Source organism: Proteiniborus ethanoligenes (assembly GCF_900107485.1).
GTDB classification, from domain to species: domain Bacteria; phylum Bacillota; class Clostridia; order Tissierellales; family Proteiniboraceae; genus Proteiniborus; species Proteiniborus ethanoligenes.
This window is the reverse complement of sequence record NZ_FNQE01000004.1, coordinates 1-57671: the sequence shown is the minus strand read 5'-3', so window position 1 is coordinate 57671 and position 57671 is coordinate 1. Positions and strand designations below refer to the sequence as shown.

Here is a 57671-nt window from a genome sequence, read left to right as displayed (position 1 = left end):
ACTTCTTCAAGTAGTGAAACTAGAAAAATAAATGGAGAAAAGCATAGTGATGCAGCGACTTGGATAAGTGAGCAAAGAAATATACTTAACAATAATAGCAATAATTACGGAATAAATCTTGAAGTAAGATGCCAACACGAGGAATTTGGTTGGAAGTTTCATGATAGATTTTTATTATTTGTTATGAGAAACGGAACTGCAAGGGTTTGGTCATTGGGGACATCAATAAATAGTTTAGGAAAAAATCATCACATAATACAAGAAGTAAGCCATCCACAATACATAGTTGATGCTTTTAATGAGCTATGGAATGAGCTTAATGATGAGAGGTGCATTTTATGGAAGAGCAAATAAAAGTCAGTGATGATATAAATGAAGTTTTACAGGTATTAAAGAAAATAAATATTGATATTAGTATACCCTCAAACGCTTCTAGAAGTGATAAAGGACTACACAATCTTTTAACCGAAGGCACAGAAGAAAATAATTATAAAAAGATTTATCGTTTTGTTAGAAGTGTTGAAATGGGGTGTGGATTTTATTCGAGTGAAACAGCTAAGCTTAAAAAAATGTACGACATAGCTATTAGTAGAAATAAGGATATGGTTATTGAGATTCTTAATGATAAAAGTAAATTAATAGATATTGTATATAATTGCCATTGCATACAAGGAGAGCATAAGCTATTGCTATTACAATCACCTTATTTAACTAATGCCTTTGTTGCTTTTGAATTAATTAGACAACTATTAAATGATATCAAATTACAAGGGGCAGATAACTATTTTAAGTATAAAGCGGCTATAGGAAACGGCATTATTAAACTAGCATCATTAGATACGGATTTATATCAATATTTTATTAAGGAATTTGAACATAAAGAAGAGTTTCATCATGTTATGGGAGTGGCATTAAGCAATATGTCGGCTATTGATCGAAAGATATTTGCTAAGTCTATTACCATAGATAAACAGGATAACAACTATTATAATTACGTGAATACTTTGCTACAAAATATTGGAAAAGATAAATATGATTCATTTATTATGGATATTAAAGAAGTAATTTATCAAAGATGGAATGATTATCTTTCAGCTTTATTAAAGAGTAAAGAGTTTGTTTCAAGTATTATTATAAATTCATATGGTGATATAATATTAAATTGTCTTTGTAAGAGATATGAAGATAAAGAATTATTTTTCGGAGATTTAGATGCTATAGCTACTGAATTTAGTAAGGCAATATACAAATGGTATGAAAAAGAAACAGAATTTAGTTCAATGTATTATATTTATGCAACAAAATTGTTTTTCCTAAAAAATGCACAAGAAATTAATAACATTTCTTTATCTGACAGAAAAAATATACTTGATAAAATGCAAAATCTATTTGATAACAATTGTATGATACATAATAAATATACAAAAGTTGAGGATATTATTATAGGGACAGACACTTAATATATTAATCTATGAATAAATATGGTGTCTGTTTGGTTATTTAAAAAACATCTCTTTAGAAAGGAGCGAGGAGATCATGACTATAGCAGAACAACTAATTAAAGAAGGCATGGGAAAAGGTATTTTAGAAGGAAAAAGAAAAACAGCGAAAACATGTTAAGATTAGGATTAACAGTAGAACAAGTTGTAGATGCTGCCGAGCTATCTATTGAGGAAGTAGTACAATTAAAAAAAGAAATAGATGATTAAAAACTCTTTAAATTATTGAGATAATGATTATCAATTAGAAAAGCTTCAGAGGACAAGAGAGAAATCTTAAGTTTGCTGAAGTTTTTTGTTGTATAACAAAATGAAAATTATGTGATATTAATGATATAGTTGAACGTATAATTGATATATGGTACGATGAAAGCGAACGAATAATATAGAATAGATTCTATTTATGGAGGTGTTTTTGTGGAATTTCTATTTAATGGTGAAACAAAGAATATCGAGTATAAAAAAGAATATTCAAAATCCATACTTAAGACAATTTCTGCAATGGCTAATTATCAGGATGGATATATAGTTATTGGAATAGATGATGATTCAAATGTTACTGGTGTTGATAATCCTAAGGCAATTAAATTGATGCTTGAAAACTCCATAAACGATAATATTTTACCTAGACCATATTATGAAATATTTGAAAAAAAGGTTGATGATAAAATAATAGTAGTGCTTCAGGTATTTGTAGGCGAAAATACTCCATATTTATACAATAATAAAGCATATAAGAGAATGAATACATCAACTGTAACAACTGATAAAATAGAATACGAGAACCTTATACTTAAGGGTAGAAATATTGGATATGATGGGTTGAGTTATAATGATAATGGACTTAGCTTTGGATATCTAAATAAGAAAATAAGACAGCAGTTGGGGATAGGCCATTTATCAAAAGATATACTTAAAACACTAGGGCTAATGAAAAATGAAGAGTATACAATAGCTGCGGCACTGTTATCCGATGAAAATCCAATCCATAGTTCTGGAATATCCCTTATTAGATTTGATTCAGATACAACTTTAAATATTATAGATAAAAATATATTAAGAAATATATCTCTAATAGAGGGGTTTGATAAATCAATAGAGTTTTATGAAAAACATATAAATAAGAAGGAAGTAATAAAAGGTGCATATAGAGAAACCATAGAAGAAGTACCTTTAGTAGCCTTTAGGGAATCTATTGCAAATGCAATTGTTCATCGTGAATATATGGTAGATGCTGATATTAGAGTAGAAATATTTGATGATAGAATAGAGATAATTTCTCCTGGAGGGTTACCTATAGGTATAACTGAGGAAGAATATCTTGATGGTAGAGTATCAGTTCCAAGAAATAGAATAATAGCAGATATTTTTCTTAGACTAGGGATAATAGAACGATTAGCAACTGGAATAAGAAGAATAAAAGGATATTATAAAGATAAAAATGTGAATCCTGAATTTTTGATTGCACAAAATTCAATCAAGGTAATATTACCTAAGATTTCATCACAAAAAAACACTACTGTTAAATTGAACGATACGAACGTTAACGCGAACGATATGAACGAAAATGAACTAAAAATTGTTAAACACCTTAATTCCACCGGACGAATATCTAGAAAAGAAGCAGAAGAAATTCTCTCACTAAAGAAGACTCAGGCAGTTCAAGTGTTAGGAGGATTAATTGATAAGGGTATTATTATTAGGGTTGGTAGTGGGAGAAATACTGCTTATGAAAAACCCCGTGGTGTGAACTGACCCATAAATATCTTTAATAAAATATAAGAACTTAAGTAGTAAATAGTATGGTAAAATAAAACTATAACTAATTTTAGGCACATAAGGGGAAATTTGTAGGGAATCTAATAGCTGGGATTTTGATCATGGCTTTGAGCAATGGTGTTGTTAGTGTGATTAATGGGTAAAGGAAGCGGAGCTTAATAGGCTAAATATAAGGATTACTGAAATTGAATAACCAAGGGGACTGTCCCCTTGGTTGTTTAAAAAACATCTCTTTAGAAAGGAGCGAGGAGATCATGACTATAGCAGAACAACTAATTAAAGAAGGCGTGGGAAAAGGTATTTTAGAAGGGAAAAGAAAAACAGCGAAAACATGTTAAGATTAGGATTAACAGTAGAACAAGTTGTAGATGCTGCCGAGCTATCTATTGAGGAAGTAGTACAATTAAAAAAAGAAATAGATGATTAGAAATCTTTTAACTTATTGAGAAACATATCACTTTTTAGCAAAGTTAAAGTTTTATTAATTTCTTTCTGGACTAGCCATAAATGTACATGGTAATATATTCATATGGCAAATTATTAATATAAGCTACTAAGTATAGCCAGTACAATTGTAAAGGTGGAATTAATACATCAACCAGTTGGACTGCCAAGAATTATTAAAGCTTAATCTAACAATAAACTAAGAGGAGGAGACATTTATGCTGAAAAAAATGATTTATTTATTAATTCCATTAAGTATTATTTTCTTTATTACTGGATGCTTTGGTCCTAAGATTAATATTGACGATAGTTCATATGGATTCACTAAGTACATAGCCTTTGATGAATATAATCCAGATGAAACTAAAATAATTGATTTAGAGAATATGAGCTCATTTAAGAAGGATAGAAAAAAAGAGGATTTCGCGAAATGGCTTTCAAGAGAGATTAAATATGCAATAGACAAAGATAACCAATTATACTCTTATCATGTTCTAACTGATGAAAATAGGAATATGACTTTGGAAAGTAGACCCTTAGATATAACAGGAGTAAAAGAGATTTTTTTAGTAAAGGATAATTTGTACATATGGACAGATGAAGGTATTATCTATCAAAAAAATGGCGAACAATTTGACAAAATAATATCTAATGTGTCCGAGGTCATATTATATGGAAATGAAAATAATTATTACGATACCATTCCTCAAGGCTACAATGCTAGTGCTATAACTAATGATGCAAGGCTATATGTTTGGGGAACAAATGGATATGGACAAATTGGAAATGGCCAGTGTAGCTATAATGAAGTATTTTATGAGTATACAGATCAATTTTATGATCCTTATTTGGTTTTAGAAAATGTAAAAGAATATAAAATTGACATAAAAGATGAGAATTACTATAAATGTGCAGCTATTACCCTGAACGATGAACTACATGTATGGGGAGCTTTGCCACGTACTAAAGAGATAATTAAATTAAAGATTGGTAACGGTGATACATTAGACAGACAAATTGAAAAAGTTCATCCCAATCAAAAAGGATATTCGGCAATTAAAAAGCTGGATAATGTCAAGAGTTTTGAATTTAAAGAAGACGGAATTCTTGCCATAACCAACAAAGGAGAAGAAATCCTTATTAATGAAACTCCAGACATTAAAGATGATGAAGGCCTAGGGACAAACTACAGGAATACTAAAGGCAAACAAAATCGTTGGGATCCAGTTTTTGATTCTGTAATGATTAGCTTACAGGGAAGTTATGATGATGGAAAAGTACAACGAATTTATGGTACTATTATGAATAATATGGATACTACTTGGCATAATTGTCGGCTGACATTTTTACTTTATGATAAAAAAGGAGAGCCTATTGATCAAATCAATATTGTTATTGGCAAAACAGAAATCGAAGAAAAAACAGAGTTTTCTACTGATAGTGGGGATAGTTTGTTTATGTATAAAGCTGTCCAATTCGAGCTTATACAGATTACTCCAAATGTAGTTTATTAGGGATGATGCTAGGTGCGAAACTTATCTAATGAATAGTTCCAGGCACTTAACATATTAAACAAGAAAAAGACATAGAAAATTAGAAACCTTTTAACTTATTGAGAAATATACACCTTTTGGTAATACAAAGCCAGAAGGTGTTTTTTTGTTGGATTCTATTGCAATGATTGTGTTCGTTAATCAGATTATGTAGTTGTTACAAACATCATTATCAATATATTTTTAATTTAATAACATCATTATGTTTACGAAGTATTGACTTATATTTATGAAATAGTTATACTAAAGGTAATGATGAAATCGTTGTCACTTAGATAAGATTACAATATATGAAGGGAGGGAGCTATAATTTACTTGTTTTTAGACAAGTAAATTATTTATAAAAATGAAAATAGATAAAGATAAGGATATGCCCTTATACCACCAAGTTGAGGAGTATATCAAAGAATATATATCAAAAAACAAATTAAAGCCTGGTGATATGCTGCCTACAGAATCAGAACTAGAAGATATGCTGAAGGTTAGCAGGACGACAATTAGATCAGCTATTATTTCTTTGCAGTATTCTGGTTATGTTATTAAGCAGCAGGGAAAAGGAACTTTTGTTGCAGATACTTCATACGAGCAACAGCTGCCCTTGCTGAGAAGCTTTACTGAAGATGCTATAGCTAGGGGAAGCAAAACTCATTCAATTGTTTTAGCAAAAGATATAATTATGCCTGATGAAAATTTAGAACAAATTCTTAAAATTGATACTAAAGAAAAGATTTTAAAATTATCACGCTTAAGATTTGTTGATGATGAACCAATGCAATTGACTACTAGTTATTTGCCAATTAAGGAACTAAAAAACTATGAGTGGGAAGATATTGATTTTACTAGAACTTCGTTATATTTTTCCTTGGAAAAGGCAGGGGTAATCCTATCTTCAGGTGAGGAAAGAATGGAGGTTGACATTGCTGATTCTTTAGATTCAATGCTATTGAAGATACCAGAGGGCTTTCCGATTTTTGTAACACAGAGAATAGTATTTAATGACAAGGGAAATATTGTAGAATATGCTGATTCTAGGACTAGAGGAGACAGACATAAGGCTGTAATCAAATTAAAACGTTAAATTTTGATGAAGGGAGAAATCACATGGACATAAATGTTCAATCTTTATTAAATGACTACGGGGAGCTACAAGAACTTTCTTCTGGAGTTAGAAGCCCTAGAAAGGTTGAAAAAGTTAGGGATTTATCTATTATTCATCTAATTGGAGATATAAAGCTTGTAATAGCCTGTGACTCCAATGCTTCAAATGGAGAAAAAATAAATGATACACATAAGAATAATTATGAAGAAACTGCAGTAAGTGCATTAAAGGTACCTTTAATGGAGGTCCTTTCTACAGGAGCTATACCTTTGGTAATTGCCAACAATTTATGTGTAGAAATGAACCCATCTGGAAAGAGAATAATTGAAGCAATGAAAAATGAGCTGGAAGACGCTGGGCTGTGGGATTCTATTCAGCTTACAGGTAGTACTGAAGACAATATGGTGACTACACAAACTGGAATAGGTGTAACTGTTATTGGAATAGTGACAATGGATAATTACAAGGTTGGTAAAACTCAGGCCGGTGACATTGTCATGAGTGTAGGATTGCCACAAAGTGGGATTGAAGTACCTTATAGTGAAAGGGACTACAATGTAGCTAAAATATCTACTGTTAAAAAATTAAGAGAATTAGAGTATGTGCATGAGATACTTCCTATAGGCTCAAAGGGTGCTCTATACGAGGCTAATGAATTAGCTAGGATCTGCGGCTTTAAATTTAAGCAATATGATGAGTGCGAAATAGATCTTTATACCTCTGCTGGCTCTAGCACTGCAGTCTTAGTTAGTATACATCCAGACAATATTAACAAACTGATTGAAGATATGGATATTCCTGTATATAGAATTGGAGAAATAGTTGAATAGATAGTACTGATAATTATGAATGGAGGAAGAACTTTGAAGGTAAAGGACATTGAATTTACATCTACACAACATGTAATTGATGAGATTAGAGATATGAATGTTAAAGGTGGCAGCCCCTTTGGACGTGCAGCGGCTTGGGCCTACAAGCTTGCACTAGAAAAGGAAAACTTTAATAGCTTAAATGAAATTATAGAAAGATTTGATAAAATTTCGGATGAATTAATATCATTAAAGCCTACAATGGCTACAATATATAATACTAAAGAATTAGTTTATGAACTTTTAAATACTTTTAATGACAATACAGATATTGCTACAGTTAAATCCAAAGCAATAAAACTATGTGAGAATATAATAACTCATTCCTTTGATTCAGTCTCAAAGCTAGGTCAGATAGGAAGCAATATCATACAAGATGGGGATGTAGTTATGATGCATAGCTACAGCAGTACCCTGATGAGTATCTTCTCTTCTGCTGCAGAGCAAGGGAAAAAGTTTCAGGTTATTTGTACTGAATCAAGACCTTTAAGAGAGTCTAGATTAGCCGTTAAAATTCTTCAAAGCTACAATATTCCTGTTACTTATATTACTGATGCATCTATATGGGAGTTTATGCCTAAAGCTGATTATATAATTATGGGCGCTGACACCATTGCTTGGGACGGTAGTGTAGCTAATAAGATGGGAACTGCACTAATTAGCCAGCTTGCCTTGAGCTGCAAAACACCTGTTTATATTGCTTCGGAAATATACAAGCTTGATGAAAGAACGAAATATGGACATCCTGTAGTTTTGGAAAAAAGAACAAAAGATGAACTAATAATAGGAGAAGATGACTTTGATTCCTTTGATGGCTTAGAGATAATTAACCAATTCTTTGACTTAACTCCTGCAAGGAATATAACTGCTTTAATTACTGAATATGGAGTTATAGCACCTTCTAATATTTCAAGCTGTTGGGAAAACTTAAAAGACGAATTATTTAATATATAAACATATCCCCGTGCAAAATGTATAGGAGGAAAAAATGGATTATATTGTAGAGATGAAATCAATAACAAAAAAATTTGGCTCTATTATTGCTAATGACAATATCGATTTCAATTTAAAACAGGGAGAAACACATGCTTTAGTAGGTGAAAATGGTGCAGGAAAGACTACCCTAATGAGAATTTTATATGGCCAATACAAACATGATTCAGGTGAAATATTAATTCGAGGTAAAAGAGAAGAGTACAATATTTCAAAGGCTTTATCACTAGGCATTGGGATGGTACACCAAAATTTTATGCAAATACCTAATATGTCAGTATTAGAAAACATTATATTAGGACATGCTCCATTAAAGCATATTTTCATTGACTATAAGGAAGCAAGAAATAAAGTGAAAGGGCTTCTAGATAGATTCAATATGAAAATTTCCTTAAATAGACCAATTAGCTCACTATCTGTAGGGGAACGTCAAAAAATAGAAATTATCAAAACGTTATATTTGGGAGCCAATATATTAATTTTAGACGAGCCTACTGCTGTATTGACACCGCAAGAATCTGATGAATTGTTTAATATTATTGAAGAATTAAAAAGTGAAGGAAAATCAGTAATATTTATTTCTCATAAGCTAAAAGAAGTAATTACAGTGGCAGACAGAATAACTGTCATGAGAGGTGGCAAGGTATCTGCAAAATATGTTAGAGGGCAGGTTACAGAAACTGATATTGCAAGAGCTATGATTGGAAAAAATGAGGTTTCCTTATTTCAAAATCAAAAGAGAGGATGTATTGGGGAAACTGTATGTAGCTTTGAAAAGCTATGGTTTTTTGATGATGAAGGAATTCCTAAATTAAGAGATTTAAGCTTTGAAATACGCTCTGGAGAGATTTTAGGAATAGGCGGCGTAGAAGGAAATGGCCAGACTGAGCTTCTTAATTCAATTATTGGAATGGAGCATTTATCATCTGGGAAAATTATTCTAGCGGGAGATGACATTACTAATTTATCTATAGCCCAAAGAAGAAAATCAGGCGTTGGATATATATCTGAGGACCGGATGACTACAGGTTTAGCATTGGAAGCAGATATGAGTGAAAATGTGATTTGTGGTACAGAGGATACATTCAAAAACCTTGTGTTTTTAAACAAAGAAAAAATTGAGAGCTTTTCATCTGAAATGATTAAGAAATTTGACATTAGAGGTATTGAAAAAGGCAAGCCAGTGAATAACTTATCTGGCGGGAATATGCAGAAGATTGTATTAGCAAGAGAAATAAGTCGCAATCCTAAGCTGTTAGTTGCATCACAGCCAACAAGAGGATTAGATATTGGAGCAATTAATTTTGTTCGTAAAATATTATTAGAGGAAAAAGATAAAGGTACAGCCATATTGCTTATTTCTGCAAACCTTGAAGAGCTACTATCATTAAGTGATCGAATAATAGTGCTATATGAAGGAGGAATTTCAGGGGAGATATTCTCCCACGAAATCGAAAACAACTCAGTATCAGAATCAGATATTGGTCTAATGATGGGTGGTATAACTGTAAGAAAGGATGGGGACACAAATGATACAGATGTATAAAAATAAATTGAATGATAGAAATCATTTAATACAATTATTTAGTCCTGTCTTTTCTATTATTATTGCATTTATAGTAGCTGGAATTGTTGTATGGTTTACAGGTGGCAATCCGATTGAAGCCTATTCTGTTTTAGCAAAAGGAGCTTTTGGTTCACTATCTGGAATACAAAATACTATAAGATATACATTACCTATCATTATGTTGGGCATATCCTTCGCTGTTTGTAACAAATGTGGCTATTTTAATATTGGACAAGAGGGACAAATGTATGCTGCTGCTATTGCAATTGCTGCAGTACAAAAATTATTGGGACATATCCCTACATTTCCACTTATGCTGATAATGATAATTGTAGCGATTTTAGCTGGTGGTATTGTTTGTCTTATACCGGCAATATTTAAATTTTTATTTGGTGTTAATGAAGTTATTGTTGCTATGTTAATGAACTATATAATTCTTCTATTAACTAATTACTTATTGCTATATAGTCCAATTGCTGAGGTAGGTAAATCAACAGCCATGTCAATAACAGTGAAACCTATTGTAAGTGGAATTATGCTCCTTGTGGCTTCTACAATTATTATTTTAGTTTATGGTATAATTGCTAAAAAATCAGCACCAGGCTATAGACTAAGAATCGTAGGATATAACCCAAGGTTTGCCAAGGCAAGTGGTATAAATACAATCCGACTAATTTTAATTGTAGCATTTCTAGGCGGTGCTTTCTCAGGGCTGTCTGTTGTTGGAGAAATCTTTGGAGTATACCATAAAGTATATAATGGATTTGTTGAAAATCTAGGCTTTTATGGTATGACAGCTGCCCTGATAGGTAGTAAATCCACAATAGGACTAGTATTAGGGGCTTTAATATTGGGAAGCCTACAGAGTGGTTCCGTTACTCTGTCAGTAATGACTAATGTGCCTTCGGAAATAGTTCTTGTAGTTCAAGGATTTGTAATGCTGTTTGCTACCATTAATATAGTGCAATATTTTTCTAAGTCAACAAAAAAGAAGGGAGCTGAATAAATGGATATCTTACAATTACTTAACTCTTCTTTACGTTTAGCAGCTCCAATAATATTGATTGCAATAGGTGGATTGTTTGCTTTAAAGGTTAACATTTTTAATCTAGGACTTGAAGGCTTTACATTAATAGGCTGCTTTTCCTCTGTTGTAGGAGCATTTTACACTAATAGTGTTATAGGTGGCCTATTTATAGGAGTAATAGCTACAATTCTTATGACGTTAATTTATGCAGTATTTGTAATGGAGTTAAAAGTTAATCCAGTAATATGTGCAATAGCTTTTTTAACTCTTTCAAGTGGGTTAACACGTTATTTAATGATTCCAATCTTTGATGTAAGCGGAAAATACATTTTATCTTCTGACTTAGCTTTACGTCCTATTGCTATTAGCTTTTTAGAAAAAGTACCAGTAATTGGACCTATTATAAACAATCAAACAATCTTAGTTTACTTATCATTGATAATCCCGTTTTTTGTATATATTTTTCTATATAAAACGAATATAGGATTATCAATGAGGGCCATAGGACAAAGCAGTAATGCTGCAATGTCTGCTGGAATAAGTGTTAAAAAAGTTCAATACTTTGCTTTGATTCTTAATGGACTATTTTGTGGGCTGGCAGGTGCACAATTAGCTCTTTCACTAAATTTGTTTAATGTTGGTATGACATCAGGTAGAGGGTTCACAGCTTTAGCAGCTTTGATTCTAACAAATGCAGAGCCTATATTAACATTATTAGTCTGCTTATTGTTTGGTTTTGCAAATGCTCTAGCTAATTATCTATCAACAGAAGGATATCCTTCACAAATTTTAGCCATGCTACCTTATGCATTAGCTTTATTAGCTGCTATTCTGCCTATGATCATTAAGACTATAGCAAAGTCAATGAAAAAAGCAAAGATTAAGAATTCAAAAATTAATAACTGGAGGGATATTAATGTTTAAAAGAAAATCAATTTTGGCTAGTATTTTAATTTTATCAATTGCACTCCTTGCTTTAACTGGATGTGCAGGTACGAACAAAGCAGAAGACAATAAGGACGCAAAAGACATTACTAAAATTGCCTTCGTATCTGACCAGGCTTTAGATGCATCTGAATGGTTAGTAAATTTGGTAAAAGGTATTAATGAGTATCAAGCAAACCATGAAAATGTTGAGATTAAAATGATAGAAGCTATACAGACAAGTGAATATGAACCAAAGATTAGAGCATTAGCAGAGCAAGGATATGATGTTATCATTACAACATATGCTAGTATTGCTGAAGCTACAATATCAGTTGCTAAGGACTATCCTGATATTAAATTTGGTAGCCTTGACGGAACAATTGAAAATATTGAAAACTACAAAAATATTCAGGAATTTGGTTTAAATAGAACTGAAACTGCATATTTAGGTGGTGTTGCAGCAGCTACAATGTCAGAAAGTGGTGTAGTTGGTATTGTAGGTGGAATGGACGAGCCTATTATAAATGCTATTATAGCTGGATGGCAGCAAGGATTAAGAAGTGTTAATGAAAATATTCAAGACTATGTATCCTACGCTGGTACTTGGACTGATCCTACAACTGGTAAGGACTTAGGATTAGCTTTAGTGGATAAGGGTGCTGATGTAATTGCAGCAGCAGCTGGTGGTACTGGTGCTGGTACAGCACAAGCAGCAGCTGAAACAGGCACATATTTTGTTGCTTGGGATACACATTATGATGAGATATTCAAAGTTAACAATGTTGAGCTTGGTAGTGCACTTAACTATTTTGATGTAATGGTAATTGCATTTATTGAAGATATCCTAGATGGAAACTTCAAAGGTGGTCAAAGAGTTGATTATGGTATGGATAAAGGTGTGTGTGAATTCCATATGTATGATGATGCTCCAGTAACAGAAGAAGTAAGACAAAATGTAGCAGCTGCTCTAGAAAAAATTAAAAATAAGGAAATCACAATTTCAACTGAACCATTGCATAAATAATATGTCTATGAAGATATAATTTTATAAACAAATGATAATTGAGTAAGATGCTTATTATAGCCTAAAATGGATTAACTACAAATATTACTTGTCCCTTTTAGACTAAATAAATGAGGAGAGAATTTATGAGAAATTTTGAAAGCTATTTAGAATATAGTGATGAAGTTTTAAATGCTAAAGAAGAAGGATTGCCTATAATTGCTCTTGAATCAACCATCATCTCCCATGGAATGCCTTATCCAGAAAACGTAAAAATGGCAAAAACATGTGAAAGAATAATCAGAGATAATGGCTGTATTCCTGCAACAATAGCAGTTATCAATGGGAAAATTAAGATTGGATTAGATGATGATGATTTAGAGTATTTAGCGAGTGCAAAGGATGTTGCTAAAGTTTCAAGAAGAGATTTGGCATATATAGTATCTACTAAAAAGACAGGTGCAACAACAGTGGCATCTACAATGATTTGTGCAGGGCTGGCTAATATTAAATTCTTTGTCACTGGTGGCATTGGTGGTGTTCATAGAGGATACAATGAGCATATGGATGTGTCAGCAGATTTGGAAGAACTAGCCACAACAAATGTCAATGTAATTTGCGCAGGTGCTAAGTCAATTTTAGATTTAGGCAGAACACTTGAGTACTTAGAAACAAAAGGTGTACCAGTAATAGGGTATGGAACTGAGATTTTCCCTGCATTTTTTACTCGTGACAGTAAATATAAATTAAATACCTGCTTTAATGATGTTAATCATATTGCAAAAATGATTAAAACAAAAGATGATTTAGGTTTGCGTGGTGGTACTATAATCGCAAATCCTATTCCAGTAGAATATCAACTTGAAAAATCCTTTATTGATTCTATAGTTGATGACGCAATTTTAGAAGGTGAAAGAAAAGGAATAGAAGGAAAGGATGTAACACCATTTTTACTTTCAACTATTGTGGAAAAGACAGAAGGTAAAAGCTTAGAAGCAAATATTGAATTAGTTTATAATAATGCTAAAGTTGGCGCTCAAATTGCCTATGCTTATTATCAAACTAAATAATGAAAGTAAATGAATCAGCCCCCAGCGAGAGAGACACTGAAAAAGTTTGCTTAAGATTCAAAGACTGTTTTCAGTACTCTCCTAGCTTTAATCCCTCCTCCAGAATAAAATCTGAAGGAGGGATTTAAATTTTCTATGCCACCTTTTGGGGAAGCAAAACCAGAAGGTGGTTTTTATATGCATAACTTTTCCTGAGAATACTAGCATAATACCCAATATTTTGATAGAATAGTTTTAGCTAAATAATAAACAATGTTTTTTCGAGAAGGAGTCTTTGTCATGCAAAAGAGAGTGAGAGTTATTTTTTTGGTGCTTTTAGATATAGCACTTATCAATCTAGCCTATTATCTAGCCTTATACCTACGATTTGATGGTAAAATCGAAGCCCAATATCTAAAGGTGTACATAAACAATGCATTAATAATTACATTATTAAAAATATTAGTATTTTATTATTTTAAACTTTATAGAAGCTTATGGAGATATGCAAGTGTAGAAGAGCTTATGAATGTAGTTGTAGCATCGGTTGTTGCAAATACTGGAGTAGTTAGCCTTTTGTTTGCTCTACAAACACATTTGCCTAGAAGTGTATATGCCATAACTACTATGCTAGATATGATGCTAATAGGTGGTGCTAGGTTTAGCTATAGAGCACTTAGGAGACTCAAGGGCAGTGAGCTTAAAAATGGCAATGGATTTAAACGAGTGATGATAATAGGCGCTGGAGATGCAGGAGCCATGGTAATAAGGGAGCTAAAAAACCATACGCAGCTTAATAGCAAGCCTGTAGCTATAATAGACGATGACTCCATAAAAGAAGGCCAAAGAATAAATGGTGTACCTGTCATGGGGCAGAGAGTTGATATATCAATTGTTGCCAATAAAATGAAAATTGATGAGATAATTATAGCTATTCCCTCTGCAGGTAAGGGTGAAATAAGGAAAATAGTTCAGGAATGTAAAAAGACTAAAGCTAAGCTAAAAATATTACCTGGAATTTATGAGCTTATAGATGGACAAGTTAGTATTAAGGAAATACGAGATGTTCAGATAGAAGACCTTCTAGGAAGAGATGAAGTAGAGCTTAATATTGATGAGATAAGTGAGTATCTAAAAGGCAAAAAAGTTTTAGTTACTGGTGGTGGAGGCTCTATTGGCTCAGAGCTTTGTAGACAGATTGCAAAGTTTAAGCCTGATACATTATGCATCCTAGATATATATGAGAATAGTGCCTATGATTTACAAAATGAGTTAAAAAGCAGATATAGGGATTTAAATCTAAAGGTTATCATAGCTTCTATAAGAGACAAGAGTCGTATAGATGAAATCATGAAGGATATTAAACCTGATGTTATATTCCATGCTGCAGCACACAAGCATGTGCCACTTATGGAGGACAACCCTAAGGAAGCCATTAAAAACAATGTGTTCGGCACCTTAAACCTAGCTCAAGCAGCAGATAAATATGGAGTTAAAAGATTTGTCATGATATCTACAGATAAAGCAGTGAATCCAACTAATATTATGGGAGCATCTAAAAGAATATGCGAGATGATAATTCAATCCATAGATAAAGGGAGCAAGACAGAGTTCGTAGCAGTAAGATTTGGTAATGTATTAGGCAGCAATGGAAGTGTAATACCACTATTTAGAAAGCAAATACTGGAAGGAGGACCTGTTACGGTGACTCATCCAGAAATAATAAGGTACTTCATGACTATACCTGAAGCTGCTCAATTAGTTATACAAGCTGGAGCTATGGCTAAGGGTGGAGAAATATTTGTACTCGATATGGGAGAACCAGTTAAGATAGTAGATTTGGCAAGAGATTTAATAAGGCTTTCTGGATTCGAACCAGATTTAGATATACCTATACTATTTACTGGGTTAAGACAGGGAGAAAAGCTATTTGAAGAACTTTTGCTAGATGAAGAAGGCATCCAATCAACAGGGCATGATAAGATATTTATTGGCAAACCTATATTTACAGATTATAAGCTAATATTGAAATCTATACATACTTTAAGAGAAATAATAGATGAATGTGACAGTGGTACTCTTAAAGAACATGTGCAGCAAATAGTACCTACATATAATATATGCAGCGTGGAAAATACTATAAAAGACCCCAAGGTCTCATGTGAGGTCTGTGCAAGTAAAGAACTTATATAGAAAGGTTAGTGATATATATGCTAGTTAAAAAAGCTGTTATCCCGGCAGCAGGGTTGGGGACTAGGTTTTTACCTGCAACTAAGGCCCAGCCAAAGGAAATGCTACCTATTGTAGATAAGCCAACCTTACAGTATATTATTGAAGAGGCTATAGAATCTGGAATAGAGGATATATTAATTATAACAGGGAGAAATAAAAAATCCATAGAGGACCATTTTGATAAATCTGTAGAGTTAGAGCTAGAGCTTGAAAAAAAGGGTAATACAGAATTACTAGAAGAGGTTAGTAAAATCTCTAATATGGTAAATATACACTACATAAGACAAAAGGAGCCCCTAGGACTAGGGCATGCTATCTATTATGCTAAAAGCTTTATAGGAGATGAGCCCTTTGCAGTGCTTCTAGGCGATGATATAGTAAATTCAAAAGCTAAACCATGTCTAAAGCAGCTTATAGATATGTATGATGAACACAAGGCTACTATTCTCGGAGTTCAAGAGGTGGCAAAAGAGGATGTTAACAAATATGGTATAGTATCTGGAAATAAAATAAAAGATGGACTATACGAAGTGAAGGACTTAGTAGAAAAACCAAATATAGATGAAGCACCTACTAATGTGGCCATACTAGGAAGATATATAATAGCTCCTGAAATATTTCATATATTAGAGACTACAAAGCCAGGTGCAGGAGGAGAGATACAGCTTACAGATGCCCTAAAAGAGCTAGCTAAGCAGCAAAAAATGTACGCATATACCTTTGAGGGCAAAAGATATGACGTAGGGAACAAGCTAGGCTTCCTCCAAGCAACAGTAGAGTTTGCATTAGAGAGAGAAGATTTAAAAGATGGTTTTAAGGAATATTTAGTTGAATTGATAAAAAGCATATAATAAAATCCCATCCTCAGATTTTATTCTGAAGGTGGGATTTTATATTTTTAAAAATCCTTTGATGTAGCTACTAGCAATATCTTTGCTATGTTTGAATTATGAGTGTTTTTCCATTTATGAGGTATAGAGCAAGGGTATGTAAGGGTATCTCCTTCTTTGAGTATATAATCACCAACGCCTACCAGAGTATACATTACTTCACCTTCAAGTATATATACAATTTCTTCACCATTATGACTTACTTCTTTACCTGAATCAGCCAGAGGCGGTATTGTAATAACACCACCCAAAATTTCGTTTTTGTCTTTCGTAATCATTTCTTCTGTTAAATCACCATATTTACTTTTGTTACGTGTTATTACTTTGCGTTCATCTTTTCTTACAAGTGAAATTTTACTATCAATATCATCAAGAAAAAATGAAATAATAGAAAAACCTAAAACATCAGCTAACTGTTTAGCAGTGAGTATATTAGGTATAGATTTATTATTTTCTATTTGGCTTATAGCACTGGCCGATAATCCTGTTTTTATGCCTAATTCACGTAGAGACATTTTTTTCTCTAATCGTTTACTTTTAATCATGCTTCCTATATCCAAGTTTTTTCACCTTTCTTTGAAAAATTCTATTAGCAATATATATAAAGATAATAGCACAAAATATAAAATTTTAAAAATTTCAAAATAATAGAGGATTTTTTTGAGTTGTGAAGAATGTTAAATATAACGGACAAAATTCATTATAACGCACAAAACAATATAGTTCAAGTACAATTAATTAATTTTAAAAAGCATTAGGTAAATATTTTACTCAATAAAAAATAAAGGAGGGAATTAATTGAGTCAAATACTATTAAAGAACGGTTTCATAGTTTCTATGAACAAAGAAGAGCAAGTTTTTACGCAGGGAGATGTGTTAATTGAAAATGATAGGATTAAAGCAGTAGGGCATGTAGAACAGTCTTTAGTAACCCCTGATGTAGAAATAGTAGATGCAAAGGGAAAAATTATTATGCCAGGCCTTATTAATACACATGTACATACGTCACAGCAATTAGGCAGGGGTCTTGGTGATGATGTAAATCTTCTAACTTGGTTACATGAGAGAATCTGGCCCTATGAAAGTAGTTTAACTGAAGAGGATTCCTATATTTCTACATTGCTTTGCTGCCTTGAACAGATCAGAGCAGGGGTCACATCATTTGCTGAGCCTGGTGGTCAATTTGTTAGTGGCATGGCAAAGGCTGTGAACCAGATTGGTATTCGTGCTAAGCTTGCAAAGTCAGTGATGGATTGTGGAGAAGGGCTGCCTAAAGTCTGGCAAAAAACAACACAAGAAGAGCTTGACAAACAAGAAGAAGATTTAAGAAAATTTCATAATACTGCCGATGGACGTGTTCAGGTTTGGTTTGGATTGCGTACTATCTTTAACAACTCTGATGATTTGATTATCAAGACTAAAGAACTTGCAGATAAGTATGGTGTAGGTGTACATATGCACGTTGCAGAGGTAAAAGAAGAAGTTGAGTATGCATTAGAAACAAGAGGGGCCACAACTGTAAAACATTTATACAATTTAGATGTTCTGGACAAAAACTTTCTTGCAGTTCATACAGTATGGCTTACAAATGAAGAGGTGAATATGTTTAAAGAGAAGAGAGTAAAGGTTTCACATAATCCAGCGGCTGCTATGCGAGTACTTGGATTTGCTAAGATTCCAAGAATGCTTAAGGAAGGAATTTGCGTAACATTAGGAACTGACGGAGCAGCAGCCAGCAACAGAATGGATTTAATAGATGAAATGTGGCTTACATCTCTTATTCATAAGGGGTGGCGATTAGACCCTACAATTATGAAGGCTCAGGAAATCATTAGAATGGTTACTGTAAATGGTGCAAAAGCTCTTCTTGAAGAGGATAATATTGGATCTCTAGAAGTAGGGAAAAAAGCCGATGTCATAATTATTAATCCTAATTCTGCTGGAATGCTGCCTATTCATGATGCTATTGCAAATCTAGTTACTTCTATGCATTCATCTAATGTTGAAAGCACAATGTGTGATGGGAAGTGGATTATGAAGGATAGGGAAATATTAACAGTTGATGAAGATTCTATTATTAACGAAGCAAAAGAAAGAGCAGAATCAATTTACAAACGTGCTGGGATAGTTTTACCTCATAGGTTTCCATATATCTAAAAAAGTATTTAGATTGATATAGAAATAAAAAATGGAGGGATAGTAATGGATAAAAAATTAACATCTGTTTCTATGGGATTAGAAAAAGCTGACTTAGTAGTTGTGAACGGGAAAATTGTTAATGTTTATTCAAAGGAAATATATAATGGTGGAATTGCAGTTGCTAATGGCAAAATAGCTGCAGTAGGTCACATAGATTACTGTATTGGTGAGAAAACTAAGATTATAGATGCTAAAGGGAAGTATTTGCTGCCAGGCTTTATTGATGGGCATATTCACCCAGAAAGTACAAATTTGAGTATTAGGGGCTTTGCGGAAATAGTCTTAACTCATGGGACAACAGCTGTGATGGCAGATATGCATGAGGTAGGAGTTGTTGGCGGAATGGAAGCCATTGAAGCAGTACTTAATGAGGCTAAGGCAACAGATCTCAAAATATATTTTGTAGTGCCCTCCCATGTACCTTTTGCTCCAGGACTTGAAACAAGTGGCGGCTCTTTTAATAGTGAAATTATTGAAAAGGCCCTAAAGCGTGATGATGCAGTAGGACTATCTGAAATTGTAGCACCTTATCTTTTACAAGGAAATACAGAGTTAATTAAAGCAATGGAAATAGCAAGTAAAATGGGCAAATCACTCCAAGGACATTTGCCTGAAATGAAGGGACCAGCAATGAATGTATGCATGGCAGCAGGAGTAAGCACTGACCACGAATCCCTTAGTACAGAGGATGCAATCGAGAGATTACGTGCTGGCTGTTACGTAATGATGCGAGAGGGTTCGGCAGCAAGAAATATGACAGAGTGTCTGAAAGCTATAACTGAGCATAAGCTAGATTCAACTATGTGTAGTATAGTAACAGATGATTTACATACAGTTGATGCGGTAGAGAGAGGACATTTAGATGATGCTATACGTACAGCTTTGAAAAATGGTGTGGATTTTGTTACTGCAATACAGATGGTAACAATAAATGCAGCAAGAGCTTTTAATCTAGATAGAGAAATAGGTGCATTGGCTCCAGGAAGACGTGCAGATATAAACATTGCAGAAGGACCAGAGGATTTTAAGGTAATATCTGTAATATCAGGTGGCAACCTAGTTGTTGAGGATAGTAAGTTAATTAAGCGTTATGACAAGGCAGAACATGAGCCTATACTCCTAAATACAATTAAATTATCTAAAAAAATTACTGCAGAAGATCTTATGATTAAGGTAGATAAGGAAGCTAAAGAAGCAAGAGTAAAAATAATGCGTACTTTAGATTGGATACCTATAACCTTTGGGCAAGAGACAATTTTACCTGTTAAGGATGGGGTTGTTGAATGCGACTTAAATCAAGATATTCTATATATAGCTCAAGTAGAACGCTATGGAAAGAATGGAAATATTGGTAAGGCCTTTATGGGAGGATTTAACTTAAAATCAGGTGCAATTGCATCGTCTGTAGGTCATGACAATCATAATATAATTGTTATGGGAACAAACTTTGAGGATATGGCCCTTGCTGTGAATAGAATAGGGGAAATCCAAGGTGGGCAGGTTTTAGTTAATAATGGTCAAGTTATTTGTGAAGTAGAATATCCTATACTAGGATTGCTATCAGACTTAGATGCTTGGGAACTAGCATCACAGAAGAAAGTATTAAATTCAAAAATTCATGAACTGGGCTGTACTATAAGTATTCCATTTATGTTTCTTTCTTTTATTTGCCTAGCGGCTATTCCAGAATATGCAGTAACAGACCATGGTTTTATTGACGTAATGCATCAAGAAATTATTGACCCAGTTATTGAGCTAATTAAATAAGTATAATAGCAACCCCACCCTCAGAAATTAATCTATAGGTGGGGTTGAAATTTTATATATAGTATCATAGAACAAAACAATCATACTTCCAAAATAAAATAAGTAATATCATCGTCATGTATATATCCATCTTTAGTGTTTTCTCTAATTTCTAAAAGAATTCTTTCGTTTAATCTATTCAAGCTCTTGTATCTGTATTCTTTCATGATTGTAACAATAGTATCCATTTTCAAAAGTGTATTGCCTTTAAAGCATTCTACTAATCCATCTGTATAAAAAATAATTCTGTCACCCCTATTTAAGTCTAGATATGCATTTTCATACTTAGGCTTGTAGAATTCAGCGAATTTACATATAGTAAACCCGCTACTCTTATCTAGCAATTCCCAATCTCCATTCCTTCTGACTAGGATTGGGAGGACATTCATACCACCTGAACAGTAGGACAGTTTTTGTGTTCTTATATTGTATACTGCTTCAAATATTACTATGTGCATTTCATTTGGAAAGTCAGATTTATTAAATTCCTCATAAAAGCTCTGTAGCTTTTCAGAAGGAGATATAATATTTTCTCCAGAATGAAACAGGTTTGTTGGCTTCATTATTCTATCAGCAAATACAGTCATAACTGCAGCAGATACTCCGTGACCTGAAACATCAGCAATGTACATTGCCAAGTGTTCCTCATCTAAGGCATGAATATTATAAAAATCTCCACTTAATCTTTCACATGGAATATATTCTGAGATAAACTTAGTATTAAAAATTTTTAGAGATTTTTGTGGAAGCAAGGATTGCTGTATCCGTTTTGCATGCTCCAAATCCTCCATCATTTTATTGTTAACTGCTTGAATCTCTGCAGTTCTATTTTCTACAACCTCCTCTAGGTTGTCAGCATACCTTTTGATTCTCTTTTTAGCTTTATCAAGCTCGTTATATGGATGATCTAAGTTATATGAAAAAATTGCTCGAAAAACAAGAAAGCCAAAGACTATATTAAACATATGGCCTAAAAGATTATAGGTGTCGTAGACACTTTTATACAGAGTAAAAGCACCGTCCGTAAAAACTGCAAAGCACAGGCTTATATAATAAATTTTAAAAATTCTATTATTAGTCCTGATATAATCCCTTATACAAAAAACAACAGTTACAGAAAATAATATCATAACAAAGTATTCTAAATAAATTTTTAATGGAGTTAAGCCTTGCCCATCGATAAACATAGGAGGCAGTAGGTCTTGCTTATACGTTCCTATGTAAAAAATCGCCAATGTAGCTACAATGCTCCCTCCTAAAAAATACTCTCTTTTTAGGTTGGTTTTTTTATCTACTGGAATAGCTGCTGCTATGAAAAGCCCAATGGCTAAAACTAATCTACTAATCATCCAAAATATTGTTGCCTTTGGTGCAGAGCTTTCGGTAAAAAAGCTAGGCATACCTTTATAGCTCATTGTATGAAAGAAGCTAACAGATCCAGTAATAAAAAATGTACTGCTATAAACTAATAGCCTTAATCTCATATTTTTATTGAATGTATAATAAGTTATTGTATATGTCATGAAAAAGAGCAGTATACCCAAAAACTCAAGGACAATATGAGCTGTTAAAAATTCTGGTATATTTAAAACCCTATAAATTTGCTCTTCATAAACACCTATTATTCTTAAGAACATTAAGTTTATAGCAAATATAGCCACAATTAATAAAAAATCCTCATGAATTATACTTTTTTTTGCTTTTTCTGCTATCATAAAAGGCATTCCCCTTTTTGTGACAATTTATTTTCTATACCCTAATATTTTCTACATTAATCTAACCAATCCTCTAAAGATTTTAAATAAATTATATATTTTTTAAAAAACACTACTTTTACTGACGACACTAGCATAATTCTTTATATTTTGATAAAATGATTTTAGATAAACAATAAACAACGCTTTCTCAATGAAACCACGGGGACTGTCCCTGTGGTTGTTTCCTGTAATTTCAGTACTTTATTAAATCAGGAGGGATTATGGTATGAAAGAGTTTTTTACGAACAAATACTTTAATAGAGTCCTAGCCTTGTTTTCAATAGTTATCTTGATAACCATTAATCTATTATCCTTTATCCTATATAAAAATTATGAAATAAACACAATAAACAGATTTAAGAAGATAAATATAGAGATATTGAATGAAACCAGTAGAATGAATGAATACATAGGAAAATCTATAAAATTGTCAGGAATGAATCTTCTATATGAATCTCCTATACAGAAGCTTATGAAGAGTCCAGATATGAACAACTTTGAAAAGGTACAAGCTATTAGAAGGATGGATTCAGTTCAATCCATGGGAATGCATATACATTCTATTTATTTGTACAATATGGAAAAAGACTACATATACTCTACATCAAACTATATGTCCACCCATGCAGATAATTTCTATGATAAGGAAGTTATCCAGCTTTTAAATAGTGGCAGGAATTTAAAGGGCTTTTATCCAATTCCACGTTGGATAAAAGAAGGAAGCTCTAAATATCCAGTATGCACCTTTTTCTTTTTTGAAAGCAATCCAATGAAAGAGAATAAAGGGGTATTAATAATAAACCTTGATTTAAAATGGCTAAAGGAAATAGAAGGAGAAGGAGATAAAAGCTCTTCACTATATATTGTGGATCAGGATAGAAAAGTAGTGTATAATTCGGATTTAGATAAGTTTCTAATGGAGCTATCAGATGAAAAATACATAGAAAAAATATTCGCTTCTGAAGAAAAAAGCGGACATTTTATAGATACAGTAGATGGTGTTAAATCCTTAGTTATGTATTCTAAACCAGAGGATCAGGAGTGGTATTTTATCAAGCTTATGCCCTATAATAGCTTAGTAGACAACATTACTGCTATGAGAGACAACACTATAAAAATAATTCTGTTATTTCTTGTGGTAGGAGTAGGTATTTCCTTTGCTTTATCTAAAAAATTATCTAATCCAATAGACAAATGGGTAAGTATGATGAAGGAATTTGGAGTGAGTAAAGACTCTGATGATATAACTTATATTACTTCATCTATAGAGCATATGCTAGTCAAGGCATCTGATTTAGAAAGCATGTCTAAAACCTACTTGAACGCTCTTCACCAGGAGCTACTAAAAGAAATCATAGTGGGAAATATAAAAAGAGATAAGGATATACATAAAATATTGAAGGAATATAAGATGCCCCTATCCTATCATGGAAACTATCACATGATTTTATGCTATAATGGTCAAAATTATATGCTAGAGGCTATGGGCAATGAATTTGAACAAAGCAATTATAGTGTCAATATTGGTGAAAACACAGTGCATATATTATGGAATGCAGATCCCCAAAGGATTAATCGACTAATAGATACCTTTAAATTTATGGGCGTATCATCTATAGCTGTTAGTGGGTTAATAACAAGTATTAGGGAGTTCAATTTAGGCTTTATTGCACTAAATGAGCTTTTAAAGGAAAAGATATTTTATCCTAAGGGCTATGTATTATATTATGATTATGAAATAACTAGATACAAGCCACCTCATTATCCTTCTGAGAAGGAAAAGGATTTAATTTCGTCCTTAAGAAGAGGAGAGGTCGAAAACACACTGGTTGTTTACAAAGATTTTATAGAGATAATATCTAATTTTAAATACGATTATTTTAAGTTTTATTTAGTTAGGCTTATTTTCTCTATTCAAAACATGGTAGATGAATTAGAAATAGAGGAATATTTCCTTGATTATGGAATGATAAAAAGAGATTATTTTGAAAAATATTTAGAAGAGAGCAACCATATATCTGGATTGGACATTTATTTTAAGGATATATTCTCTAGTATTGAAAGGGCAATATCTGAAGAAAAGTCTAAAAGAAATTATATTGTGATAGAAAAAGCTATTGAATATATAAGCCAGAATTTCAAGGACCTTAATTTAAGTTTACAGACTGTTTCTGATGCAGTTGGGCTATCTTCGTCTTATTTAAATCAAATATTTAAAACGGAAAAAGAAGTATCTATCAGTGAGTATATTGTAAATTATAGAATTGAAAAGGCGAAGGAATATTTAATTGATAAGGATTTTACTATAAAGAATATTGCAAATATGGTAGGCTTTAGCAATGACAATTATTTTTATACTGTATTCAAGAAAAACACAGGCTTAACCCCTGGACAGTACAGGAAAGAATATGCCTAGAAGTTTATTTAAAATATGAGATTATGTAAAAAAGTAGAATATTAAAGTTTATATTTAGAATTATATTAACTAAAATTATAGTTGTAAGCTCAGGCTCACAACTATAATTTATTTAAGGGGTGTATTTTAATGTTTAAAAGGAAAACGTTGGCAACTATTTTAGTCTTAGCACTTTCTTTAATAATGGTGCTAACAGGATGTGGCTCTAGTAACAAAGGCGGTACTAGTGGCTCAACTGATGAAAAACTAAATGTAATGCTTTATTCATCATTAAAAGATACGCAATTAGCAGCATTAAAGGAAAAGTTCACTGCTAAATACCCACATGTAAATATGGACTATTATACAGCTGGGACAGGTAATGTAATGACAAAATTAGCTACTGAGCAACAAGCAGGTGGAATTTCTGCAGACCTAATATGGGTTGGAGATCCAACTAACTATATTAACTTTAAGGCAGATGATTTATTATATCCATATGATTCACCTGCAGCTAAGGAAATACCAGATAAGTTCAAGGATCCAGATAGAATGTACATATCAGGTAGATTGATTATGTTAGGCTTTGTATACAATACAAATATGCTAACAGCAGAAGAAGCGCCAAAGACTTGGGATGACCTATTAAAGCCTGAATTTAAGGATTATGTAGGCATGACAGACCCTACATCAGCTGGTACTACATTTAATACTGTTGCAGGATTAGTTCAACATCCTAATTATGGCTGGGATTATTTTAGAGCTTTAAAGGAAAATGGAGTAAAGCTTGAAAATGGTTCTAGTGGTGTTGTAAATAAAGTAGGTGCTGGTGAGTATAAGGTAGCTATTGGAGTTGACTATATTGCCAGATCTGTAAAAGCTCAAGGCTCCCCAGTAGATTTTATATATCCAGCAGATAATATACCAGTTATAGAAAGCCCTATAGCTATAATCAAAAATACAAAAAATCTTGAAGCAGCAAAATTACTTTATGATTTTATAATTTCTGAAGAGGGACAACAAATTTTATTAGAAGAATATACATTCCCAATTAACCCAAATATGGCATTAGAAGATGCTATTCCAGTAACAGAAGCAGAAGCTAAGATGCTGCCTGTTGATAATCAGAAGCTTGCAGAAGATAAAGTTCAAATACTTGAAACATTTGATAGTATCTTTAAATAAGGAGTTATCTGAAGAGGAGGAAAAAGCATGGCTAGTGTAGACATAAAAGGAATTAGTGTAGGATATGGAAATAATACTGTGTTGAATGATATCTCCTTGAGCATAAAGGACGGAGAAAGCCTAGCAATTGTAGGGCCATCTAGTTGTGGTAAAACTACGCTTTTAAGAGCCTTATGTGGTTTTAATAAAATTTCCCAAGGAGAAATATATATCGGAGACAAATTAGTCTCCAGCGCAAAGAAAAGAGTTTCCATATCACCAGAAAAAAGAAACATAGGAGTTGTATTTCAAGACTATGCTGTGTGGCCTCATATGACTGTTTTAGAAAATGTAGTTTATCCTTTGAGAAAGCAAAAAGTACCTAAGGTACAAGCACAGGAGAGGGCGATGAAAGCAATAGCTCAAGTTAAAATGACGGAATATGCTCATCGCCTTCCGTCTCAATTGTCAGGAGGTCAACAGCAAAGAGTTGCTTTAGCAAGGGCTCTAGTATCTTCTCAAAATTTAATAGTACTAGATGAGCCCATTACAAACCTTGACGCTACATTGAGAGAAGAGATGTCCTATGAGATACAACAGCTTCAAAGAGAGTTAGGAGTTACAATAATATATATTACCCATGACCAGGAAACTGCTATGACTATAGCAGACAGAATGGCAATCATGAACAACACTGGAGACATACAGCAAATCGGTACTCCAGAAGAAATATGGACAAAGCCTGTAAACCAATATGTATATAAGTTTTTAGGAGTATCTAACTTTATTCCTGTTGTATACGAAAATGGTAGAATAAAAATAGTTGATGAAAATATGTCCATGACTATTGAAAATAAAGGCTTAGAAGAAAACACTGAGTATATGATGGCATCCCGACCTATAGAGATAAAGCTAGTAGAAGCAAAAAAAGGTGACGAAGGCTTTATTGGGAAAATGAACAGAGTAACTTATCTTGGAGACCAATTTGACTACTTTGTTGAAGTTGGGGTCCATACTATAAGAGTTCACCAGGATTCATATGATGCCTTCCAAAATGGTGTACCTGAAGAAGGAAAATACTATAGATTAGACTTTTCACAACCTCAATTTTACACTATGAATGAGCAGGCTGTGGCATTGGAAGGGGAGGTTGATTAGATGAAATTTTTAAGACGCTTTAAAACTCATGGCGATGTAATGGATGGAGGAAAGCTTGGGATAGACCAAGTCCTATATGGTCTTTCATTGATTATCTTGTTAATCACCGTATTGTTTCCTATTGCAATGATAATATATAGCACCTTCTTCTATGGATTTAAGTTTGACTTTACTATGTTTAAGGAAGTAATATTTAATCCAGACAATGTAACTGCTATGTGGAATACTATAAAGATATCCTTTGCTGTTACAATATTTGGAACAATCTTAGGCTTATTCTACGCATGGCTAATAGGTAGAAGTGATATCCCATTAAAGGGATTGATGAAGTCACTTTTTACTATTCCATACATGTTTCCGCCATTCTTTGGTGCTATGGCATGGAACCTATTACTTGCACCTAGATCAGGCTATATAAATAAGATTTATATGGCTGCTACTGGCTCTGCAACTCCGCTATTAAATATCAATAGCTTGGCCGGTATAGTATTTGTTGAGGTTTGCTATTATTTCCCCTTTGTGTTCTTACAAGTAGTAAGTGCATTGGAGAGAATGGACCCAACCCTAGAAGAGTCAGCGAGAATAGCAGGTGCAAATCAATGGTATGTAATTAGAAAAATAACTTTACCTCTAGTAATGCCAGCAACAGCTGCAGGAGCTATGCTGATTCTCATATCGTCATTATCACATTTTGGAGTACCAGCAATACTAGGATTTTCATCAAATATATTTACATTGCCAACTAAGATATTCCAGTTGATAAACAGGTCCTCTGGAAGCTTCCAAGGGATACGAGAGGGGGCTGCCTTATCAATACTGTTGGTAGTTGTAGTTGTTATAGCATTATGGCTGCAAAAGCTAGTTTTAAAGACAGGAAGATACGACATTATCAAGGGAAAAAGCATGAGACCTGTTCTTATTAAACTAAGAAAGGCTAAGTATCCACTATTAATAATTAGCTTAGTTTCCCTATTTATAATAGTTGTAATGCCTTTATTCATGATATTTGCTGTAGGTGGGCTAAAGGCCTATGGACTACCATTGAAGCTTGAAAACATGACATTTGCTAACTATAAGTATATTCTTACACAATCACAGATGGTAATAGACTCTATTAAAAACAGTTTATTCTTATCTGTAACTGCAGGTATAATATCTATGTTCCTAGGTGTTATGATAGCATATATCATTATCAAGGTTAGACCTAAAGGAAAAGAAGTTCTTGAGATATTATCCTTACTGCCATATTCCATACCTGGAATAGTATTAGCTATAGGAGTAATCTTATCCTGGAGTGGAATTATAGGAATAAATCTATACAATACAATATGGATAATACTAATAGCTTATATTGCAAGATATGTATCCTTTGCAATGAAGTCAGCAGCCGCATCCCTAGAGCAGGTACACTACTCCTTGGAGGAGGCAGCTAGATCCTGTGGTGCTACTCATTTAGAGTCCTTAAGGGATATTACATTGCCTTTAATCAGACCAGGAATGATTGCAGGATTTTTCCTAATATTCTTACCTGCAATGCGTGAGTTAACTACTTCTATACTGCTTTATGGACCATTTACTAGAACCTTAGGAGTAGCCATATACTCGGTAAATGCAGAAGGAAATACAGTACAAGCATCTGCACTTGCTGCAGTAGCCATATTGATAATTATTTTAGGAAATGGCGTTTTAAGACTTATTACAAGAGAAAGGAAGGGAGTTTAAATGGATCAAATAGTATTAAAAAACGTAACAAAAAAATTCCCGACCAAATCTGGAGAGCCAATTATTGCAGTAAACAACTTTAATTTAAATATAAAGGAAGGAGAGATATTTTCCTTCTTAGGCCCTTCAGGTTGTGGCAAGACTACAACTTTAAGGATGGTTGCAGGATTTGAAGACTTAAGTGAGGGTGAAATCTATCTAGGAGACAAAATAGTATCATCTAGCAAAAAGAATCTTTATGTTCCTCCTGAGGATAGAGGATTAGGAATGGTGTTTCAGGCATTTGCAGTATGGCCTCATTTAAATGTATTTGAGAACGTGGCTTTCCCACTGAGAGTACAAAAGAAAAGCAAAACAGAAATTAATGATGCTGTAAACAAAGCCCTAACTCATACTAACTTAAAGGGATTAGAAAATGTGTATCCATCTGATTTATCTGGTGGACAGCAGCAAAGAATTGCTCTTGCAAGGGCAATAGTTACTAATCCAAAAGTAATGCTGCTAGATGAGCCTCTTTCAAATCTAGACCCGAAATTAAGAGAGCATATGAGATTTGAGATTAAGGAGCTGCAACAGAAGTTCAATTTTACTATAATATTCGTAACTCATGACCAATCAGAGGCAATGGCCATGTCAGATAGAATGCTAGTTATGGATATGGGTAACATTGTTCAAATAGATACTCCTGCTAATCTATACAACAATCCTGTAAATAAGTTTGTTTATGGATTTCTAGGACAATCTAACTTTGTAGATGTGGTCTTAGAAGATGGAAAGATATATCCTGTGGGAGGCAAAGGCCAACCTATTCCACTAGCTTGGAGTGATGAGCTAAAAGGAAAAACAGGAGTAATAGCTTCAAGACCTAATGAAATATTAATAAATAGTAATTCGGAAAAAGGTTACGCTACTAAGATTGAAAAGAGAATTTACTTAACCTCAGGCATAGAATATCATGTAAAGCTTGGAGAACAAACAGTGCGTATCCGTACTTCTCATGAAAATATATACAAAATAGGTGACAATGTAAATATTGAATTCATTAGACCAAGCTGGTATGAGATGGATTCCCAAGACGCAGAAAAAGAAAGAATTCAAAGACAGGTAATATAGATTTAAAGACTATCTCTAAAAACTAGGGATAGTCTTTGATTTTTATGAAAGGATAGATGTGCTATGAAAAGATACAAAGGAGTAATATTTGATTTGGACGGAACCTTACTAGATACAATAGAGGACCTTTCAGATAGTATGAATATAGTACTTACAAAATATAAACATCCTAATTTTACTAAGGAAGAATATATGCTTAAGGTAGGAAATGGGTTTAGAGGATTAGTTCTAAATAGCTTTCCTGAAGAAACCGATGAAAAGATAATAGATAAGGCAGTAGAACAATTTGCAGAAATATACGACAGTAATTATCTTAATAAAACTAAGCCTTATGATGAAATAGACTATGTTCTAGATGGATTGAATAGAATGGGTATAAAGCTAGGGGTAAATTCTAACAAGAAAGATCATTACACTATGAACTTGGTTTCTAAGTTTTTTGCAAGAATACCCTTTATTAGGGTATATGGTGAACGGGCTGGCATAGAGAAAAAACCAGACCCTACATCAGCGCTAGAAATAGCTCAGGCTATGGAACTCAAGCCAGAAGAAATCCTATACATAGGAGATTCAAAAACAGACATACTTACAGCTCAAAATGCTGACATGGACAGTGTAGGAGTTCTATGGGGCTTCAGGTCAGAAGAAGAGCTAAGAGAATATGGAGCAAGCTATATAGTGTCTAGTCCGAAGGAGATATTGGATATTGTATAAATGGACAGGTACTGTTCGCTAGATAGATTATGAAGCTAGAACTTAACTAAATAATTATTATAATGTCTAACAATTAAAACTGGGGCGAATCACTTTACTAGTGGTTTAACCCAGTTTTTTATCTTTCGAAATAAATAATTTATAATATTTATCTAAAAAAAGAGGATTATTAAAAATGATGTCGAATAAAGACCTTATAAGCAAACGATATTATCATCAGCTTATCAGAGGAGTGAAAATATGAGTATATTAAATGTTAGAAAAATTCAAAAACAAACCGCTGTTCAAAAGGTACTCGAAAGTTTAAAGGCATATATATTATCTGATGATGGAACTGCTGGATTAAAATTACCATCTGAAGTTGAATTGGCAGAACAGTTAGGCGTAAGTAGGCTGACTGTCAGAGAGGCACTGACAATCTTAGAAAAGGAAGGCTACATTGCAAGAAATCAAGGTAGCAGTACTACTATAACATCATTTGCTAAGAAATTGACATGTCGCATAGAGGATGCTAGAGAAATTGCTAAGTTCATTAAAGATAATGGCTACGATTCTAGTGTAGACGAGATATTATACCATTGGAAAAAATCTGATCAACTGGAGTCAGAAAATTTATCTATTGAAAAAGATGAAGAGATTCTTGTTGTAGAAAAGAGGTTTTTAGCTAATGGGGCACCTGCAGCATTTTGCATTGATAGAATTCCTAAGAAATATCTTTCAAGGACAGATTTTAAAACAGAAGAGTTAGAGGATTCAATGTTTTATTTTGTCGAAAAGTACTGTCATTGTCAGCTTACTCATGACTTTATTGAATTGATTCCAGTCGTGTCTGATGCTAAGCTGTCAAGGCTTTTCGATATAAAGGAAGGCAGTCCTCTTTTTAGGGTGGATACTATTGAATATAGTAAGGATGGTATACCTGTAATGTATAATACAGAATATTATCTTCCACAATTTATAAGATTTACAGCTTGTAGAACAGTAGCATACATGTCATAGAAGCTATATTAAATAATTTAATAAAACACAAAAACAACATTTGGAGGTGTTGCCGTTAATAATAAAAGTATATTTTCCAAACTAAGGAGATGCTAAAAAACAAAAAATAAGGAGGAAATATTATGAAAAAATTTTTATCGCTTCTATTAGTTTTAATTATGCTTTTTACATTAGTAGCTTGCGGGAAAGATAATAATCAAGTAAATAGCAATGAGAATATTGCAAACAATGAAAACGTTTCCGGTACAGATGAAGGAGAAAAAGTAAAAGTAGGTTTACTTACAGGAGTAGCGGGCTTAGGAGATAAATCTTTTAATGACCTTGCTTATGATGGTGCAAAACAGGCAGAAAAAGAATTGAATATAGAACTTAAGGTAGTGGAGCCGATAGATTTAGCTTCAACAGAAGGGTTGTTAAGAGATTTAGCTAATGCGGGAAATGATATGGTAATAGGAGTAGGCTTTGATATGGCTGAGCCTATGAATATAGTTTCACAAGAATTCCCAGACACAAAATTTGCTATAGTAGATGCAGTAGTAGAGCAACCTAATGTACAATCATTAACATTCAAAGAACATGAAGGTTCATTTTTAATAGGTGCATTAACTGCTTTGATGACTGAAACGAATAAAGTGGGTTGTATACCAGCTATGGATATACCATTTTTAAATAGATTCACTAATGCATACGAGCAAGGAGTAAAATATATTAATAAGGATATCGAAGTAATAGTTCAACCTATAGGGTCAGATTTTAGTGCATTTAATGATCCTGGTAAAGCAAAAAACATTGCAGCATCTATGTACTCACAAGGAATAGACATTATTTATCCTGTAGCTGGTGGTTCTGGAACTGGGTTATTTGAAGCTGCAAAGGATGCAAACAAGTATGCACTGGGAATTAACTCAGATCAGGATTATATGGCAGAAGGCTTAGTGCTTGCTTCGATGATGAAAAGAGTAGATGTAGCAGTATTTGAATCTATACAAGATGTTGTAGATAAAAGCTTTGTAGGGGAATTGAAGCTATTTGGTCTTGAAAATAACGGTGTAGGACTTTCGGAGATGAAATATACAAAAGATATAATTGGAGAAGAAGTAATTAATAAGCTAGAAGAAATTAAAAAGGGAATTATAGATGGAACAATAGAAGTAATTGACGTTACTGCCCAATAATGATTACAACACAGTTTTGTTTGTGTTATGTATGAGAGGATGGGATAAATGAATTATGCACTAGAAGTGACAGGATTAAAAAAACACTTTGGAATAGTAAAAGCAAATGACGGAGTTGATATAAAAGTAAAAGAGGGTAGTGTTCATGCAATAATAGGAGAAAATGGAGCAGGCAAAACAACTCTTGTAAGAAACCTTTGTGGATTATATTCTCCAGATGAAGGGGACATTTATTTGTTCGGAAAGCCATTACAGCTAAAGTCTCCTCAAGATGCCATTCAAAAAGGTATCGGTATTTTACACCAGCATTTTATGTTAGTCGAAGCGTTTACAGTACTAGAAAATATACTTTTAGGTGCAGAACCAGATTCTAAGATACTATTTAGAAAAGAAAAAGGCAGAAAAGAAATCCAAGAAATATGTAAGCAGTATAATTTAGAGATAGATTTAGATGCAAAGACTGGAGACCTACCTGTAGGTCTCCAGCAAAGACTAGAAATATTAAAAATACTATACAGAGGAGCAAAATTAATAATTTTTGATGAGCCAACAGCAGTTCTCACACCCCAAGAAATAGACAGTTTCTTTCAAATTATAAGGGATTTAGTTAAGAACGGCTGTACAATCATATTTATAACCCATAAATTAAAAGAGGTTATGGAAGTATCAGATGAAGTGACTGTTATAAGGGATGGCAAATCTGTTGGGACTTATTGCATTAAAGAAGTAGATGAGAGGATACTAGCTAATAGAATGGTGGGAAGAGATGTAATTCTTCAGGTTGAGAAACCAGTAAAAGGAGCATTTGGAGAGACAGTTTTAGAATTACAAAATCTAAAAGTAACTGGAAACAAAACTCAACAAAGAATAAATAATATAAATTTAACAATTAGAGAAGGAGAAATACTAGGTATTATTGGAATAGCAGGAAATGGTCAAGAAATATTAGTTGAAAGTGTTTTGGGATTTCATCACATTGATTATGGGACAATTAATTTATTTGGACAAGAAATAAACAATAAGAGTACAGTAAACTACAGAAAAAGAAGAGATATTGGATGCATACCTTCCGACAGATTGAAGGAAGGTCTAGTTCAAGATTTTAGTGTGCTAGATAATTCCTATCTAGGTTTTCAACATGAGCCAAGCCTTTTAAACAAACTTTTTCTATCAAAAAACAAAGTGAAGAAAAGAGCAGAGGAAATAGTTGAAAAGAATAATGTGAAAATATCAAATCTAAGTTCTTCTATAATGAGTTTATCTGGTGGGAACCAGCAAAAATTAATAATTGGAAGAGAGCTTTATGATAATCCCAAACTTATTATAGCAGTTCAACCCACTAGGGGAGTAGATATTGGTGCAATAGAATTTATATATAAAAATCTATTAGAAAGAAGTGCAGAAAAAGCAGCTATTTTATTAGTATCAAATGAGCTTGAAGAAGTACTCTCACTTTCCGATAAAATAGCAGTAATTTTTAGGGGAGAGATAATGGGAGTGGGCAAGCCTGAAGATTTTACTAAGGAGCAGATTGGGCTCATGATGGCAGGAGAAAAAGCAGGGGAGGAGACAGTTAGACATGAAAAAAGCGTCTAAGATAAATAAAATAATTATAAACACGATACCTTCTCTCCTAGCAGTATTAGGTGCACTTTTTGTAGGCTCTATTATCATATTGTTTATAGGAGAAAATCCCATAGAGGCATACAAAGCAATGTACAATGGCTCCTTTGGAAATATTAAAGCTCTTGCTAATACTCTCCAAAGAGCTACTCCATATATTTTTGGAGCTCTATCATTTTTAATAGCAGCTAATGCAGGGCTTTTTAACATTGGTATAGAAGGACAGATGTATATGGGAGCCATATTTGCATCCATAATAGGATTTAGTGTTACAGGTTTACCTAAAATCTTACACCTCCCATTAACCTTGGTTGTTTCAATGTTAGGGGGTATGATGTGGGCATATATTCCAGCTCTTTTAAAGGTAAAAAGGGGTGTACATGAAGTCATATCTACTGTAATGCTAAACTATGTAGCTTTTGCACTAACAGGTTATTTAACTGTTCACGTTTTTCACGAGCCAGGCCTAGTAGCACAAACCTTCAAAGTTAATTCTACGTCTATTTTAACAGAGTTAGTAGCAACATCTAAACTGAACACAGGATTTTTAATTGGAATAATATTGTCAATAATAATATTCATATTTTTATTCTATACTCCTTGGGGATACAATGTAAGGGTCAATGGCTTTAATAGCAGAGTATCTCCTTATGCAGGAATAAACAATAAAAGAATAATGCTTCTTTCAATGATTTCAAGTGGAGCTTTTGCTGGATTAATAGGAGCAGAAAGGGTTTTAGGTGTATATCAAAGGTTTATACATTCATTTTCTCCAGGTTATGGCTTTACAGCCATCGCAGTAGGATTGTTAGGTAAAAATCATCCATTGGGTATTATTCCTGCGGCTATATTATTTGGAGCATTAGAGACTGGAGGCGTGGCGATGTCACTACAGGTTGATGTGCCTAGAGAATTGGGGCTTATACTTCAAGCTTTGATAATTGTTTTTATAGCTTCTGCACAGTTTATTAGCAAAAAGCTAGTAAAAATGGATGAAAGGGTGAAATAGACATGAGTAACTTTATATCTCCTAGCATTGTAGTGCTTACATTATCCATTGCAACCCCTTTGTTCATAACAGCTTTAGGAGGATTATTTAACGAAAGAGCAGGTATAGTAAACGTAGGGCTTGATGGGATAATGCTTTCAGGTGCATTTACTAGTGCAGTAGTTTCTTATTATACTAATTCTGCATTTTTAGGAGTAATAGGAGCCATTGTCATAGGCTTGATTTTAGGCGTACTACATGCATTTGTTTGTATTAAGCTACAAGCGGATCACGTTGTAAGTGGTGTAGCCATTAACATTTTAGCAGGTAGCGTGACAGTTTTTCTACTTCAGATGATATTTAACAACAAGGGACAGACTCCTACAGTCAGTACAATAGGAAATTTAGGCAAAACCTTTGATTCAATACCTTTATTAGGCACTATATTACACAATATGAGCTATCTGACTATATTAGGTATTATTCTTGTAATAGCTAGTCATTTCTTTCTGTACTATACAAATGCAGGACTTAGACTACGTTCTGTAGGAGAAAATCCATATGCAGCTCAATCATTAGGAATAAATGTAAAGCTTTATATGTATGGTGGAGTTATTGCTGGCTGTGCTTTAGCTGGACTAGGTGGAGCATATCTTTCTATAGGAATGTTAAATGTATTTACTAAAAACATGACAGCGGGTAGAGGATTTATTGCATTAGCAGCAATGATATTTGGGAGATGGACACCTTTAGGCGGATTGTTAGCTTCCTTATTTTTTGGATATGTTATGGCCATACAGATAAGCACACAAGGTTTATCTATACCAGCTCAGTTAGTTGAGTCTATTCCTTATATTGCAACATTAATTGTATTAGTCTTTGCTTACAAAAATGCAAAGGGTCCATCACATACTGGCAAAGCTTTTTCAAATGAAGAATAATATAATTTTAGAGGAGAGGATTAATAGTGACTATTTTAAATAAAGCAGAAAAGACATTAGGAAGACCACAATATCATATTAGGTTAAAGCCAGGAGATGTGGGTGAATATGTTTTACTTCCTGGCGATCCGATGAGAAGTGACATTGTTGCTAAGTATTTAGACAATGCTGAATTAATAGCACATAATAGAGAGCATAGAACTTTTACTGGATATTACAAAGGAGTTAAGATAAGTGTTACTTCAACTGGAATGGGATGCCCTTCTGCAGCTATTGCTACAGAGGAATTGGCTAATATAGGAGCAAAGGTATTTATTCGTATAGGAAGTTCTGCTGCATTGCAACCAGAAATGAAAATAGGAGATTTACTTATATCTACAGGTGCTATGAAAAACGAAGGGACTTCTAGATTTTACGTGCCTGATTGTTTTCCTGCAATACCTGATATTGAATTTACGAGCTTGTTAATTAATACAGCAAATGAAATGAAGGATGAGTTAGGATATGGATTGCATTATGGTATAAGTGCTACTGATGATGCTTTCTATGGCGAAACAGAAGAATGGATAAAAAAATTGATTAACTTAGGAGTTAGCAATGTAGAAATGGAAGCTTCTGCTATATTTACTATAGCTCATTTGCGTAAGTTAAAAGCAGCATGTATATGTGGAGTATCAGGAAATCTTAACACAGGGGAAGTAATATACGAAACAGAAAATACTAAACTTGCTCAAGCATGGGAAAGTGAAATAAGAGTAGTGCTTGAAACTATTTACAGATACGAGCAGACGAAGAACAAATAATTTATTGAATTTTTAAACCTTGTTCATTTAGATTTTGTTGTTTCTGAGTGACAAGGTTTAAGTTTGTTATCACTATATACAATAAGATAGGAGGAAATTGATGAAGAAATTATTACTTAAAAACATTAGTCATATACTGACCTTTAATGACTTAGACCAGATTATAAAAAGAAATGATATCTTAATAGAAGAAAATAAAATAGTACAAATATCTGAAAATATACCAGCTGACAATAATACTGAGGTAATTGATTGTACAAATAAGATGGCTATGCCTGGTTTTGTTAATACTCACCATCATTTTTATCAGACATTGTTTAGAGGAATTCCTGAAGTTCAAGATAAGCCTCTTTTTTCATGGCTAGTGGGTTCTTATGAATTCTGGAAGCATTTGACTCCTGATGCAGTTTATTATGGATCATTAGTCGCTTTTAGTGAGCTTTTAAGAACAGGCTGCACTACTACAATGGATCATCATTATGTATTCCCACAAGGACAGCCCGGGAATCTGATAGATTATCAGTTTCAAGCAGCACAAGAAATAGGTATGAGATTTCATGCAACAAGGGGCTCTATGTCATCAGGACGAAGCAAAGGAGCATTGCCACCAGACTGTGTAGTTCAAAGTGAAGATACTATTATAGAAGATTCCATTCGTCTTATAGATAAATATCATGATTCAGGCATATATTCTATGCAGAGAATTGCACTGGCACCATGTTCCCCATTCTCTGTGACTTTAGACTTAATGAGACTTACAAAGGATTTGGCAAGAGAAAAAAATGTAATGATGCATACACACCTTGCTGAAACCTTAGATGAAGAGAGATATTGTTTGGAGAAATTTGGCTTAAGGCCATTAGACCTAATGGAAGACCTAGAGTGGTTAGGACCAGATGTATGGTTTGCTCATTCAATACATCTAAATGATGAAGAAATAAAAAGGCTTAAAGGTACAGGAGTTGCACATTGTCCTTCGTCTAATATGAAATTAGGCAGCGGCATATGCAGAACTAGTGAAATGCTAAAAGAAGGAGTAAAGCTTAGCATAGCAGTAGATGGTAGTGCTAGTAATGATTCCTCTAACATGTGGGAGGAAATTAGGAGGGCATATTTATTAAACCATCTTAAATATGGTGATGATGGTATGACTGCTTATGAGACTCTTAAACTAGCCACAAGAGGAGGAGCCGAAGTACTTGGAAGAAATGATATAGGTATTTTAGAGGTAAATAAGGCAGCTGATATAGTTTTGTTAGATTTAAATGATGTTGCCTTTGCAGGTTGCCATGACCCAATCGTAGCTGTAGTAAGCTGTGGAAACAGTAGCTTAGTGGATACTACAATTGTGAATGGTAAAATTGTAGCTCAAAAAGGACATTTATTTAATAAAGATGTAGAAGACATTAGAGTAAAAGCTCATACAATATCTGAAAAAATGATAAGGAAAGAACGAGAATCAAAACAATAGTTTGAGAGCAGTATCGTGTACTGCCTTCAGACTGCAGACAAAGCTCAACCTAAAATCTTACGATTAAAAACTGAGCTTTGTCTACGGTCTGGGCAGCATTTTGACATACTGCTCTTTTTAATAAGTGCAGCTTATATAATTGTAGATTAGAATCTTAATTTAGAATTTTTTTTAGTTTTTTCATGTATAGCTAAATAAGTAGAGATCATAGCTGTTATGGGAACTGTAAGAATAATTCCTATGCTTCCTGAAACACTTTGTACTACCTCTGTCACTATTAGATCTAAGTTGATCAGCTGAGTATAAGGCATTTCATAGGCCATTAAAAGGATAATAATATTTAAAGAACTACCTATAAATGCAAGAATTAAGGTATTAGACATGGTACCCATAATATCCCTTCCGATGTTAAGCCCCGATGCCAATAGATTTTTAAATGAAATTTTCGGATTAGTCTTATGTATTTCAAAGGTAGAAGATGCTATAGACATGGCTACGTCCATTATAGCACCTAAAGCTGCTATTAGTATAGCGGAAAACATTAGTCCCCTAACCTTCAAATCCTTTACACCCGCTATGTACATAAGCTCTTCAGCCTCGTTCATTGTAAGACCTGATAAATTAGCAAGTCTACTGCTTATATATGATATTAAGCCAGCTATGATTACCCCTAGAATAGTTCCTGCTATGGCAGCTATGGTTTTCTTATTTATGCCGTCAACCATCACTATGGTTACAATTGTAGTTATTGCTACGGTTAGGATAGTTAATGGTATAGGACTATAGCCCTTAAAAAATAGTGGTATCATGAAAAATATTATGAGAACTCCTGTAAATACTAAGGAAATAAAGGATTTTAATCCCTTCATGCCGCCAAAGACTAAAAGCACTACAAAAAAAAGTGCTACCAAAATATAAACAGCATGTTCTTTTTTATAATTAAATACAGAGATACTTTTTATTTCGCTTTTTTCCTCTTCAATACTTATTATTATTTTATCTCCAGGCTTTGTATGTACATTGTAGGTTCTACTCATAGGGTTTCTTATGTTAAATTCCTCATCTGCATATTTACCAGTCAATATTTTTATTTTTATTTGCTGATATCCAAGCATAAGGTTAGGAATTACCGTATCTTCTTCTAAAGCTTCGTTGTTTATACCTATTACCTGGGCATGTTCAAAGTCAAAATGATGCTCTTTATTTACGGTCAAAGGTGAAGCAAATATTAAAATAATAATTATACCTATTATTGCAATAGGAAAATATTTAAGTAATTTAGTATTCATAGGCCCTCCTTGAAAAGTATTCAATTAGATTATATTCCATAATATCCAGTAAATCAATTTCCTGTTTAATAAAGATAAAATTTACATTATTCTGGAAGGAATTTTTGCATACTTGTCGAATATGTATAGTTGACTGCAAAAAACGATTAGGAACAATATTAAAAATAATATACAGTAAGGGATGTATAAGGGGATTATGAGCTAATGTAATTATAAATTATGAAGGGAGGGAAAACGTTTTATTGTCATTATAAAAAAGGGGGAATTATGCTTTGAAAAAGAAAACCACTAAGTTTTTAAGTTTGTTTTTTGTATTTTTATTAACATTTACAAGTGTGTTCAGTTTTGTGCCAGCTGCTATGAATAGAGCAGATGCAGCCCCACAGACGTATGTAGAGACATTTGATAATTTCCCAGAAACAACCAGCAGTTATAAAACAGGAACTTTTGTCGGACAAAATGGTATAACGTGGAATTATTCTGGAGCAAGAGGACTTTTGGTAGAAAGTGGTGTAGATTATTCTATTGATGGAAAAGGTATAATGTTTAGAAGACCGTCAGACAACCCAAGTATATCAGCAACTATAGATGGTGGAATAAAAGACTTCTCTGTAGATACAAAGAAAGCTATGACAGGTTCAGGAAAAAGAGAAATTGAATTATTAATTAATGAACAATCAAAGGGGAAATTTACATTAGATAATAGCAATACAGATGTTCAGAAATTCATGGTAAATGATATAAATATTGGGGGAGAGTTTAAACTTGAAATTAAGTTTATAGGTGCAGCAAGTGGTGGGCAAACAATAATAGACAACATAACCTGGACTTCTTACGACAGCGGCGGGCCTGGAGAAGACCCTACACCAAAAGTTTCACCAGTAACTGCAAATCCTACACCAGGTGCAGTAGAAGCAGGAACGAAAATATCATTATCAACATCTACAGATGATTCAACAGTACACTATGCAGTATATAAAGATTCATCATCACCATTATATGAAGACGCAATATTTAAAATATATACAACACCTATAGAAGTAAACGAACCATTAACCATAAAAGCCTATGCAACAAAGAGTGGATATGAAGATAGTGATATGAAAGAATTTTCATACACAATTAAGCCACCTGTAATCCTTGAAGAGATTGCAACAGCTAGAGCTAAGGATAATGGCCAAGAGGTAATAGTACAAGGTATAGTTACAGGACTCATAGGAAATAATGCTTTTATTCAAGATAACACAGCGGGCATATATCTATTTAATGGGTCAAATAACATTTCTGACTTAGTAGTTGGAAATGAGGTTAAGGTAAAAGGTAAATTAGGTGAATTTAATAATCTAAAACAAATTTCCAACGTAGAGTTATTAGAAGTTGTGAGTACGGGAAATGAACTGCCTAGTCCTAAACTAGCTACTTTACCTCTAAATGAAAGCCTTGAATCACAACTTGTAAAAGTTGAAAATTTAAGCTTAACGGTCGTGCCTGCAGACAAAGAAAGCAACTATAGCTTAACTGCTACAGATGGTACTAATAACATAGACCTCAGAATAGACACTAGTATCAATCCTAAGATTCCTAGCTCAAACTTTAAAGTGGGAGATGTTGTTACGGTTATAGCAAATGTAGGACAGTATAGAGAAAATTATCAACTTATGATTAGAACCATAAATGATATAGTTGTAGACCAAAGTGCAAATACAGTTAAGCCAGTAACAGCAACTCCAGCTCCTGGAACGGTAGAAATAGATACTGACGTTAGTTTATCAACAGTGACAGAGGGAGCAACTATATACTATACAATAGATGGGTCAGAACCAACACAAGATAGTACGGAATATACGACACCTATTAAAATAGACAAAGATACTACTATCAAAGCTATAGCTATAAAAGAAGATATGAAAAACAGTATAATAAGCACATTTAAATACACTATTCCAGCAGAAGCACCTGGAGATGGTGAAGGGGATGGAACATGGGCTAATCCATTTACAGTAGCACAATCTATTCTAATACAAGATAAAAGTGTTAAGAGTGTAAAGGGATATATTGTTGGTGTGCCTACTTCACAAACCACTGTTCAATTCGAAAACTTTACTTCAGACACTGCACTAGCAATTGCAGATACGCCAGGAGAAACAGATACTAATAAAATGTTATATATTCAGCTAGGATCTCCTTTTAGACCTGGTTTTGCATTAAAGGATCATCCTGAAAGAAAGGGAATGTATATAAGAGTTACAGGAAGTTTAGAAAATTATTTTTCAACACATTCAGGAATAAAGGCCATTACACAACTTGAACAAATGCATACAGGTCCAGATGAAACGCCACCAGTAATCACTCATACTAAGGCTGCTGATGGCAATATATACGAAGATCTTACAATAGCTGCTACAGTAACAGACGATAGGAATGTAGCTAGCGTAAAGCTTTATTATAGAACTAAAGGACAGCCAGAATATAAATCATTAAATATGACATTGAAAAACAATTTATACGAGGCTACTATTCTAAAATCAGATTTAAATATTGCAGGACTAGAATATTATATTGAAGCATCAGATGGAGCAAATATTAAAACATCGCCAGAGGAGAAAAGTACACCGTATGAAGTTCTCATATCTAACACAGATATAGTACCACCAGTAATCACCAATTTAACTCCTGCAAGAGGAACATCAACTGATGATAACCTAAGACCGATAATAAGTGCAGAATATAGTGACAACGTTGGAATAAACAAAGATTCAATAAAGCTTTATTTAGACGGTCAAGATGTGACTAAAGATTCAGTTATTACAGAAAGCAAGGTAGTATATACACCAAAGGCTGATCTAGAAATAGGTAGACATTTAGTAAGGCTTGAGGTATCAGATAATGCTCCAACACCTCAAAAGTCAATAGTTGAATGGGATTTTTATGTTGGAACAAGAAGCTTTAACTTCTATTTTGGTCAGCTTCACAGCCATACTAATCTATCAGATGGAACTGGGTCAATAGACGATGCATTTGGATTTGCAAGAGATAGGGCAAAAGCAGACTTCTTTGCAGTAACAGACCACTCAAATTGGTTTGATAATGAAAAAGACTTGATGAACGAAAGCATAACCGCAGTTAGTCAATCTAATAGTGACAAATGGAAAACAATTAATACAAAAGCTGTTGAATACAGCCGAGATGGCAGTTTTGTCGGGATACCAGGCTACGAAATGACTTGGAGTGGCGGGACTGGTGGATGGGGCCATATCAATACATTTAATACCCCGTGGTTTGCATCAAGATCTAATTCTAAAATGAATTTGCAGGCATATTATAACAAAATTGCACAATGGCCAGAGTCAATAAATCAATTAAACCATCCTGGTAAGACCTTTGGAGACTTTGCAGACTTTGGATTCTATAGCCCTACTGTAGATAACGTAGTACAGCTAATAGAGGTGGGCAATGGTGAAGGTCCTATTAGAGGAAGTGGTTACTTCCCGAGCTATGAGTATTATACTAGAGCTTTAGATAAGGGCTGGCATTTAGCTCCTTCAAATAACCAAGACAACCATAAAGGTAACTGGATACTTGCCAATACAGCAAGGACTGTAATTGTGGCTGAAGCCCTTACAAGAGACAGCTTATATGACGGAATTAGAGATTTAAGAGTGTACTCTACTGAAGACAATAATTTAGAGATAATGTATAAGATAAATGATCAGATTATGGGTTCGCAGCTTGGTAGAGCAGATAAATTGAATGTTAGTATATCAATTGTAGATCCAGATGCTGGAGATAATATAGCAAAAGTAGAGCTTATTTCAGATGGTGGGGCTGTATCAGCTTCAAAAACCTTTAACTCTAATATAGTTGAATGGAACTTTGAATTAGATCCTAGATTTAGCTACTATTATGTAAGAGTTACTCAAGCAGATAAAGATATAGCTGTAACAGCACCGATTTGGGTTGGTGAAGTAAGTGCATTTGGATTGTCAAATATAGAAGTATCACAATCTTTAACAGAAGTAAATACTAGTATAGACATATCGGCAACAGTGTTTAATAATGAATCTAAGATGTTAACAGAGGCTGTGGTAGACTTCTATGTAGATTCCATTAAACCAGAAAACAAAATAGGCTCAAGTATAGTAAATAACATCGGTCAAGGAGCAACGGCATTAGCTAAAGTTACATGGAAGCCTAATAGAGCAGGAGAATACAATATATATGCAGTAGCAAATATTCAAGGTATAGATAAACAATTTACAATTAGTACTAAGCTAGAAGTGGTACCAAAAGGTTCAGCAACAAAGGTAATGATAGACTATGCACATAGTAATCATTATGTAAATGGAGATTATGCAGGAATGGTACTAACGTTAACAGAAATGTTAAAGAGTAAAAATATGATTATGGTAGAAAATCATGATACATTAACAGATGAAGTTTTAGAAGGTATAAGTATTTTAGTTATTACTTCTCCACAACCAAGAGATAAGGGAGAGGTAAAAAGATCAAAATTAAGTGATGAAGAAATACAAGCAGTGAAAAAATTTACGGATAGGGGAGGTTCCTTAATAGTTACCTCTAGGGCAAACTATGGTGATGGAACTGGAGATTATCAAAATTCAGTTCAAGGTAATAAACTATTAAATGCCATAGGCTCAAATATTATATTTAACTCTGACCAAGTAGTGGATCCAGTGACTAATGGTGGGCAAGCATATAGGCTATACTTTAACACGTATACATCAACGAAATATAATTTAACCTCTGGTCTAGATGATAAAGACCTATATAGCTTCTATAGTGGTTGTTCGATCTTGCTAAAAGACGGTGGAGATGCTAAAAATGTAGATTTCTTAGTTAAGGGACATTCGACTACCAAGAATGACAATGCAGGCAATACACCTACAGGATTTATTTCTACGGAAGAAGGAAATGTATATGCTCTTGCAGCAGAAGTGCTTCCAAGTGGAGGAAAGTTAATAGTTTCAGGTACTACTTTCTTCTCGGATTTTGAAATGTCAGGAGACAATAGATACTCTAATATCCAAATTGCAGACCAAATATTAGATTGGCTAGAGCCAGAGCTAAAAGTAGAAGTAAAGACTATAAAGGAAATCAGAGCTGGAATGCCTGAAAACTTTGGAGAGTTATTCTCCATAGAAGGTAGAATAACTTCAATGTCAGAAGCATACTCCAAGGAAAATAACCTAAACAATGCTTTCTTTGAAGTAATTTATGTTCAAGACGAAACAGGTGGTATAACAGTATTTGGAGTATCTCAAACTAAATTACCTTTAGGTACTAAAGTAAGGCTCATAGGTACTGCAGGTGAATATGAAGGGGATTATCAGCTGCAAATTAGAAATGAAGAAAAACACCTAATAGTTTTAGAAGATCCAATAGTGGAAGTAGCACCAAAAGTCATGTCTACAAAGGATAGTATGTTAAAGACCAATGAGGGCTGGCTTGTTAAGGTGCAGGGTAAGGTAACTAGAATAGATAAAGGTAGTTTATATATAAATGATGGTTCAGGTGTGGCGAGAATATATCTAAATGGATATATTGGGGTAAAGAATGGAACAGCTGAAACATTAGGAAAATGGGACTCTACAATTAAAGTAGGTGATATAGTAAGCGCCATAGGATTAGCCTCAAAAGATCCTGAGGGAGCTAGATTAAGAGTTAGGGATGCAGCAGAGATAGTTAAAGTAAGTGATGGACAACTAGACCCAGGTACTCCAACTGATCCTGAATATCCTGAGGAAACTAAAAAACCTGATAAGCCAAAGGAAGATAAAGCACAATTACCAAAAGTAGAAAAAGAAATAAAAGCATTAAGCGGTGGGAAGCTAGAGATTGAAAACATAGTAGTACTAGAAATTCCTGCTGATGCATTACAAGAGGATGTTAAGGTAATTATAGAAAAGGCTATAGATATACCAGCTTATAATGCTATTGAATTAGCATCAGAGGTTTATAGGTTCATAGCAGGAGAATCAAATAAATTCCACAAGCCAGTGACTATAACATTTAGATATGAAAAAGAAAAAGTAAAAGATGAATCGAAGCTAGGTATATACTATTATCACGAAGGCAGAAGCGAATGGATATATATTGGTGGTGTTGTAAACAGTTCTAACAGTACTATTTCTGCACAGGTAGATCACTTTACTAACTTTGCAGTATTTGAAAACACTAACTTAGCAACTCTTACAGATATGACTAACCATTGGAGTCAGGAATTTGTATACAGACTTCTAGGTATGGAAATAGTAAGTGGAGTAAAGCAAAGCGATGGAACATATAAATATAATCCACAGGATAACATAACTAGAGAGCAGTTTGCAAAACTAATAGCTACAGCTTTGAATCTAAAATTAGAGGACAATCCAGTGCTTGCGTTTAAAGATGCAAACGAAATTCAAGCTTGGGCAAGACCATATGTAGCAGCAGCATACAAAGCAGGAATCATATCAGGCTCCAAGGATGCTCAAGGAAACGTATATTTTAACCCAAGTAAAAATATAACCAGAGCTGAAATAGCTACAATGATAGGCAGAAGCTTAGAACGTTATTCTGCAAGAGAGCTTAGCTTTGCAGATAAAGATAATATACCAGCTTGGGCATTAGAGTATATAAAAACAGCAGTAGATAATGGGATATTAAGCGGATATCCAGATAACACATTTAAGCCAAATAACAGCGCATCAAGAGCAGAAGCGGCTAAGATAATTTACATGCTTCTAAGGGTTATGGGAATCTAATATAGAAACAGTTAAAACTGGGGTAACTGCCTTATGGCTATACCCCAGTTTTTTTAAAAATGGAATATGATAGCCAGCTACATATGAGTAGTCATTTCTTCCACAATATAGTATAATGTAGCCAGAACAATATTCGAAGGAGTGTTTTTATGTACTATATGGATAAATATAACTCATGGCTCCAAAGTAAAGTGGTGGATAATGAAACTAAAGAAGAACTGTTAAGCATAAAGGACAATAAATCTGAAATAGAAGATAGATTTTATAAGGACCTTGAGTTTGGTACAGGAGGCCTAAGAGGAAAGATAGGTGCAGGAACTAATAGGATGAACAAATATACTGTATCTAGGGCTACCCAGGGACTTGCTGAGTTTATAAAAGATAGTGGACAATTGATAATTGATAATGGAGAATTGAGCTGTGTCATAGCTTATGACTCCAGATATAAGTCAGCTGAATTTGCCAAGGAAGCAGCATTAGTATTGGCTGCCAATGGTATAAAGGCATACCTTTTTGAAAGCCTAAGACCTACTCCAGAGCTATCCTTCGCAGTTAGACATTTAAAAGCAAGTGCTGGAATAGTCATTACAGCTAGCCACAATCCTCCAGAATACAATGGATATAAGGCATATTGGTTTGATGGAGGACAGCTAGTGCCTCATGTGGCTAACAAAGTAATAGAAAAGGTAAATGGGATAAAGGACTTTTCATGTGTAAAAACCATAGACGAAGATGAAGCCTTTGAAAAGAAACTAATAGCTATAATAGGTAAAGAAATAGATGATTTATATATTGAAAGGGTAAAGAGCCTAAGCATACTAGAAGATGTGGATAAAGACATTAAAATAATATATACACCATTACATGGAACAGGAAATATCCCTGTTAGAAGAGTATTAAAGGAATTAGGCTATAAAAATGTTCATGTAGTAAAGGAACAGGAGCTACCTGATCCAAGTTTTTCTACAGTAGGATACCCTAATCCCGAGGACCCTAAAGCCTTCAAGCTTTCTATAGAGCTTGCAGAAAAAGTAGGTGGAGATATTATTTTAGGTACAGACCCAGATTGTGATAGGGTTGGGGCTGTAGTAAAGGATAACAGGGGAGAATATATTGTCCTAAGTGGCAATCAAACAGGAGCTTTATTATTAAATTATGTATTATCTAATAGACAAAAGAAAAATCTTCTTCCGTCAAATGGAGTAGTTATCAAAACGGTAGTGACTAGTGAACTAGGCAGAGTTATAGGGAGTCATTATGGACTGGAAACTATAGATACTCTCACTGGGTTTAAATTCATTGGAGAAAAAATGAAGGAGTACGAGGAGACGGGAGAATATAGCTTCCAATTTGGATATGAGGAAAGCTTTGGTTATTTAACTGGCACCTTTGTAAGAGACAAGGATGCTGTAATTGCCTCCATGCTAATATGTGAAATGGCTGCATACTATAAAAAGCTAGGAATGAGCTTATACGATGCTTTAACTGAGCTTTATGATAGATTTGGATACTATATTGAAGATTTACATTCTATAAATCTAGAAGGAATAGAAGGAAAGAAAAAAATAGATTCTATTATGGATAGCTTTAGAAATAATTATCCTACTAAAATAGATGATTTAAAAATATCTATTGTAAATGATTATAGAGCAGGAATTAGCTATGATTGCTACTCTGATAAAGAGAGTTCTATAGATTTACCTAGAGAGAATGTTATGAAATATGTATTTGATGAGGGTTCCTGGTATGCTCTAAGACCTTCAGGCACAGAGCCAAAGCTTAAGATATATATCTCAGCTAATGGAAGAAATCATGAGGAAGCCTATGGCAAGCTAAAGGCTATAGAAAAAGCAGTAAAAGAAAGAATAGACAATTAGGAGTTTCCTAGTTGTTTATTTTTTTATGCAGATAACAAAAAACATAGATATGTTGTTACATTTTACAAATCTTAAAATATATTATAAAATATTAGCATTAGAAAATTTTGAAGCATAAAATAGAAAACTATTTGAATCTTAATACATAATCTTGGCATAGCCAAGATATGAACAAGGAGGTAGTTATGTTTAAAAAACTTTTAGCTTCTGTCTTATGTATGACTATGATTTTAGCATTTGTACCAAAGCAAGTGTATTCAAGTGGTGAAAATGTAAATCCATCTAGGGCAGAGCTAGAGAAAAAGATTGAGGAAATTGCTAGAAAAAGGGGTATACCCTCGGTTATATTGAAATCTATTGCAAGGGTTGAAAGCGTTTACAAGCAATTTAACAGCGATGGCTCTGTTTTTACAGGAAGGGGCGGAAGCATAGGCCTTATGCAGATAGTCAATAGATATGGCTGGTTTGATGATACAAGACTAAAATATGATATTGACTACAATATAGAGGCAGGGGCAGATGTGCTTTTAAGAAAATGGGACACAGCCTTAAAGACTATTCCTCAAATAGGAGATATGAATCCTAATGTATTGGAGAATTGGTATTTTGCTATATGGGCCTATAATGGCTGGAGCAAGTCTAACAATCCTAATACAGGGCTCAAAAAAAATGCTTATCAGGATTTAATATATTATATAGCAGAAAAGGAATATAAACAGATAATCAATCCAATTCCTAAAGAGCTACTACCTAATAGTGGACTTCCAAGTAAGGAGACTAAGTTTCAAACTCCTGAGGATTTCCATTATGGAGATATATTAACTTATTATGAGGGAGATATAGTTAAGCTTGATGGCAGACAGACAATGATATTAAAGGATGAGCCTAGTGGTTCAAATACTCATGAAGTAAATAATTTAATGGAGCTTCAAATACTCCAAGAACCAGTGTTAAGCAATGGTTATTTCTGGTATAAGGTAAGAGCCATTGAAACAGAACAGGAAGGCTGGCTTGTAGGGAACTGGATATCTAAAACAGGGAGCATATATCCGTTTTTTGATATATCTAATACTTGGGCAAAGGATTATATTATTAAGCTTTATGAGATGGAAATAGTAACTGGTAGCGGCGACAACTTTAATCCAAATAACTACATAACTAGGCAAGAAATGAGCATTCTCATTTCAAAGGCTTTTCAGCTTCAGGCCCCAGACTATGAGCTGGAATGTACAGATAAGGATAGTATAAAAGAATGGGCAACAGACCATGTGAAGGCCATACTAGATTTAGATATTATGGCTCTAGATAATGAAACAAATGAATTTAAGCCTGATGAATATATGACAAGAGAAGAGGCAGCTATAATTGTCAGTAAAATTATTGGATATGATGAGGATTATGATTTAGAATTAGAATATATAGATACTGAAGAAATTTCAGAGGAGTCTATGAGAGCTATAGCAAATGTTCAGTCTCAGGGAATAATGAGTGGAGCAAATGGAAAGTTTAGACCAACAGACCATTTAACTAGAGGAGAAGCATGTAAGCTCATATCTGACTTATTAGATATGATGCATAAACAGCATTAAAAAGTGAATAATAACTGGTGAAAGGAGAGATATTCTATGAAGAATAAAAGAATATTCTATACTGGACTAGTTATTATACTTACAATGTTAACTGTTGGGGTAATCCTAAGCATGAGAATAGTTGAAGATAGGCCTGATGTATACGACAAGCTAGATACAGAAATAAGATACGGAAACAGTGAAAAAGTAGGGGATATCCCCTACTTTTTAAATATTGGCACAAAATCATATGTTAATTCACCATTATTATAGGCAAATTCTAAAAGTCTTAGATCGAATGTAGTACTAGTGCTGTTTAGATTAGGCTTTGCTAATTCAACATATCTGATTCCATCTCTTAAATCTACTTGATTTTTGCTTCCGTTGTAAACTACCCATATGTCCTTACCTTTTTCCTCGTATTGAACTAATGTATCATGTAATAGCTTAGCTTCAAGCTTATCTGTAAATCCACCACTACCGAATATAGGATTTGGCATAGTGATGACTATATTTTTTTGAGTAGCATTTGCTAAATCATTTTTAAGCCATATCCATTGCTCTGGATTTGAAGGTCTGAGTCCTCCCTTTGAGTTATCAGCCTTGATAAACAATATTCCATTATCTTTAATAGGCTGATATCCAGTTGAGATTTCTACCGTAGTTGCATTAGTTCCGCCTTTGAGGATTTCGTCAGTTTTACCCATAAAAAACCCATATTTACTATTAGATAGCTGGTTGCTTATATTTTTAGCTACTTGAATCTTATACAGATTATCCAGCTTATCTATTCCAAAGCTCATAAAGAATTTGAAGCCATTTTCTACTTTATCCACAGTTCTTTGCTTTTCGTCTATTACTTTTGTGGATTCAGGAATATTTACTGCATCGAATGGCTTTGAATACATTGCCTTGAGTCCATCAATCAACAGCTCTCCTGTATATTTGTTTACTGGATTTATTTCAGTAATATATATTCTTTCTAGCTTTATCGGATGTACTGCTTCGGCTGGTATATTAGCAGTGACAAACTTCCAGCCCTTCCAATCTACATTTGTTGTAAAATCTAATCTATGTGTTGTCCCTGCTCCATCAGACATTTGACCCCTTAACCAGCCATTGCTTTCATTACCATATACCCACATACCAATTTTTTCAGGTTTTTTGCTAAGCTCTACTCCACCTTCGCCAAGTGCAATATATGCTGCTCTAGTATCATCAGTCCCAGTAAAGTCGTACCTAAGCTTTAAGGATCTGGCACCTACTGCACTTTCAGAGCTTAGATCTATACTGCCTGTAACTACTTGAGGATAGGACAGGAAGCTAAGGCCTCCTAGGTTCTCAAAGTCATTTATCATAACTTCTTCAAACCCTACGGTGACTAGTGCACCCTTAACTGCACTACCTATTCTGGCTACTATTGCACCAGAAGCTGGTTTATCAGAACTATAAAATATTCCATTCTGTACATAGCCAACATTTCCTATTATTTCCCAATTAATATCCTGTGGTTCTATGAGAACTACATGGCCTCCACTACTTTTACCATATATTTTGCCAAGATTTTTTTCGCTTGACTTATCGACTCCAAAATTATCTATATCTAATTGTAGCTCTTTCACATCATCAAAAACCTTAATTTTCATCTCTGCAAGTGTGTTATTGTAGAAGGCTTTTACTGTTCCCTCGCCACTACTTCTTGCTGTAAGCACATTTCCATCAAATCTGCCATTTATACCATCTAAAAAGAATTGAACATCCGTATCTTCTATATCTACAGGATTATGGTACTCATCGTAGCCTTTGACATAGAATTTTCTAGTTGTACCAACAAACATATTATCATCATCAGTAGATAGCTTAATATAGCTCAATTTACCTTCTGGAGCTGTACTAGTTATACCTATTCCATTAGTGATTCTCCTCTCACTACCATCAGAGGGACGGTTAACTATGATTGGATTATCCTCATTGCTAGGCTTTACTGCCATGGTTGTAGAGCCACCACCATCAAGGTTTATAGCATCTACTGCTCCCAGGGAGAGCATTATATCTGCCATTACTTCCTGACTAACACCTTTATAGGATGTATCTCTTCCATCTATGGTTACCATCAACACCTGCTTTCTATCCCTTGTAATCCCAATAGCTGTTCTTGGATGGTCGCCTTTTATATTAATTTTAAAATCAGTTTTCATTCCATCCTTTAATAATGGACTTCCTCCACCTATAGCTGCAGATATATTGTTAAAATCAGGTGTAGTGTTAATATCAAGAGTCACATATTCTCCTATATGAAAGCTATTTGTTAATACATCAGCAGCCTTGCCTCTTCCAGCAATGATATAGCCGTTTTCAGGGAAAGGCATAGGAGGCTGACCTATTCTAATATCAGAAACATAGTTATCTACTACAACTATTTCGACAAGATCATTAAATACCTTGTTGCCTGGAGACAATGGACCCCAGTTTTTATCATAAACTATTACTTCTTCATGAGTTCTGCTTTCCTTGTTCATAAAGATAACAGGAACCCTTTGACCACTTTGTGTTATTGCACCTATAGTCCAATCCCAAAAGCCTATGGAAGGATTTTTATAATTATCCACTGCAAATACAGGTAGACCATCATTCCAAGTATTATAGGGTGATGATATCATTTTTCCGTTTTGGACTACTGCTCCCTCTGGATATGAGTTATATATTGTTGAGAAGAAGTCTCCATTTATTCCAGCGACAGCGTTTGAAACTTTCATCATATCCGTTAGTCTTTCGCGCTTTGATATCCCATTTTGGGCGAAAAGAGCCTTTATGTCTGTATATTCATCATCAAGATTTACTCTAAGCACATTGATGTTCCACCAGCCTTTGGCATTAAACTGCTTAATGCTTTCGTGGATAACACCACTTGAAATATTTTCAGACACCCTTTCTTCGTGTATGATAAAGGGTTTGTTTGCAAAGCTAGGAGTAAAGCTAGTAAATACCATAGCTAAAGAAGAAACTCCTATTATTAAGTTTTTTATGTATCTGTTCATTGTGCATACACCTCTCTTTTGTTTTGTTATCAAGTAATATAGAGACCTTATCATTAGTATGTTTGTAAAAGCCTTTGATGTTGAAATAGATTGGGCAGGCAACCTTAGATGTTTGCCATAAAATTAAGATAGCATTAGGTTAGACTTGGAACCGTGAAAAAAGTTCCCTGTGTAGATTTTAAAATTATGATTTTAATCAGAGGCAAGGCTCTCCATCTATAATTATATAGTATTTGGAAGGTTCTATAGATTATATTTGCATTACAAATAGATTACAATTATGTAATCTTAAGAAATGTTTTCCATGATAAAATAAAAAAGCTGAGATGATTGAATCATCTCAGCTTAACTGGTCGGGGTGAGAGGACTCGAACCCCCGGCCCCATGGTCCCAAACCACGTGCGCTACCAAACTGCGCTACACCCCGAAAATTGTTACTATTATAGTATAGTTTATAAGTAGAGTTATTGCAATTGGTCAATTAGGTCTTATTGTACTATAATGAGCTATTTTTCTATAATAATAAGAGAGAAGCTTTAAAATTCGCTTCATTTCTAGTGAAAGATTGATAAAACACAAATTATATTAGTTTTGAAAAATCTTCTATAATACTAGCCTTTGCTATATAATAATAATAAGATGAATTTTATTCATAATTACTAGGGGGAATTATGGGAGAAATATTAGAATTTATTAAAGAGGAATTTATAGTAATGATGATTGCGGCAGCTCCCATATCTGAACTGAGGGGAGCTATACCATTAGGTATATCCATAGGATTTAGCCCTTTACATAGTACTATTATAAGTATCATTGGAAACTGCCTGCCTGTACCTTTTCTATTGCTTATACTTAGACCTTTATTTGCTGCACTAGAGGATGTAAGGATAGTAGGCGAATTTATTAAGTGGATTAAAAGAAGAACCTTAAGAAAAAGTAATAACATAGTGAAATACAGTGTGTTAGGACTATATATCCTTGTGGCTATTCCTTTACCAACAACGGGAGCATATACAGGATGTGTAGCTGCTACTCTATTTAATATAAGGTTTAAGTATGCAATTTTAGCTATTGTTTCTGGTGTTATTACATCTGGAATTATTGTTTTATTTTTAAGTCATCAAGTAACAGTCATTTTTTGAAAACAATGTTTGACACATAATAACAAATGTGGTAGTATATTTTTGTTATAAAAAAGAATAAATTTACCTTATTAAGAGTGGTGGAGGGAATAGGCCCTGTGAAGCCCAGCAACCGATAACTTTTAGTTATGAGGTGCTAAATCCTACAGAATGTAAATTCTGAAAGATGAGGTTTGATGCCAATTATACCTCTTCTTTTGAAGAGGTTTTTTATTTGGAGCTACAATAAACAGGCAAGGATATCTCTGTGACATAAAATATATTGACAACAATATGTAAACAATAGGATTATAAAAAAACTAGGAGGTTAAAAATTATGAAAAAATGGTTATTTACTTCAGAATCAGTGACTGAAGGTCATCCAGATAAAATATGTGATCAGATATCAGACGGGATACTAGATGCAATACTCCAGTGCGATCCAGAAGCTAGAGTAGCTTGTGAAACCTCAGTAACTACAGGACTAGTACTTGTGGCTGGAGAAATATCTACTCATTGCTATGTGGATATTCCCAAAGTAGTTAGACAAACTATTGAGGAAATAGGTTATACTAGAGCCAAGTATGGCTTTGATTGCGATACTTGTGCAGTGCTTACATCTATAGATGAGCAATCTACTGATATCGCCATGGGAGTAAATGAAGCCTTAGAGCATAGAAATGAAAAAACTGATGCTCTTGATATAACTGGTGCTGGAGACCAGGGAATAATGTTTGGCTTCGCATGTAATGAAACTCCAGAGCTAATGCCCCTACCTATTTCTCTAGCTCATAAACTGGCTAGAAGATTATCTGAGGTTAGAAAAAATGGTACTCTTGACTATCTAAGACCTGATGGAAAGACACAGGTAACAGTTGAATACCATGGGAATAAGCCTGTAAGGGTAGATGCTATAGTAGTATCTACTCAGCACAGTCCAGAGGTAGATATAAAGACTATAGAAAAGGACATTAGGGAGCATGTAATATCAAAAATAATCCCTTCAAATCTTATAGATAGCGAAACTAAGTATTATATAAATCCTACTGGAAGATTCGTAATAGGAGGACCTCAAGGAGATGCAGGGCTTACAGGTAGAAAGATAATAGTAGATACTTATGGCGGATATGCTAGACATGGTGGAGGAGCATTTTCAGGTAAGGATCCAACAAAGGTTGATAGATCAGCAGCTTATGCGGCTAGATATGTGGCAAAGAATATTATAGCAGCAGGACTTGCAGACAAATGTGAGGTTCAGCTTGCATATGCAATAGGAGTTGCAAAGCCTATATCAGTATTGGTAGATACCTTTGGCACTAATAAAATAGAAGAAAGTAAAATAGAAGAGCTTATTAGTAAGCATTTTGATTTAAGACCAGCAGCAATTATAAGAGATTTAGATTTAAGGAGACCTATTTATAGACAGGTTGCTGCATATGGACATTTCGGAAGAAATGACTTAGACCTTCCATGGGAAAAAACAGACAAAGCAAGCCTACTTAGAAGTGAGGGCTTAGGAGAATAAAATATTTAAAACTCAAGGAGAAGTACAAAAGTCTAACTATGACTTTTGCACTTCTCCTTTTTTATTTAGATATTAGTTGTTAGTTAAACAGTAGTTAAACAGTAGTTAAACAGTAGTTAAACAGTAGTTGAACAATCGTTAAACAATCGTTTAACAATCGTTCCACTACTGTTATTGAAATTCTTAATCCTTAACTCTTAATTATCTTTTCCATGACTCTACTCTAACTCCTGATTTAATTCTTTTATCTAAATAGATTATTATTAGGTTACCGGTAGAACACAGAGAAGCTTCTCAAAAAATAGTAGTTTAGGCAAAAGTATATCTTATGCAACCCAATCCAAGAAAAGGAGGTGAAAATATGCCAGTAAACACAATAGTAAAAGATTCAAAACTTAAATTACAGTTTGATGGAGGAGTTAATGGGAAAGGGGATCCAGTAGTGAAGTCTAAAACCTTCTCAAAGGTAAAGATTGATGCAGTAAACGACAATCTGTTTTCAGTTGCAACATCCCTAGCAGACCTACAGGATATGCCACTTATAGCAGTTAAGAGACTAGACGAAGTAGAGCTTACACAAGCCTAAAATGTAGATAGTCTAAACCAGCAGAGGATGTAGCTTTAACTCTAACTATGTCCTCTGACTAAAACTAAAAGAGGAGGTGAAAACATGATTAAAAGAAAACTTGAAATGACATTTAAAAACCAAGCAAGTAAAAACAGTAAAATTACCCTAGACAATCCTAGAGATACTGTTACAAATGTAGAAGTAAAAGCTGCAATGGAAAATATAGTAGCCATGGATGTCTTTGACACAGGTGATGGAGGTTTAGTTGAACTAGTTTCAGCTAAGATCATAAGCACAGAAGTTCAAGAACTAGAGCTAGCATAGTAAACAAACAGGGACAGATTTATGCTGTCCCTGTTTAGATAAAGAGAAAGTGAGATCCCTCGGGATAGGACCTTTGCAAGCAAAGATTATACTGCATGTCTCAGGGTGAAAAATGGTAGTTGTTAGTTGAACAGTAGTTGAACAGTAGTTGAACAGTAGTTGAACAGTAGTTGAACAGTAGTTGAACAGTAGTTAAACAGTAGTTGAACAGTAGTTGAACAGTAGTTAAACAGTAGTTAAACAATCGTTAAACAATCGTTAAACAATCGTTACACTACCGTTAAACTATCGTTAAACTATCGTTAAACTATCGTTAAACCGGATTGACCCCTTAATATTGGACAAAAACTCACGAATACTTTCTTTTTCTTAGTTCCTTATATTTTAATGCTTTTTCGCTTTTTTTATTATACATAAATATTTATCCTCATCAAGGGTAAAGGCTACGCCCCTGCTACCGCAGGCCCTTGATTTCAGCTAAATATTTATGTGTGCTTCTCTTAAGCGAAAAACATTAAAGTTTGACTATTAAAGGCTTTGCTGTTCCTTCTAGGGTTCTTTGATAGAATTCCGATGGAGGAATATATCCTAAGGAACCATGAATTCTGATTTTATTATATGATTTCATGTATTCAGCA

General features: G+C 33.8%; 41 protein-coding genes, 1 tRNA gene and 1 riboswitch (1 of these 43 running past the window's edge). Of the genes, 37 read left to right on the top strand and 5 right to left on the bottom strand.

Translation table 11 applies throughout. The annotated features are described in order from the left end of the window. The 14 genes from BLV37_RS02815 to galU form a co-directional block, all read left to right on the top strand. Window positions 1-354, top strand: partial view of a VPA1262 family N-terminal domain-containing protein gene (locus tag BLV37_RS02815; RefSeq protein WP_091726961.1) — the 3' end only. Its footprint begins 1260 nt before the window's first position; the window shows 354 of its 1614 coding nt (coding positions 1261-1614); its start codon lies beyond the left edge, outside the window; the stop codon is at window positions 352-354. Continuing rightward, window positions 339-1460 carry a hypothetical protein gene (locus BLV37_RS02810; protein WP_091726958.1) on the top strand — a complete coding sequence of 374 codons (1122 nt, stop codon included), beginning with the start codon at window positions 339-341 and terminating at the stop codon, window positions 1458-1460. Before BLV37_RS02815 ends, BLV37_RS02810 begins: the two co-directional genes overlap by 16 nt. 456 nt (window positions 1461-1916) lie before the next feature. After that, window positions 1917-3254 (top strand): RNA-binding domain-containing protein, encoded by a 1338-nt coding sequence (locus BLV37_RS02805; RefSeq protein ID WP_091726955.1) that lies wholly within the window; start codon window positions 1917-1919, stop codon window positions 3252-3254. Between the two features lie 686 nt (window positions 3255-3940). Beyond that, window positions 3941-5236, top strand: coding sequence for an RCC1 domain-containing protein (locus tag BLV37_RS02800; RefSeq protein WP_091726953.1), 1296 nt, complete (start codon window positions 3941-3943; stop codon window positions 5234-5236). Window positions 5237-5621: 385 nt separating this feature from the next. Continuing rightward, window positions 5622-6353: a GntR family transcriptional regulator gene (locus BLV37_RS02795; RefSeq protein WP_091726951.1), complete on the top strand. Its 732-nt coding sequence runs from the start codon at window positions 5622-5624 to the stop codon at window positions 6351-6353. Between the two features lie 23 nt (window positions 6354-6376). Continuing rightward, on the top strand, window positions 6377-7204 hold the full coding sequence (locus BLV37_RS02790; RefSeq protein ID WP_091726948.1) for a hypothetical protein: 828 nt from the start codon (window positions 6377-6379) through the stop codon (window positions 7202-7204). A gap of 33 nt (window positions 7205-7237) precedes the next feature. After that, complete coding sequence (locus tag BLV37_RS02785; RefSeq protein WP_244270454.1) at window positions 7238-8197, top strand: eIF2B alpha/beta/delta subunit family protein; 960 nt, start codon at window positions 7238-7240, stop codon at window positions 8195-8197. Window positions 8198-8231: 34 nt separating this feature from the next. Then, window positions 8232-9782, top strand: a complete 1551-nt coding sequence (locus BLV37_RS02780; RefSeq protein ID WP_091726943.1) for an ABC transporter ATP-binding protein — start codon at window positions 8232-8234, stop codon at window positions 9780-9782. After that, the gene (locus BLV37_RS02775; RefSeq protein ID WP_176967838.1) at window positions 9766-10809 is read left to right on the top strand and encodes an ABC transporter permease; all 1044 of its coding nucleotides are present in this window, start codon (window positions 9766-9768) and stop codon (window positions 10807-10809) included. Before BLV37_RS02780 ends, BLV37_RS02775 begins: the two co-directional genes overlap by 17 nt. Then, entirely contained in the window at window positions 10810-11754 is a 945-nt protein-coding gene (locus BLV37_RS02770; RefSeq protein ID WP_091726939.1) for an ABC transporter permease, read from the top strand. Beyond that, entirely contained in the window at window positions 11747-12781 is a 1035-nt protein-coding gene (locus BLV37_RS02765) for a BMP family ABC transporter substrate-binding protein (RefSeq protein ID WP_091726936.1), read from the top strand. Before BLV37_RS02770 ends, BLV37_RS02765 begins: the two co-directional genes overlap by 8 nt. Before the next feature lie 125 nt (window positions 12782-12906). Next, complete coding sequence (locus BLV37_RS02760) at window positions 12907-13830, top strand: pseudouridine-5'-phosphate glycosidase (protein WP_091726934.1); 924 nt, start codon at window positions 12907-12909, stop codon at window positions 13828-13830. 279 nt (window positions 13831-14109) lie between these two features. Next, window positions 14110-16002, top strand: a complete 1893-nt coding sequence (locus tag BLV37_RS02755) for a nucleoside-diphosphate sugar epimerase/dehydratase (RefSeq protein ID WP_091726931.1) — start codon at window positions 14110-14112, stop codon at window positions 16000-16002. A 17-nt stretch (window positions 16003-16019) separates the two neighbouring features. Then, window positions 16020-16892, top strand: a complete 873-nt coding sequence (galU, locus tag BLV37_RS02750; RefSeq protein ID WP_176967837.1) for a UTP--glucose-1-phosphate uridylyltransferase GalU — start codon at window positions 16020-16022, stop codon at window positions 16890-16892. Between the two features lie 47 nt (window positions 16893-16939). Here galU and BLV37_RS02745 read toward each other — a convergent pair whose 3' ends face one another. Continuing rightward, entirely contained in the window at window positions 16940-17491 is a 552-nt protein-coding gene (locus BLV37_RS02745) for a cupin domain-containing protein (protein ID WP_091726929.1), read from the bottom strand. Between the two features lie 238 nt (window positions 17492-17729). On the opposite strand from BLV37_RS02745, the gene BLV37_RS02740 reads away from it, so the two are divergent. After that, window positions 17730-19088 (top strand): amidohydrolase, encoded by a 1359-nt coding sequence (locus BLV37_RS02740; protein WP_091726926.1) that lies wholly within the window; start codon window positions 17730-17732, stop codon window positions 19086-19088. A 45-nt stretch (window positions 19089-19133) separates the two neighbouring features. After that, window positions 19134-20897 carry an adenine deaminase gene (ade, locus tag BLV37_RS02735; RefSeq protein ID WP_091726923.1) on the top strand — a complete coding sequence of 588 codons (1764 nt, stop codon included), beginning with the start codon at window positions 19134-19136 and terminating at the stop codon, window positions 20895-20897. Between the two features lie 80 nt (window positions 20898-20977). Here the strand turns inward: ade and BLV37_RS02730 are convergent, their stop codons facing one another. Beyond that, on the bottom strand, window positions 20978-22651 hold the full coding sequence (locus BLV37_RS02730; protein ID WP_176967836.1) for an MASE3 domain-containing protein: 1674 nt from the start codon (window positions 22649-22651) through the stop codon (window positions 20978-20980). A gap of 268 nt (window positions 22652-22919) precedes the next feature. Between BLV37_RS02730 and BLV37_RS02725 the strand changes: the two genes are divergently transcribed. The 13 genes from BLV37_RS02725 (at window position 22920) to BLV37_RS02665 (ending at window position 38959) form a co-directional block, all read left to right on the top strand. Continuing rightward, a complete protein-coding gene (locus tag BLV37_RS02725) occupies window positions 22920-25109 on the top strand; it encodes an AraC family transcriptional regulator (protein ID WP_091726918.1) in 2190 nt (729 codons plus the stop codon). Between the two features lie 129 nt (window positions 25110-25238). Further along, window positions 25239-26273 (top strand): ABC transporter substrate-binding protein, encoded by a 1035-nt coding sequence (locus BLV37_RS02720; RefSeq protein WP_091726915.1) that lies wholly within the window; start codon window positions 25239-25241, stop codon window positions 26271-26273. Window positions 26274-26300: 27 nt separating this feature from the next. Beyond that, window positions 26301-27410, top strand: a complete 1110-nt coding sequence (locus tag BLV37_RS02715; RefSeq protein WP_091726913.1) for an ABC transporter ATP-binding protein — start codon at window positions 26301-26303, stop codon at window positions 27408-27410. Continuing rightward, window positions 27411-29132: an ABC transporter permease gene (locus BLV37_RS02710; RefSeq protein ID WP_091726910.1), complete on the top strand. Its 1722-nt coding sequence runs from the start codon at window positions 27411-27413 to the stop codon at window positions 29130-29132. Next, window positions 29133-30245 carry an ABC transporter ATP-binding protein gene (locus BLV37_RS02705; RefSeq protein ID WP_091726909.1) on the top strand — a complete coding sequence of 371 codons (1113 nt, stop codon included), beginning with the start codon at window positions 29133-29135 and terminating at the stop codon, window positions 30243-30245. Window positions 30246-30308: 63 nt separating this feature from the next. Further along, window positions 30309-30959: an HAD family hydrolase gene (locus BLV37_RS02700; RefSeq protein ID WP_091726906.1), complete on the top strand. Its 651-nt coding sequence runs from the start codon at window positions 30309-30311 to the stop codon at window positions 30957-30959. 240 nt (window positions 30960-31199) lie between these two features. After that, window positions 31200-31958, top strand: coding sequence for a GntR family transcriptional regulator (locus tag BLV37_RS02695; RefSeq protein ID WP_091726903.1), 759 nt, complete (start codon window positions 31200-31202; stop codon window positions 31956-31958). Between the two features lie 122 nt (window positions 31959-32080). After that, a complete protein-coding gene (locus tag BLV37_RS02690; RefSeq protein ID WP_091726900.1) occupies window positions 32081-33133 on the top strand; it encodes a BMP family lipoprotein in 1053 nt (350 codons plus the stop codon). Between the two features lie 48 nt (window positions 33134-33181). After that, window positions 33182-34729 carry an ABC transporter ATP-binding protein gene (locus BLV37_RS02685; protein WP_091726897.1) on the top strand — a complete coding sequence of 516 codons (1548 nt, stop codon included), beginning with the start codon at window positions 33182-33184 and terminating at the stop codon, window positions 34727-34729. After that, window positions 34713-35765 carry an ABC transporter permease gene (locus BLV37_RS02680; RefSeq protein ID WP_091726894.1) on the top strand — a complete coding sequence of 351 codons (1053 nt, stop codon included), beginning with the start codon at window positions 34713-34715 and terminating at the stop codon, window positions 35763-35765. Before BLV37_RS02685 ends, BLV37_RS02680 begins: the two co-directional genes overlap by 17 nt. Window positions 35766-35767: 2 nt before the next feature. Further along, window positions 35768-36685, top strand: coding sequence for an ABC transporter permease (locus BLV37_RS02675; protein ID WP_091726891.1), 918 nt, complete (start codon window positions 35768-35770; stop codon window positions 36683-36685). A 26-nt stretch (window positions 36686-36711) separates the two neighbouring features. After that, entirely contained in the window at window positions 36712-37488 is a 777-nt protein-coding gene (locus BLV37_RS02670) for a nucleoside phosphorylase (RefSeq protein WP_091726889.1), read from the top strand. 100 nt (window positions 37489-37588) lie between these two features. Then, window positions 37589-38959 carry an 8-oxoguanine deaminase gene (locus tag BLV37_RS02665; protein WP_091726886.1) on the top strand — a complete coding sequence of 457 codons (1371 nt, stop codon included), beginning with the start codon at window positions 37589-37591 and terminating at the stop codon, window positions 38957-38959. 146 nt (window positions 38960-39105) lie between these two features. On the opposite strand, the gene BLV37_RS02660 is transcribed toward BLV37_RS02665, so the two are convergent. Next, on the bottom strand, window positions 39106-40248 hold the full coding sequence (locus tag BLV37_RS02660) for a YibE/F family protein (protein WP_091726884.1): 1143 nt from the start codon (window positions 40246-40248) through the stop codon (window positions 39106-39108). Between the two features lie 272 nt (window positions 40249-40520). Between BLV37_RS02660 and BLV37_RS02655 the strand changes: the two genes are divergently transcribed. From BLV37_RS02655 to BLV37_RS02640, 4 genes are all read left to right on the top strand, one after another. Beyond that, on the top strand, window positions 40521-47012 hold the full coding sequence (locus BLV37_RS02655) for an S-layer homology domain-containing protein (protein ID WP_091726881.1): 6492 nt from the start codon (window positions 40521-40523) through the stop codon (window positions 47010-47012). Between the two features lie 149 nt (window positions 47013-47161). Next, the gene (locus BLV37_RS02650; RefSeq protein WP_091726878.1) at window positions 47162-48889 is read left to right on the top strand and encodes a phospho-sugar mutase; all 1728 of its coding nucleotides are present in this window, start codon (window positions 47162-47164) and stop codon (window positions 48887-48889) included. 185 nt (window positions 48890-49074) lie between these two features. Beyond that, entirely contained in the window at window positions 49075-50478 is a 1404-nt protein-coding gene (locus tag BLV37_RS02645; protein ID WP_176967835.1) for an S-layer homology domain-containing protein, read from the top strand. Between the two features lie 36 nt (window positions 50479-50514). Continuing rightward, window positions 50515-50730 (top strand): hypothetical protein, encoded by a 216-nt coding sequence (locus BLV37_RS02640; RefSeq protein ID WP_091726873.1) that lies wholly within the window; start codon window positions 50515-50517, stop codon window positions 50728-50730. Here the strand turns inward: BLV37_RS02640 and BLV37_RS02635 are convergent. Continuing rightward, window positions 50679-53495 (bottom strand): phosphodiester glycosidase family protein, encoded by a 2817-nt coding sequence (locus BLV37_RS02635; protein ID WP_176967834.1) that lies wholly within the window; start codon window positions 53493-53495, stop codon window positions 50679-50681. The two genes, BLV37_RS02640 and BLV37_RS02635, sit on opposite strands and share 52 nt — an antisense overlap. Window positions 53496-53845: 350 nt before the next feature. Beyond that, window positions 53846-53922 (bottom strand) — tRNA-Pro (locus tag BLV37_RS02630). Between the two features lie 244 nt (window positions 53923-54166). Between BLV37_RS02630 and BLV37_RS02625 the strand changes: the two genes are divergently transcribed. The 4 genes from BLV37_RS02625 to BLV37_RS02610 all read left to right on the top strand — a co-directional run bounded on the left by BLV37_RS02625 (window position 54167) and on the right by BLV37_RS02610 (window position 57033). Then, window positions 54167-54637, top strand: coding sequence for a COG2426 family protein (locus BLV37_RS02625; RefSeq protein ID WP_091726868.1), 471 nt, complete (start codon window positions 54167-54169; stop codon window positions 54635-54637). Between the two features lie 65 nt (window positions 54638-54702). Continuing rightward, window positions 54703-54810: riboswitch (SAM riboswitch) on the top strand. Between the two features lie 143 nt (window positions 54811-54953). Further along, entirely contained in the window at window positions 54954-56141 is a 1188-nt protein-coding gene (metK, locus tag BLV37_RS02620; RefSeq protein ID WP_091726862.1) for a methionine adenosyltransferase, read from the top strand. Between the two features lie 361 nt (window positions 56142-56502). Next, on the top strand, window positions 56503-56727 hold the full coding sequence (locus BLV37_RS02615; protein ID WP_091726860.1) for a DUF1659 domain-containing protein: 225 nt from the start codon (window positions 56503-56505) through the stop codon (window positions 56725-56727). An 84-nt stretch (window positions 56728-56811) separates the two neighbouring features. Then, window positions 56812-57033, top strand: coding sequence for a DUF2922 domain-containing protein (locus BLV37_RS02610; protein WP_091726858.1), 222 nt, complete (start codon window positions 56812-56814; stop codon window positions 57031-57033). Window positions 57034-57671 lie beyond the last annotated feature (638 nt).

What these genes read in the sequence shown, in the direction of transcription:
- BLV37_RS02810 (WP_091726958.1), top strand. Translation starts at nt 339, where the DNA reads ATGGAAGAGCAAATAAAAGTCAGTGATGATATAAATGAAGTTTTACAG.
- BLV37_RS02800 (WP_091726953.1), top strand. Translation starts at nt 3,941, where the DNA reads ATGCTGAAAAAAATGATTTATTTATTAATTCCATTAAGTATTATTTTC.
- BLV37_RS02795 (WP_091726951.1), top strand. Translation starts at nt 5,622, where the DNA reads ATGAAAATAGATAAAGATAAGGATATGCCCTTATACCACCAAGTTGAG.
- BLV37_RS02790 (WP_091726948.1), top strand. Translation starts at nt 6,377, where the DNA reads ATGGACATAAATGTTCAATCTTTATTAAATGACTACGGGGAGCTACAA.
- BLV37_RS02780 (WP_091726943.1), top strand. Translation starts at nt 8,232, where the DNA reads ATGGATTATATTGTAGAGATGAAATCAATAACAAAAAAATTTGGCTCT.
- BLV37_RS02775 (WP_176967838.1), top strand. Translation starts at nt 9,766, where the DNA reads ATGATACAGATGTATAAAAATAAATTGAATGATAGAAATCATTTAATA.
- BLV37_RS02770 (WP_091726939.1), top strand. Translation starts at nt 10,810, where the DNA reads ATGGATATCTTACAATTACTTAACTCTTCTTTACGTTTAGCAGCTCCA.
- BLV37_RS02765 (WP_091726936.1), top strand. Translation starts at nt 11,747, where the DNA reads ATGTTTAAAAGAAAATCAATTTTGGCTAGTATTTTAATTTTATCAATT.
- BLV37_RS02760 (WP_091726934.1), top strand. Translation starts at nt 12,907, where the DNA reads ATGAGAAATTTTGAAAGCTATTTAGAATATAGTGATGAAGTTTTAAAT.
- BLV37_RS02755 (WP_091726931.1), top strand. Translation starts at nt 14,110, where the DNA reads ATGCAAAAGAGAGTGAGAGTTATTTTTTTGGTGCTTTTAGATATAGCA.
- galU (WP_176967837.1), top strand. Translation starts at nt 16,020, where the DNA reads ATGCTAGTTAAAAAAGCTGTTATCCCGGCAGCAGGGTTGGGGACTAGG.
- ade (WP_091726923.1), top strand. Translation starts at nt 19,134, where the DNA reads ATGGATAAAAAATTAACATCTGTTTCTATGGGATTAGAAAAAGCTGAC.
- BLV37_RS02730 (WP_176967836.1), bottom strand. Translation starts at nt 22,651, where the DNA reads ATGATAGCAGAAAAAGCAAAAAAAAGTATAATTCATGAGGATTTTTTA.
- BLV37_RS02725 (WP_091726918.1), top strand. Translation starts at nt 22,920, where the DNA reads ATGAAAGAGTTTTTTACGAACAAATACTTTAATAGAGTCCTAGCCTTG.
- BLV37_RS02720 (WP_091726915.1), top strand. Translation starts at nt 25,239, where the DNA reads ATGTTTAAAAGGAAAACGTTGGCAACTATTTTAGTCTTAGCACTTTCT.
- BLV37_RS02715 (WP_091726913.1), top strand. Translation starts at nt 26,301, where the DNA reads ATGGCTAGTGTAGACATAAAAGGAATTAGTGTAGGATATGGAAATAAT.
- BLV37_RS02710 (WP_091726910.1), top strand. Translation starts at nt 27,411, where the DNA reads ATGAAATTTTTAAGACGCTTTAAAACTCATGGCGATGTAATGGATGGA.
- BLV37_RS02705 (WP_091726909.1), top strand. Translation starts at nt 29,133, where the DNA reads ATGGATCAAATAGTATTAAAAAACGTAACAAAAAAATTCCCGACCAAA.
- BLV37_RS02700 (WP_091726906.1), top strand. Translation starts at nt 30,309, where the DNA reads ATGAAAAGATACAAAGGAGTAATATTTGATTTGGACGGAACCTTACTA.
- BLV37_RS02695 (WP_091726903.1), top strand. Translation starts at nt 31,200, where the DNA reads ATGAGTATATTAAATGTTAGAAAAATTCAAAAACAAACCGCTGTTCAA.
- BLV37_RS02690 (WP_091726900.1), top strand. Translation starts at nt 32,081, where the DNA reads ATGAAAAAATTTTTATCGCTTCTATTAGTTTTAATTATGCTTTTTACA.
- BLV37_RS02685 (WP_091726897.1), top strand. Translation starts at nt 33,182, where the DNA reads ATGAATTATGCACTAGAAGTGACAGGATTAAAAAAACACTTTGGAATA.
- BLV37_RS02680 (WP_091726894.1), top strand. Translation starts at nt 34,713, where the DNA reads ATGAAAAAAGCGTCTAAGATAAATAAAATAATTATAAACACGATACCT.
- BLV37_RS02675 (WP_091726891.1), top strand. Translation starts at nt 35,768, where the DNA reads ATGAGTAACTTTATATCTCCTAGCATTGTAGTGCTTACATTATCCATT.
- BLV37_RS02665 (WP_091726886.1), top strand. Translation starts at nt 37,589, where the DNA reads ATGAAGAAATTATTACTTAAAAACATTAGTCATATACTGACCTTTAAT.
- BLV37_RS02660 (WP_091726884.1), bottom strand. Translation starts at nt 40,248, where the DNA reads ATGAATACTAAATTACTTAAATATTTTCCTATTGCAATAATAGGTATA.
- BLV37_RS02650 (WP_091726878.1), top strand. Translation starts at nt 47,162, where the DNA reads ATGTACTATATGGATAAATATAACTCATGGCTCCAAAGTAAAGTGGTG.
- BLV37_RS02645 (WP_176967835.1), top strand. Translation starts at nt 49,075, where the DNA reads ATGTTTAAAAAACTTTTAGCTTCTGTCTTATGTATGACTATGATTTTA.
- BLV37_RS02640 (WP_091726873.1), top strand. Translation starts at nt 50,515, where the DNA reads ATGAAGAATAAAAGAATATTCTATACTGGACTAGTTATTATACTTACA.
- BLV37_RS02635 (WP_176967834.1), bottom strand. Translation starts at nt 53,495, where the DNA reads ATGAACAGATACATAAAAAACTTAATAATAGGAGTTTCTTCTTTAGCT.
- BLV37_RS02625 (WP_091726868.1), top strand. Translation starts at nt 54,167, where the DNA reads ATGGGAGAAATATTAGAATTTATTAAAGAGGAATTTATAGTAATGATG.
- metK (WP_091726862.1), top strand. Translation starts at nt 54,954, where the DNA reads ATGAAAAAATGGTTATTTACTTCAGAATCAGTGACTGAAGGTCATCCA.
- BLV37_RS02615 (WP_091726860.1), top strand. Translation starts at nt 56,503, where the DNA reads ATGCCAGTAAACACAATAGTAAAAGATTCAAAACTTAAATTACAGTTT.
- BLV37_RS02610 (WP_091726858.1), top strand. Translation starts at nt 56,812, where the DNA reads ATGATTAAAAGAAAACTTGAAATGACATTTAAAAACCAAGCAAGTAAA.